This is a genomic window from Pseudomonas poae (assembly GCA_028869255.1).
Classification (GTDB): Bacteria; Pseudomonadota; Gammaproteobacteria; order Pseudomonadales; family Pseudomonadaceae; genus Aquipseudomonas; species Aquipseudomonas poae_C.
This window is the reverse complement of the sequence record CP110972.1, coordinates 3344909-3402579: the sequence shown is the minus strand read 5'-3', so window position 1 is coordinate 3402579 and position 57671 is coordinate 3344909. Positions and strand designations below refer to the sequence as shown.

The 57671-nt window shown below is 61.0% G+C and carries 48 protein-coding genes and 5 pseudogenes (2 of these 53 running past the window's edge); 31 read left to right on the top strand and 22 right to left on the bottom strand.

The window, feature by feature from the left end; all coding sequences use genetic code 11:
• The 3 genes in view from LRS56_15195 to LRS56_15185 are tightly spaced (at most 28 nt apart) and all read right to left on the bottom strand, a layout consistent with a single transcriptional unit that may run on beyond the window.
• Positions 1-219: the 5' portion of an NAD/NADP octopine/nopaline dehydrogenase family protein gene (locus tag LRS56_15195; protein ID WDU60276.1), read on the bottom strand. The gene continues 930 nt to the left of window position 1, outside the view; only the first 219 of its 1149 coding nucleotides appear in the window; it begins with the start codon at positions 217-219; its stop codon lies beyond the left edge, outside the window.
• A 28-nt stretch (positions 220-247) separates the two neighbouring features.
• Complete coding sequence (locus LRS56_15190) at positions 248-1291, bottom strand: cysteine synthase family protein (GenBank protein ID WDU60275.1); 1044 nt, start codon at positions 1289-1291, stop codon at positions 248-250.
• Positions 1292-1305: 14 nt separating this feature from the next.
• Positions 1306-2700 carry a Y4yA family PLP-dependent enzyme gene (locus tag LRS56_15185; GenBank protein ID WDU60274.1) on the bottom strand — a complete coding sequence of 465 codons (1395 nt, stop codon included), beginning with the start codon at positions 2698-2700 and terminating at the stop codon, positions 1306-1308.
• A 611-nt stretch (positions 2701-3311) separates the two neighbouring features.
• Here LRS56_15185 and LRS56_15180 point away from each other — a divergent pair.
• From LRS56_15180 to LRS56_15170, 3 genes and pseudogenes are all read left to right on the top strand, one after another.
• Positions 3312-4202 carry a CoA ester lyase gene (locus LRS56_15180; GenBank protein ID WDU65663.1) on the top strand — a complete coding sequence of 297 codons (891 nt, stop codon included), beginning with the start codon at positions 3312-3314 and terminating at the stop codon, positions 4200-4202.
• A 2-nt stretch (positions 4203-4204) separates the two neighbouring features.
• On the top strand, positions 4205-4627 hold the full coding sequence (locus LRS56_15175) for a ParB N-terminal domain-containing protein (GenBank protein WDU65662.1): 423 nt from the start codon (positions 4205-4207) through the stop codon (positions 4625-4627).
• Positions 4628-4727: 100 nt separating this feature from the next.
• Positions 4728-6925, top strand: a pseudogene (locus LRS56_15170) (TonB-dependent siderophore receptor).
• 30 nt (positions 6926-6955) lie between these two features.
• Here the strand turns inward: LRS56_15170 and ppk2 are convergent.
• Positions 6956-7873 (bottom strand): annotated as a pseudogene (ppk2, locus tag LRS56_15165) (polyphosphate kinase 2).
• 192 nt (positions 7874-8065) lie between these two features.
• On the opposite strand from ppk2, the gene pstS reads away from it, so the two are divergent.
• The 7 genes from pstS to LRS56_15130 all read left to right on the top strand — a co-directional run bounded on the left by pstS (position 8066) and on the right by LRS56_15130 (position 14293).
• A complete protein-coding gene (gene pstS, locus LRS56_15160) occupies positions 8066-9097 on the top strand; it encodes a phosphate ABC transporter substrate-binding protein PstS (GenBank protein WDU65661.1) in 1032 nt (343 codons plus the stop codon).
• 71 nt (positions 9098-9168) lie between these two features.
• A complete protein-coding gene (gene pstC / locus LRS56_15155) occupies positions 9169-10137 on the top strand; it encodes a phosphate ABC transporter permease subunit PstC (GenBank protein WDU65660.1) in 969 nt (322 codons plus the stop codon).
• Positions 10134-11027: a phosphate ABC transporter permease PstA gene (gene pstA, locus LRS56_15150; protein WDU65659.1), complete on the top strand. Its 894-nt coding sequence runs from the start codon at positions 10134-10136 to the stop codon at positions 11025-11027. The genes pstC and pstA overlap by 4 nt, the downstream gene beginning before the upstream one ends.
• Positions 11028-11102: 75 nt before the next feature.
• Positions 11103-11864: a phosphate ABC transporter ATP-binding protein PstB gene (pstB, locus tag LRS56_15145; protein ID WDU65658.1), complete on the top strand. Its 762-nt coding sequence runs from the start codon at positions 11103-11105 to the stop codon at positions 11862-11864.
• A gap of 31 nt (positions 11865-11895) precedes the next feature.
• Positions 11896-12594 carry a hypothetical protein gene (locus LRS56_15140; protein ID WDU65657.1) on the top strand — a complete coding sequence of 233 codons (699 nt, stop codon included), beginning with the start codon at positions 11896-11898 and terminating at the stop codon, positions 12592-12594.
• On the top strand, positions 12594-13181 hold the full coding sequence (locus LRS56_15135) for a hypothetical protein (GenBank protein WDU65656.1): 588 nt from the start codon (positions 12594-12596) through the stop codon (positions 13179-13181). Before LRS56_15140 ends, LRS56_15135 begins: the two co-directional genes overlap by 1 nt.
• Positions 13182-13474: 293 nt before the next feature.
• Complete coding sequence (locus tag LRS56_15130; GenBank protein WDU65756.1) at positions 13475-14293, top strand: FadR/GntR family transcriptional regulator; 819 nt, start codon at positions 13475-13477, stop codon at positions 14291-14293.
• Between the two features lie 279 nt (positions 14294-14572).
• Here LRS56_15130 and LRS56_15125 read toward each other — a convergent pair.
• Together LRS56_15125 and LRS56_15120 are read right to left on the bottom strand one after the other, a co-directional pair.
• Positions 14573-15025, bottom strand: a pseudogene (locus LRS56_15125) (NAD(P)-dependent oxidoreductase).
• A gap of 80 nt (positions 15026-15105) precedes the next feature.
• Positions 15106-15831 (bottom strand): porin, encoded by a 726-nt coding sequence (locus tag LRS56_15120; protein ID WDU65655.1) that lies wholly within the window; start codon positions 15829-15831, stop codon positions 15106-15108.
• 361 nt (positions 15832-16192) lie between these two features.
• On the opposite strand from LRS56_15120, the pseudogene LRS56_15115 reads away from it, so the two are divergent.
• The 10 genes and pseudogenes from LRS56_15115 to LRS56_15070 all read left to right on the top strand — a co-directional run bounded on the left by LRS56_15115 (position 16193) and on the right by LRS56_15070 (position 27709).
• A pseudogene (locus LRS56_15115) lies at positions 16193-17348 on the top strand (mandelate racemase family protein).
• Positions 17349-17420: 72 nt separating this feature from the next.
• Positions 17421-19031 carry an ABC transporter substrate-binding protein gene (locus LRS56_15110; protein WDU65654.1) on the top strand — a complete coding sequence of 537 codons (1611 nt, stop codon included), beginning with the start codon at positions 17421-17423 and terminating at the stop codon, positions 19029-19031.
• Positions 19032-19052: 21 nt separating this feature from the next.
• Entirely contained in the window at positions 19053-20090 is a 1038-nt protein-coding gene (locus LRS56_15105; GenBank protein ID WDU65653.1) for an ABC transporter permease, read from the top strand.
• 45 nt (positions 20091-20135) lie between these two features.
• Positions 20136-21740 (top strand): ABC transporter substrate-binding protein, encoded by a 1605-nt coding sequence (locus LRS56_15100; GenBank protein WDU65652.1) that lies wholly within the window; start codon positions 20136-20138, stop codon positions 21738-21740.
• A 35-nt stretch (positions 21741-21775) separates the two neighbouring features.
• Positions 21776-22693 (top strand): ABC transporter permease, encoded by a 918-nt coding sequence (locus LRS56_15095; GenBank protein WDU65651.1) that lies wholly within the window; start codon positions 21776-21778, stop codon positions 22691-22693.
• Positions 22694-22708: 15 nt separating this feature from the next.
• Positions 22709-23548 carry an ABC transporter ATP-binding protein gene (locus LRS56_15090; protein ID WDU65650.1) on the top strand — a complete coding sequence of 280 codons (840 nt, stop codon included), beginning with the start codon at positions 22709-22711 and terminating at the stop codon, positions 23546-23548.
• Between the two features lie 10 nt (positions 23549-23558).
• Complete coding sequence (locus LRS56_15085) at positions 23559-24335, top strand: ABC transporter ATP-binding protein (protein ID WDU65649.1); 777 nt, start codon at positions 23559-23561, stop codon at positions 24333-24335.
• 189 nt (positions 24336-24524) lie between these two features.
• A complete protein-coding gene (gene kdgD / locus LRS56_15080; protein ID WDU65648.1) occupies positions 24525-25436 on the top strand; it encodes a 5-dehydro-4-deoxyglucarate dehydratase in 912 nt (303 codons plus the stop codon).
• 60 nt (positions 25437-25496) lie between these two features.
• Positions 25497-25865 carry a 5-carboxymethyl-2-hydroxymuconate Delta-isomerase gene (locus LRS56_15075; protein ID WDU65647.1) on the top strand — a complete coding sequence of 123 codons (369 nt, stop codon included), beginning with the start codon at positions 25497-25499 and terminating at the stop codon, positions 25863-25865.
• Positions 25866-25906: 41 nt separating this feature from the next.
• Positions 25907-27709 carry a glycoside hydrolase family 28 protein gene (locus LRS56_15070; protein WDU65646.1) on the top strand — a complete coding sequence of 601 codons (1803 nt, stop codon included), beginning with the start codon at positions 25907-25909 and terminating at the stop codon, positions 27707-27709.
• A gap of 21 nt (positions 27710-27730) precedes the next feature.
• Here the strand turns inward: LRS56_15070 and LRS56_15065 are convergent, their stop codons facing one another.
• Positions 27731-28630, bottom strand: coding sequence for a LysR family transcriptional regulator (locus LRS56_15065; GenBank protein ID WDU65755.1), 900 nt, complete (start codon positions 28628-28630; stop codon positions 27731-27733).
• A gap of 157 nt (positions 28631-28787) precedes the next feature.
• Here LRS56_15065 and LRS56_15060 point away from each other — a divergent pair, with 157 nt between their 5' ends.
• Entirely contained in the window at positions 28788-29798 is a 1011-nt protein-coding gene (locus LRS56_15060; protein ID WDU65645.1) for an NAD(P)-dependent alcohol dehydrogenase, read from the top strand.
• A gap of 100 nt (positions 29799-29898) precedes the next feature.
• Here LRS56_15060 and LRS56_15055 read toward each other — a convergent pair whose 3' ends face one another.
• The 7 genes and pseudogenes from LRS56_15055 to LRS56_15025 form a co-directional block, all read right to left on the bottom strand.
• Positions 29899-30258: a LysR substrate-binding domain-containing protein gene (locus LRS56_15055; protein WDU65644.1), complete on the bottom strand. Its 360-nt coding sequence runs from the start codon at positions 30256-30258 to the stop codon at positions 29899-29901.
• Positions 30259-30288: 30 nt separating this feature from the next.
• Positions 30289-30363: a hypothetical protein gene (locus tag LRS56_15050; protein ID WDU65754.1), complete on the bottom strand. Its 75-nt coding sequence runs from the start codon at positions 30361-30363 to the stop codon at positions 30289-30291.
• A 114-nt stretch (positions 30364-30477) separates the two neighbouring features.
• Positions 30478-30831 (bottom strand): BrnT family toxin, encoded by a 354-nt coding sequence (locus LRS56_15045; GenBank protein ID WDU65643.1) that lies wholly within the window; start codon positions 30829-30831, stop codon positions 30478-30480.
• Between the two features lie 347 nt (positions 30832-31178).
• A complete protein-coding gene (locus LRS56_15040; GenBank protein WDU65642.1) occupies positions 31179-32519 on the bottom strand; it encodes a cytochrome c in 1341 nt (446 codons plus the stop codon).
• 16 nt (positions 32520-32535) lie between these two features.
• A pseudogene (locus tag LRS56_15035) lies at positions 32536-34772 on the bottom strand (molybdopterin-dependent oxidoreductase).
• A complete protein-coding gene (locus tag LRS56_15030; protein WDU65641.1) occupies positions 34772-35230 on the bottom strand; it encodes a (2Fe-2S)-binding protein in 459 nt (152 codons plus the stop codon). The pseudogene LRS56_15035 and the gene LRS56_15030 overlap by 1 nt, the downstream one beginning before the upstream one ends.
• A gap of 1204 nt (positions 35231-36434) precedes the next feature.
• Positions 36435-37334, bottom strand: coding sequence for a LysR family transcriptional regulator (locus tag LRS56_15025; GenBank protein WDU65640.1), 900 nt, complete (start codon positions 37332-37334; stop codon positions 36435-36437).
• A 106-nt stretch (positions 37335-37440) separates the two neighbouring features.
• Between LRS56_15025 and LRS56_15020 the strand changes: the two genes are divergently transcribed.
• Positions 37441-38793 carry an MFS transporter gene (locus tag LRS56_15020; GenBank protein ID WDU65639.1) on the top strand — a complete coding sequence of 451 codons (1353 nt, stop codon included), beginning with the start codon at positions 37441-37443 and terminating at the stop codon, positions 38791-38793.
• On the top strand, positions 38790-40064 hold the full coding sequence (locus LRS56_15015) for a glucarate dehydratase family protein (GenBank protein ID WDU65638.1): 1275 nt from the start codon (positions 38790-38792) through the stop codon (positions 40062-40064). The genes LRS56_15020 and LRS56_15015 overlap by 4 nt, the downstream gene beginning before the upstream one ends.
• 58 nt (positions 40065-40122) lie before the next feature.
• On the opposite strand, the gene LRS56_15010 is transcribed toward LRS56_15015, so the two are convergent.
• Positions 40123-41805, bottom strand: coding sequence for an AMP-binding protein (locus tag LRS56_15010; GenBank protein ID WDU65637.1), 1683 nt, complete (start codon positions 41803-41805; stop codon positions 40123-40125).
• A gap of 299 nt (positions 41806-42104) precedes the next feature.
• Between LRS56_15010 and LRS56_15005 the strand changes: the two genes are divergently transcribed.
• On the top strand, positions 42105-42881 hold the full coding sequence (locus tag LRS56_15005) for an ABC transporter substrate-binding protein (protein WDU65636.1): 777 nt from the start codon (positions 42105-42107) through the stop codon (positions 42879-42881).
• Positions 42882-43013: 132 nt separating this feature from the next.
• On the opposite strand, the gene LRS56_15000 is transcribed toward LRS56_15005, so the two are convergent.
• The 6 genes from LRS56_15000 to LRS56_14975 form a co-directional block, all read right to left on the bottom strand.
• Positions 43014-43640: a PAS domain-containing protein gene (locus tag LRS56_15000; GenBank protein WDU65635.1), complete on the bottom strand. Its 627-nt coding sequence runs from the start codon at positions 43638-43640 to the stop codon at positions 43014-43016.
• Positions 43640-44773, bottom strand: a complete 1134-nt coding sequence (locus LRS56_14995; GenBank protein ID WDU65634.1) for an FAD-binding oxidoreductase — start codon at positions 44771-44773, stop codon at positions 43640-43642. Before LRS56_14995 ends, LRS56_15000 begins: the two co-directional genes overlap by 1 nt.
• The gene (locus tag LRS56_14990; protein WDU65633.1) at positions 44770-45702 is read right to left on the bottom strand and encodes an ornithine cyclodeaminase family protein; all 933 of its coding nucleotides are present in this window, start codon (positions 45700-45702) and stop codon (positions 44770-44772) included. Before LRS56_14990 ends, LRS56_14995 begins: the two co-directional genes overlap by 4 nt.
• 88 nt (positions 45703-45790) lie before the next feature.
• Positions 45791-47263: an efflux transporter outer membrane subunit gene (locus tag LRS56_14985; protein ID WDU65632.1), complete on the bottom strand. Its 1473-nt coding sequence runs from the start codon at positions 47261-47263 to the stop codon at positions 45791-45793.
• Between the two features lies 1 nt (position 47264).
• Entirely contained in the window at positions 47265-50390 is a 3126-nt protein-coding gene (locus LRS56_14980; protein ID WDU65631.1) for an efflux RND transporter permease subunit, read from the bottom strand.
• A gap of 107 nt (positions 50391-50497) precedes the next feature.
• Positions 50498-51580, bottom strand: coding sequence for an efflux RND transporter periplasmic adaptor subunit (locus tag LRS56_14975; GenBank protein WDU65630.1), 1083 nt, complete (start codon positions 51578-51580; stop codon positions 50498-50500).
• A 190-nt stretch (positions 51581-51770) separates the two neighbouring features.
• On the opposite strand from LRS56_14975, the gene LRS56_14970 reads away from it, so the two are divergent.
• Positions 51771-52397, top strand: coding sequence for a TetR/AcrR family transcriptional regulator (locus LRS56_14970; protein ID WDU65629.1), 627 nt, complete (start codon positions 51771-51773; stop codon positions 52395-52397).
• Here LRS56_14970 and LRS56_14965 read toward each other — a convergent pair.
• Positions 52394-52963: a TetR/AcrR family transcriptional regulator C-terminal domain-containing protein gene (locus LRS56_14965; GenBank protein ID WDU65628.1), complete on the bottom strand. Its 570-nt coding sequence runs from the start codon at positions 52961-52963 to the stop codon at positions 52394-52396. The genes LRS56_14970 and LRS56_14965 overlap by 4 nt on opposite strands.
• 360 nt (positions 52964-53323) lie before the next feature.
• Between LRS56_14965 and LRS56_14960 the strand changes: the two genes are divergently transcribed.
• From LRS56_14960 to LRS56_14935, 6 genes are all read left to right on the top strand, one after another.
• Positions 53324-54139: an alpha/beta hydrolase gene (locus LRS56_14960; GenBank protein ID WDU65627.1), complete on the top strand. Its 816-nt coding sequence runs from the start codon at positions 53324-53326 to the stop codon at positions 54137-54139.
• Entirely contained in the window at positions 54136-54495 is a 360-nt protein-coding gene (locus tag LRS56_14955; protein ID WDU65626.1) for a hypothetical protein, read from the top strand. Before LRS56_14960 ends, LRS56_14955 begins: the two co-directional genes overlap by 4 nt.
• On the top strand, positions 54459-55052 hold the full coding sequence (locus LRS56_14950) for an alpha/beta fold hydrolase (GenBank protein ID WDU65625.1): 594 nt from the start codon (positions 54459-54461) through the stop codon (positions 55050-55052). Before LRS56_14955 ends, LRS56_14950 begins: the two co-directional genes overlap by 37 nt.
• 63 nt (positions 55053-55115) lie before the next feature.
• Positions 55116-56744, top strand: a complete 1629-nt coding sequence (locus LRS56_14945; GenBank protein WDU65624.1) for an FAD-dependent oxidoreductase — start codon at positions 55116-55118, stop codon at positions 56742-56744.
• Between the two features lie 10 nt (positions 56745-56754).
• The gene (locus LRS56_14940) at positions 56755-57165 is read left to right on the top strand and encodes a hypothetical protein (protein ID WDU65623.1); all 411 of its coding nucleotides are present in this window, start codon (positions 56755-56757) and stop codon (positions 57163-57165) included.
• Positions 57165-57671: the 5' portion of a citrate transporter gene (locus LRS56_14935; protein ID WDU65622.1), read on the top strand. 465 nt of this gene lie beyond the right edge of the window; the window shows 507 of its 972 coding nt (coding positions 1-507); its start codon is at positions 57165-57167; the stop codon falls past the right edge of the window. The genes LRS56_14940 and LRS56_14935 overlap by 1 nt, the downstream gene beginning before the upstream one ends.

Sequence of the window (57671 nt, the reverse complement as noted above, 5' to 3'; positions counted from 1 at the left end):
GGCCGGCCTGGCCTCGGCGGTCACCCGATCCAGTCGGGCGCTCAGTGTGGAACCGTCCGGCAGCAGGGCCTGGAGCGGTACCTGCCGGGCGTGGTGATCGACGACTTCCAGGTTGCTGGTCAGCAGCGAAACCTGGACGTCGGGCAGTTGCTTGAACAGGATTGCGTTGAGATGACCGGTTCGGCCACCGCCGCAAATGGCGACTTTCAGCGGGTTCATTTAGAGGCATTCCTTAGTCGAAAGAGGCTCATGCGACGCTGAGTTGCAGCGGGGCGGAGCTGGACTCCTGCCAGTGGTGCTTGCCCAGCCAGGTATCCAACTGCGACGCGACGCCGGGGTCGAGCAAGTCGCGTTCCTCCAGCCACTTATCATTGAAGACCGTGTGCAGGTATTTTTCGCCGCCGTCGGCAATCGGCACCACCACATTGCCGCTCAGTACGCCTTTGTGAATCAGCTCCAGGGCCTTGAAAATCGCGCCACCGGTTGAGCCGCCTACCAGCAGGGCAAGGTGGCGGGCGATATAGCGGGCGGTCTCGAAGGCTTGTGAGTCGGTGACCTGCACCCCCAGGTCGATGCAGCTGTAATCAAGCACCAGCCCCACCGTGTCCCCGGCAGGCGTGCCGGTGCCGGACTGATAGTACGGATAGCCGGGGTGCCCGAAGACGATGGAGCCTGCGGGCTCCACTGCCACGGTCACGATGTCGGGGTTGTGCTGTTTAAGACCTCGGGCAATCCCGGTCATTGAGCCTCCGGTACCGACGCAGCCGACATATGCGCCGATAACACCCTCGGCCTGGGCGATGGTTTCCCGCACAAAATCGCTGTAGCCGCCGGCGTTGGCGGCGTTGTCGGACTGGTTCATGAAGACGGCGCCCGGGATCTGCTCGGCGAGCTCGGCCGCCAGGCGCTGGCGCTCTACCACCGCGACTTCATCTTCGCGGTAGGTCCCCGCGACAAACCGAATATCGGCGCCCAGGGCCTTCATCACCGCGATCTTGTCCTGCGCCGCGTGATGGTCGACCACGGCGATAAATTGCAGGCCGAATTCGACGGCGGCCATGGCCAGGCCGATGCCGGTATTGCCCGAAGATGATTCCACCACCACGCCGCCCGGCTTCAAGCGTCCGGACTTGAGTGCGGCGAGTACCATGTTGCGCGCCATGCGGTCTTTAATACTGCCGCCGGGGTTATTCTTTTCTATTTTTAATAACAGCCGGGCGTCAGTGCCCGGTATATAAATACCCAACATGGGCGTATTACCAATCAGTTCGGAGACTTTGGTCAGTATCATAGGAAGTACTCCCTCTAGTAGTCAGGTGAAAATGCGTAGTTACCTTGCGTGCAACAGGTCGCCACCATTCGCCGGGGCAGCGGGTGGCGATGAAACTCGTTCTCCAGCAAGTCCATTTGATAACCAGCGGTATTCGCATAGATCAATAAGTCGCCGGCGTTGGGGGAAACGCTAAAGTTGATCAGGCGATGGGTAATGACGTCGTCGTCCAGGCAACTATGCCCGGCAATATAGGCTTGCATCGGTGTGGGTGAGGTTGGCGGCGTACTGATTAAAATCGGATCAATCAAATATTCGGATGAGAACCATGTTTCGCAGGCGCTGAAGCTGCTGCCTTCCACAAACAAGACAGTTTTGTTATCGGCCAGTTTTTTGCTGCGTGTAATGCGAAATACCGAGATTGCGGCTTGGTCCACCAGACTTCGGCCTGGCTCCAATGCCAGGGTGATGCTGTTGGCTTTCAAATACTGGGCAATGCTCTGTTGCGGCGAGAAGGCACTTTCCAGAAATAGTGTCAGCCATTGGCTTGCCGTCAAGTTGCTGCCGTAAGGGTAATAAGACTCGGGCACTGACTGGTTGTAATAGTGACTTGGAGTATTGTCGTTCTGCAAAAAAAGAGCGTAGGCGTGTGGCTCGATATAGCGGATGGGTAAGCCGCCCCCAATATCGATCATGGTCGGGTTTAACCCCATCTTCCGCGCCACATCAACGAAATCGGTCACTTCACGAAAGGCCTGTGCTCGAGATTCGAACCCATAGCCACCGAGGTGGAAATGAAAACCCTCGAGCTCAAAAAATGCCCGAAGTCGGGTCAGTAAATGCAAGCACACCAACAGGTCGGCGGCGCCCATTCCGAAGCGGCTGCTCGTACAGTTTTTGGGCCTGTAACGCAGCAAAACCCTGGCTTTTATGGCCTCGCTGCGGGTTTCGACCAGTGTTTTCAAATGGTCGAACTCTTCCAGTGAATCCACGCAGATCAGTGCGCCGGCCTGCACGAGCGCCCGATGAAAATCCTCGGTTTTGGCAGGGCCGGTGGCACACAACTGATCGGCCGGCACCCCGGCGCGCAGTGCTGCGTGCATCTCGTAAATGCTGGAAACGTCGACGCCGATACCGGACGCCTTGGCCGCGCCCAGCAAACATTGCGACTTGTTGGCTTTGGCGCCATAGAAGATCGCGTGCTGAACTTCATGCTGTTTCAGCACTGTTTGCAATGCGCAGGTGTTCAGCGCAAAGGCATGTGGCCATACAAGATTCAGGGGGGAACCGTGTTGCGCAACGAGTTCCAGCAGTTTGTCCGGTTGGCTATGTAACAGCTGTGCGATGCTTGCGTCCAATAATGGATTAAGCCTGTTCGAAAGATAAACTTCGGTCCGCGCTTCATTGAGGCGCGTTGTTGCAATAGACATAACTATCCCCTGGCGCTTATAGCGTCGTCATTCATATTTCAATCACTCAAAGAGATTGATGAATGTGGTCTTGTCGCTCGACGTGTTTTTAATGCTTATGCGTTTGGCGGTGGATGCCACACAAATCCTGCAGGCGAAACAGTGGCTTTGATGGTAATAAACTGTTCACAAAAAAGTTGCATAAGAACCCCATTCCATAAGGTTTATACGGGTGTAGCGAACGGCCACTAACTGCTGGTTTTACTGCTCTAACTCACCGACGAGCGATGGGTGAATGATGTCGCTAAGCCATACTTTGGGTGAGCGTTAAGACTTGCATGTGCCGAGGAAAAGTTTCTCTTGGCGGCGTGAACAATATTGCTACCGAGAACGATTATCAAGTAAGGTTTTCAAATATTTCAAATTAATACCGGCTCAAGAGCGTTGCGCGAACGTGTATTTGCACGCGCTTGCGGGCGTTCGTCCCTAGTTTGAAAGCGGTGTTAATTCATTGATCAATAAGGGGTTAAACGTTGATCGGCGGGGGCGGTGCCAGAGGCGCAATTTACCCGCCCTGGGGCCCCTGAAAATTTTGCAAAAACCACGACTGATGCACGCCAAGGAGAGATGCAATGAACACTGATCGTCCGAGTACGACCGCCCTGCTTCCCATCAGCTACCTGTTCGTTCCGGGGAACCGCCCGGAGCGTTTTGCCAAAGCGGTTGAGGCCGGGGCGGATGCAATCATCCTGGACCTTGAGGATGCGGTTCATCCCGAGAGCAAAGCCGCTGCCCGAGCGGCCGTATGGGCGTGGCAGGAGAGTACGCCAAGCGTTGCGAGCCAGCGGTTTATCCGGCTCAACAGTGTCGGCAGCGCGTTGTTCCGTCAGGACCTCACATGGTTGGGCGACATGCGTTACCCCGAGCGTTGCGCCGGGGTATTTTTGCCCAAGGCCGAGGCTCCCCAAGCGTTGGCGCGGGTGGTCGAGCAGTTGCTGGCGTGGCAACCCCAATTGCACATTGTCGCTATCATCGAGACGGCCAAAGGCTTGCAGCAGGTGGAGGCGATTGCCGCGATACCCGGCCTGGCGCGCCTGGCCTTCGGCTCGTTGGATTTCTCCCTGGATATCAATTGCGCCCAGGTGCCTGAGGCGTTTCTGTATGCACGCAGCCGCATCGTGCTGGCCTCTCGCACTGCGGGTTTGCCGGCGCCGATCGACGGGGTTACGCCTGCAATCAACGACCTGGCGGTGGTCGCCCACGACTCGCTCTACGCTCGCTCACTTGGGTTCGGGGCCAAGCTGTGCATCCATCCGGCGCAGCTGGCGACGGTGCAGCGCGCGTTCCTGCCCGATGCGCACCAACTGGCCTGGGCGGATCGGGTGATGAGTGCCGTGGCCGGGGGGAGCCATGCGGTGCAAGTTGACGGCGAAATGGTCGATCTGCCGCTGATCGAACAGGCGCAACGCCTGCTGGATCTGGCCCGCCGATACGCGGCGGTCGCCAAGACCGGAGCCTGCTGAACATGCTGCCGGGGCAGGGTGGGATGGAGCAGGCCTATCAGATTGCGCTGCGGCCCGTGTGCGAAGTGCTGCAATCGGAACAGGTGGATCCGGCCAATGTGCAGTGGCTATGCGACTCGATTATCCGCGCGGGGCATTGGCTGGAACCGATCATCGTCGAGCGCACGCAAGGCATCGTGATGGACGGTAATCACCGCCTGAACGCGGCGTTGCAGTTGGGTCTGTGCCGGGTGCCGTGCATCCAGCTTGACTATGCGGACCCACGGGTGTGCGTACGGCACTGGCACACGGGGCACGCGTTTGAGGTCGCACGGATTTTCCACACCATCGCTCGCGGCGAGATCTTTCCGTACAAGACCACGCGGCACGTGTTTGATCCGGCGCTGCCGGTCATCGCGATACCGCTGGATCGCCTGTACGAATGATCCATGCAAAAAAAATCAGGCGGGAGGGTGATACTTTTTCGCAGGTCGACTGGCATTAGGAGTGATTCCCATTTTCTCTCGTTGAAAGGATCCTCTCGTCATGCCTGTTGCCAGTCGGCCCTGCGGTGAGCGCGTGTTAACTCTCGCCATTCGAACCGCCCTGTTGAATTTCGTCATGGTCGCAGCGGGCGCCAATGCCTGGGCTGAGACACCAACGCCTGCCGCCACGGATGACAGCACGCCCAGCCTGACCCTTGACACCACCACGATTGACGGCCGCTACAACGGCCCGACGGCGCTGCCCGAGGTGCTCGCCGGTGGGCAGGTGGCACGCGGCGCACGGCTCGGCATGATGGGCAACAAAGACCTGATGGACACGCCGTTCAGCGTCACCAGCTACACCGCCAAAACCCTCGCCGACCTGCAAACCGTCACCGTCGCCGATGCCCTGGAGCGCGACCCCTCGGTGCGCTCCACCGGGCAGACGGGCGGGATTGTCGATTCGTTTTTCATTCGCGGTTTTGCCATCGGCGAAGGCAACCTGGGTGAGTTGGCCTACGACGGCGTATACGGCGTAGCCCCCAACTACCGGGTCTTTACCGAGTACGCCGAGCGTGTCGAAGTGCTCAAGGGGCCGGGCGCCCTGATGTATGGCATCTCGCCCAACAGCGGCGTCGGCGGTGTCATCAACATCGTCCCCAAGCGGCCGCTGGACCAGGACCTGACCCGTTTTACCGGCAGCTATGCGTCGGACTCCCAAGCGGGCGGGCATCTGGATATCAGTCGGCGGTTTGGTGAAGAAAACCAGTTCGGCGTGCGTTTCAACGGCAGCCTGCAGGGCGGCGATACGGCCGTCAACGACCAGCATCGCGACGTGGGAATCGGTGCGATCGCCCTGGACTATCGCGGCGAGCGGCTGCGGCTGAACCTCGACTACATCAGCCAGAAGGAAAGCTTCGACGGCGCCTCACGCCCGTTCACCATCGCACCCGGTGTTGACGTGCCATCCGCCCCGAATGGCCGCACCAGCCTGCCGCAAAAATGGGGCTGGTCGGACACCAAGGAACAGTCGGCGTTGCTCGGCGGTGAATATGACCTGAGCGACAACCTCACCGTGTTCGCGCATGCGGGGGCGGCAAGTCGGATGTGAAACGCCTGTCCGACCAGGTGCCGCGTATCCTCAATGACGCCGGTGACACCAGCAACATCCCGGGCTATTACAAATTCAACGTTGACCGTTCTACTGCCGACGTGGGGATGCGCGGGCTTTTCGCCACCGGCCCGGTGACCCATACCACCACGCTGATGGCGACCCGTTACCAGGATGAGCTGTCGCGGGGCATCAACAACGGCACGGCAATCCTCTCCAACATCTACCACCCGGTGGACACGCCCAAGCAAAGCATCAACACGCCCAAGGTATTGCGTATCTCCGAGTCGGAGTTGTCCGGGGTGGCGCTGACCGACACCCTGGGGATGCTCGACGACCGCCTGCAACTGACCCTGGGCGTGCGCCGACAGTTTATCGAGTCACGTAACTATAATGCCGCCGGCTCCGTCAGCTCGCGCTACAGCGCCAACGCCACCACGCCGTTGCTGGGCGTGGTGGTCAAGCCGTGGGAGGACGTGTCCTTTTATTACAACTATGTAGAAGGGCTGAGCAAGGGCGATGCGGCACCGGGCACGGCGAGCAACGCCGGGGAAACCTTTGCGCCGTATGAGTCCAAGCAGCACGAACTGGGGGTGAAGTATGAACACGGCACCTTCATGACCACGGTGGCGCTGTTTCAGATCGAAAAACCTGCCGGTGAACTGGGCGCCAATGGCGTGTATTCGGTGCAGGCCGAACAACGCAACCGTGGCCTGGAACTGAGCGTATTCGGCGAAGTAGCCACCGGCACCCGTTTGATGGGGGGCGTGACCTTCCTCGATGGCGAGCTGACCCAATCAGCGACTCCCGCCAATCGGGGCAACAAGCCGGTCGGCGTGCCCGACATCCAGGCCAACCTGTGGGCCGAATACGACACCCCCTGGCTGGAAGGTTTCACCCTCACCGGCGGCGCGATCTACACCGACAGCCAATACGTCAACCAGGCCAACACCCAGCAGCTGGATGCCTGGACCCGGATTGACGCCGGTGCGCGGTACGCCACCAAGATAGAAGGGCGGCCGACGACGTTCCGCGCCACGGTACAGAACGTCTTCGACCGTGAGTACTGGTCGGGCGTCGCCTCCTATGGCGCATTTTCCCCAGGGTATCCGCGCACCTTGCAGCTCTCGGCTACCGTCGATTTTTGACGTGCGTCGAGACATTAATAAGTGCCATGGCTAATAGACCGGCGGAACGATCAGTTCCGGCGGCGTCGGGCTGCGGGAGTAGTCCTCCTGCCTCACGCGTTGTGGCAGTTCGATCAGGGGTAGCTCGACTTCTTCATAAGGCATCTGCCCAAGCAGGTGATGAATGCAGTTAAGCCGGGCTTTCTTCTTGTCATCGGCCTGCACCACCCACCATGGCGCTTCGGCAATGTGGGTACGCTCCAGCATGATCTCCTTGGCCTTGGTATAGGCTTCCCAGCGCCGACGCGACTCCAGGTCCATGGGGCTGAGCTTCCACTGCTTGAGTGGGTCATGAATGCGGCTGAGAAAGCGCAGGTGCTGTTCCTAGTCGGAGATGGAGAACCAGTATTTGATCAGCTGGATGCCGGAGCGGGCGAGCATGCGCTCGAACTCCGGCACGGTGCGGAAGAACTCCTCGTACTGGTCTTCGTTGCAAAAGCCCATGACTTGTTCGACGCCGGCGCGGTTGTACCAGCTGCGGTCGAACAGCACGATTTCACCGGCGGCCGGCAGGTGTGAGACATAGCGCTGGAAGTACCATTGCGTCTGTTCGCGGTCGTTGGGCGCGGGCAGGGCGGCCACGCGGCAGACCCTGGGGTTGAGCCGCTGGGTAATCCGCTTGATCACCCCACCTTTGCCGGCGGCATCGCGCCCCTCGAACAGGATCACCACCTTGGCGCCGGTCTTGACCACCCAGCTTTGCAGCTTCACCAGTTCGCCCTGCAGGCGGAACAGTTCACTGAAGTAGATCCGCCTGGCGGCCTTTTCGCTGCTTTCCTCCATGTGCTCATCAAACAGGGCATTGAGGTCGTGCCCGTCTTCGGATAATTCCAGTTCCAGCTCTTCATCACTGTGATCAAGCAGCTCACGGTGGATGCGCTGTATCAAGGCGTCTGCTGTTGAGGACATGGGCGGCGCTCGCGTCGGGGGAGGGGAGTGCCAGAGTGTTAGTCGCAACTTGTTACGAACTAATTACAGGCGCAAACCCTGTGTCTGTAGTGGCAAAAAGGGACAAAAGTGCCCTTGCCACCCAATTTTCATAAAAACGTAACAAACCTATAGCAGAGTGCGCGGAGCCCGTTATCACAAGGAGTTCCCTGAATGAAAAGCTTGATGAAGTCTGCTGCACTCGCCGTTGCGGTTTCTCTTTGTGCCAGTTCCTTGGCTTTCGCTGACGAAAGCGTCCGCTTGACCGGTTCGGGTGCCAGTTTCCCGGCACCGATTTATCTGACCTGGTTCAAGGATTTCAGCAAGAAAACCGCAGGTGTCACCGTGGACTATCAATCCAAGGGCAGCGGCGCAGGTGTTCAGGACTTTTTGAACAAGACCGTTGACTTCGCCGCCAGTGACTCGGCGATGAAAGACGAAGACATTGCCAAGGTTGCCGAAGGCGTGCAGCTGCTGCCGATGACCGCCGGTGAAATCGTCCTGGCGTTCAACCTGCCGGGCAACCCTAAAGAACTCAAGTTGCCACGCGATGTGTACTCCAACATCTTCCTGGGCAAGATCACCAAGTGGAACGATCCTCAGATCGTCGCCGCCAACCCGGGCCTGAAACTGCCGGATATGCCGATCACCGTGGTGGTGCGTGCAGACTCCAGCGGTACCACTGCGGTGTTCACCAAGCACTTGGCGGCCATCAACGCTGAATTCCAGAAAGACCTGGGTGAAGGCAACACGGTTAACTGGCCAGCCAGCGACAAATTCATCAAATCGCCGAAAAACGATGGTGTGACCGCTACCGTGCGCCAGACCCCGGGCGCGATCGGCTACATCGAATACGGCTTCGCCAAGCTGGCCAAGGTTGACTTTGCCCAGCTGCAGAACAAAGCCGGCAAGTACGTCGTACCTAACGCAGAAAGCGGTGCCGAGGCGCTGGCCGCTGTGAAAATGCCGGAAAGCCTGGTGGCCTGGCTGCCTGACCCGGACGGTGCCAAGTCCTACCCGATCACTTCCTACACCTGGATGATCTTCCGCAAGGACAACGGCAACCCGGCCAAGGCCAAGGCTATGCGTGAAATGGTCGAGTACAGCCTGACCGAAGGTCAGAAAATTGCCGACTCGATGGGCTACATCCCGCTGCCGCAATCGGTGGTCGATCAGGTTCGCAAAGCTTCCGCCAACATCAAGTAACACGCGTGAGGCCTCTCTCGGTGTGCGCGTCAGCCACGCCGGGGAGTTTCCCCCTGTACCGGAATTAGCCAATGAACACACCTTTTGTCGTACCGGTTAACCCGGATTCTGCCTGCCAGCCGCCCTCTACGAAGGATTTTCTGGTTGATCGCACCTTCCGTGCGCTTGCGCGAATTGGGGTGGTACTGATTCTGGCGTTGGTCTTCGCCCTGGTCTTCGAGGTGGGACGCAAGGCCCTTCCAGGTATGGAAAAGCACGGCTTCGACGTGCTGTTCGGTAGCGTCTGGGACGTTAACCAAGGTAAGTACGGCATTTTGCCAGCCATTTGGGGCACGCTTTACAGCGCCCTCATCGCGTTGCTGATCGCAGGTTTTTTCGGCGTCAGCATGGCGATTTTCCTGACTCAGGATTTCCTGCCGGCCAAGCTGGCTGCGGTGTTCCGCACCATCGTCGAATTGCTCGCGGCCATCCCCAGCGTGGTGTACGGCCTGTGGGGCATCTACGTGGTGATCCCGGCGATTCGCCCGCTCACCGCATGGTTGAACAGTGAACTGGGATGGATCCCCTTTTTCGGCACGTCCTTGAGCGGGCCGGGGTTGCTTCCTGCGGCGCTGGTACTGGCCATCATGATCTTGCCGACCATTGCCGCCGTTTCCCAAGACGCCCTCACCAGCGTCCCGATGAAAACCAAGCAGGCCGCCTACGGCATGGGGACCACCCACTGGGAAGCGATTCTCAAGGTAATGGTGCCCTCCGCCGCCACCGGCATCTTCGGCTCCCTGGTCCTGGGCCTGGGCCGTGCGCTGGGTGAAACCATGGCGCTGGCCATGCTGGTGGGCAACGCGAACAACATTTCGCTTTCGCTGTTTGCGCCGGCCAACACCCTGGCGGCCTTGTTGGCGCTGAACTTCCCCGAAGCCGGGCCCAACGAGATCGAAGTGTTGATGTACGCCGCACTGGTGCTGATGTTCATCACGCTGCTGGTCAACATCCTCGGCTCCATGATCATGCTTTACGCTCAGCGGGGCACTAAACAATGACTGACCTCTCATCCCCAATCACCGCCATGCCGAGCCTGCAGCGCAAGTTCGAGGGTCGCGCCCTGCGCAGCCTGGTGCTGACCACACTGGTCTGGGCTGGCGCGCTGCTGGCCAGCGTGCCGCTGATTTCCGTGCTCTACATGCTGATTACCCGTGGCGGCGCCCGCCTGAGCCTGGAAGTGTTCACCGAACTGCCACCTACCGGTTTCGAAACCGGCGGCGGCTTCGGCAATGCCATGGCCGGTACCTTTGTCATGGTCGGTATCGCTGCCGCAATCGCGGTGCCGGTCGGCATCATGGCCGCGATCTTCCTGGCGGAACTGGGGCCGGACAGCAAGCTGGCAAATGCCTCACGTTTTGCCGCCAAGATGCTGACGGGCCTGCCTTCCATCCTGGCCGGCGTATTCGCCTACGCCCTGGTGGTGATGACCACCGGGACCTACTCGGCACCGGCAGGTGGCGTGGCACTGGCGGTACTGATGCTGCCGATCGTCGTGCTTACGGCTGAAGAGTCGATGCGCATGGTGCCCAAGATCATGAAAGACGCCGCCTACGGCATGGGCTGCACGCGCTCGCAGGTTATCTGGAAAATCGTCTTGCCCACCGGCATGCCGGCGATCCTCACGGGTGTGATGCTGGCCGTGGCGCGTGCCGCGGGCGAAACCGCACCGCTGTTGTTTACCGCGTTGTTCAGCAACTACTGGATCTACCACGACGGCAGCCTGGCGGTGATGAATCCGACGGCATCGCTGGCCGTGCTGATTTACAACTTTTCCGGCATGCCTTTCGACAACCAGCTGGAGCTCGCCTGGGCGGCCTCGCTGGTACTGGTGATGATCGTGCTGGTCGTGAATATCGTGAGCCGTATCTTCGGCAAGCCCAAGTATTAAGCAAGGGAGCACTGAACTTTGAACGTATCAACTGCGCAAATAGCCGCTCCGTTTATCACTAAAGAGCCTGTGGTCATGGACTGCAAGCTCGACAAGATTTTCTACGGCAACTTCATGGCCGTACGTGACAGCCATGTGCCGATCGAGAAAAACAAGATCACCGGTTTTATCGGGCCGTCCGGCTGCGGCAAATCCACCGTGCTGCGCAGCCTCAACCGCATGAACGACCTGGTGAAAGGCTTTCGCTTCGAGGGCCATGTGCATTTCCTCGGACAGGACGTGTACGGCAAGGGCGTCGACCCGGTGGTGGTGCGCCGCTATATCGGCATGGTGTTCCAGCAGCCGAACCCGTTTTCGATGAGCATCTTCGACAACGTCGCCTTCGGCCTGCGCCTCAATCGCTACAAGGGCGACCTGGGCGACCGCGTCAAGCATGCCCTGCAAGGCGCTGCGCTGTGGGATGAAGTCAAGGACAAGCTCAAGGTCAGCGGCCTGTCGCTCTCGGGCGGCCAGCAGCAGCGCCTGTGTATCGCCCGCGCCATCGCCACCGAGCCGGAAGTGCTGTTGCTGGATGAGCCGTGCTCGGCGCTCGACCCGATTGCTACCCGTCGGGTCGAGGAACTGATGGTCGAGTTGAAGAAGGATTACACCATCGCCCTGGTCACCCACAACATGCAGCAGGCGATCCGTGTAGCCGACACCACGGCGTTTTTCTCGGTGGATATTTCCCAGGGCACGCGCACCGGCTATCTGGTCGAGATGGGCCCGACCACCCAGATTTTCGGCAGCCCTCGCGAACAAATGACCGGGGACTACATCAGCGGCAAGTTCAGCTGACCGATTTATCTACTGTTTCTCAGGATTGCCAATGTCTGCAACACGTCGTCTTGATTTGCCCGCGATTGAACGCGCACTGCGTGAGGTCCAGAGCCGCTTCGCCGCGCTCAGCCGTGACTTTACCGAACCACGCGACCCCTTGACCGACGAGGTGCTGCAGAATGTGCTTGAAGGCTATGCCCTGATTGACGATTATGTCGCTCGCGGCGTCGACTTGTTTGACCTTCAGCAACTGAACCTGATGCTGGAGATCAACGCCACCGTGCTCTGCGGCAAAGACCCGGTACGCCGGCTGGAGTATGCCCAGCACCTGGCGGCGACCGAGCAGCACTTCTTCAACAATGTTGAAGGTGGCATCAAGGATTTGTACAGCTGGTACTGCAAGCACCACACCGAATCAGTCTGGAAGCGTGCCGCGGGTGTGTATGTGCGCATCCTCAGCAAGCCGCAGCTGTTTATCGAGGGCAATAATCGCAGTGGCTCGCTGATCGTCAGCTACTTGCTGATGCGCGACGGGTTTGCGCCGTTTGTGCTGACGCTGGATAACGCCGAGGGCTATTTCAACCCGTCCTCGGTCATACGCAATTCCGCTAAGCATGGCGTCAAAGCCCTGTACGAATTGCCCAAGATCAAGAAAAAATACGCGGCTTTCCTGGAAGATAAAGCGCCTGATCCCATGGAGTTTTTCCTCAGCGACACCCCAGCGCCTGCCTGCCAGGGAGGCCTTTGATGGAAAGGTATTCTGTGATGAGCACCCTCAAGCGTGTGTTCAAGCGCCCGCGAATCCGCGTGTCGTTCGACATCGACGACACGCTGGCCTGCCAGCTGCACCACAGCGCCGTCGAGCACAGCCGCCTGCCGGCCTGTGTGCACCGCTGGCTGGGCGAGCCGTTGCGCATGGGCACACGTTCCCTGACTCGCGAGCTGCGTCGCCAAGGGTGCAGTATCTGGGTGTATACCTCGTCCGGGCGCACGCCTTCCTACATCCGGCGTTGGCTGTTGCTGTACGGCATCCGTGTCGACGGTGTGGTCAATAGCGTGCTGCATAACCGCGCTTTGTCCGTACACGGGCTGTCGAACGCGCCCTCCAAATTCCCGCCGGCGTTCGATATCGACTTGCATGTCGATGATTCCGAAGGCGTGCGCAGTGAAGGCCATGACCACGGTTTTCGCGTGGTGGTGGTCGACCCGCAGGACGAGGACTGGGCACAGCGAGTGCTGGATGCCGTCGCACACCTGCAGGCTCAGTTGGCCCGCCAGCAACCGCAGCGGCACAAGCAGCCTGTACGGCCACGCGCGCAAGTGCTTTCGTCCTGAAACACGGCGTTTTTGCCGGGAATCTCCAGGTGGCCGGGTTTTTCATATCGGCAGTCGTCGTATAAGTCTTGCCTTCGTAGTGCAGGTTGGGTCATGCGTCATCGGATCCTTGTTTAGCTTGAGCGTTAAGCGCACACGGGTTTTGCGTGTTTCTTGGGCGGATGGCCGTGTCGCTGAGGCCGCGAATCGAATGTCCGCTGCATGAGAAGGCTTATCATGTAAGTGTCGACGTTGTCGTACAACTGAATGCGCTATGATGTGTGTTCATTCGCAAACCGAGATACCTGCTCTTGATGGACAACCCTAACGGCCAGCCCACGGTTCGTCGTCGGCACCGCAGCCTGGCCGAAGAGCTGGTCACCGAACTTTCCCGACGCATTTGTACCGGTGAACTGGCGCGTGCCACCAAGCTGCCTACCGAATCCGAAGTGATGGCCGAGCATGGCGTGAGCCGTACTGTGGTGCGTGAAGCCATCTCCCGTTTGCAAGCCGCGGGCCTGGTGGAAACCCGGCATGGCGTGGGCACCTTCGTGTGCGACATCCCCAGCCCCAGCGGGTTTCGGATCGACCCCGAGACCATCGTCACCCTGCAGGATGTGCTGGCGGTGCTCGAATTGCGTATCAGCCTGGAAGTCGAGGCCGCCGGCCTGGCGTGCGTGGGGCGTACCGTTGAGCAGCTGCAGGTGATGCGTGACTCGCTGGATGCGCTTAATTCACGGGCGGTCAGTGCCGACTATGCGGTGTCGGCTGACTTCCAGTTTCACCAGCAGATCGCGCTGGCCACCGGCAATCGTTATTTCACCGATATCATGCTGCACCTGGGGGCCAACATCCTGCCGCGCACTCGCGTGCATTCAAAACGCTTGGCCAACGATAACCAGGAACCTTACCTCGAGCGTTTGAGCCGCGAGCACGAAGACATCTACAAGGCGATTTTGCGCCGTGATGCGGACGCCGCCCGAGCGGCGATGCGCCTGCATTTGTCGAATAGCCGCGAGCGTATGCGTCGCGCCTATGAAGCCGCCGCCGCCGAGGCTTCGAAAGGCCCGGCCGCGGTGAACGCCCCCCCCTTGAAGCCGGCTGCCGGGCTCATCGGTGGGCGCTTGAGGTAACTGCTCGACCTTGGCGCGAAACACCTCGGAACTGTCCTGCGGCGCAAAGCCCAGGTGGGCTGCATGCCGATTGTTCCACCACAGGTTCTGGTTGTTCGAGACGCCGTACACCACGCTATGTCCCACCTCTTCGGCCAGCAAGGCGCGGGCCACCAGATGGTCCAGGTCGCTGTAGCTCAACCAGGTCGAGAGCATCCGCCGATTGCGCGGCTCGGGGAATGACGAACCGATGCGCAGGCTCACGGTTTGAATGCCATAGCGGTGAAAGTAGAAGGCCGCGAGGTCTTCGCCGTACGCCTTGGAGAGCGCGTAGTAACCGTCCGGGCGGCGCTGGGAATGCGCATCCAGCTCAACGTCCTGCGGGTAGAACCCGGTAACGTGGTTGGAGCTGGCAAACACAATCCGCTTGATCCCCTGTTGCCGCGCCGCCTCATAGATATGGAAAGTGCCGCGGATATTCGCGTCGAGAATCTCTTCGAACGGCCGCTCCACTGAAATCCCGCCCAAATGCACAATCGCGTCGACGCCTTCAGCCAGTGCCGCTACGGCGGCCTTGTCGGCCAGGTTGCACTGGATCACTTCGTCATGCGCGCCACCACTGGGCGCCATTGGGCTGATGTCCGAAGCCCGGACGATAGCGGCGTGGGCCTGCAGGGTTTCGCGCAGGATTTGCCCCAGGCCGCCGGCGGCGCCGGTCAGCAGAATGCGTGTGAAGGGTTTGGGTTGAGTCATGGTCAGGTCTTCCATCGAGGTGAAGGCAGGGCGCTTGCCCGGCGAGCGATGCGCGCTCGCCGGGCAAGCCGCGTGCGGCATTACATGAAGTTGTATTGAACGCCCAGGCGCCAGCGTGCCTGGCGGTCTTCGGAGGTGGCGTTGACTTTCACATCGCCAATTTCCATGAACGGTGCCCACTGCTTGTTGAGTTTGTATTTGACGATCAGGTTCTGTTCGTAATCGCTCTTCTTGTTGTCGTAGCGGATGTAATCGGTCTTGAAATAGATGAACTGGTATTCGTACGCCCACTTGCTGGCCGGCGTGTAGCCGAGCCAGCCCTCGAAACGGTGGGTGGTCTGGTCGTCCTTGATGTGGTCGGGCATGTCTTTGTTGACCTGGTCGCGGTCCAGTTTCTTGGCGTCCAGGCGATAGCGCGTGGCGACGTAGAAGGCGTCATCGATCTTGTAGTTGTACTTGAGGCCGAACTTGTAGGTGGTCGAGTCTTTAGAACTGTCCATCTGGAACGCCGGGGTCAGCGTCGATTGCGGGCTGAGCTTGTAGTTGTAGCTCACGGTGAACTCGTGCCCGTTGTTGACCATGTTGTCGTAGGCGACGTCTTTGCGGTCCCCCGCCGTGCGGTATTTCATTTCCGCTTCAAAGCCCAGACCACTGTCCAGCCGATAGCCGAGCTTGATGCGATCGGCGTGGGCGCTGTCGTCCTCGGTGAACTGGTGGCGGTAGTTGATGCTGGCAGAATCAGCGCTGGCACAGAGCGGCAGGCTGAGGGTCGCGACAGTAACGAGCGTGCGTAGGGTGGTGTTCATACGGTCTTCTTTTTTTGTTTTTGTTAGGGTCGTTTGACGGGTACTACGGCAGTAGGTTGTTGCGTGTGGCTCTCATTTAAGGTGCCGATATACGTTATCGTACGACAAGATGACTCGTCTATGGTTTATCGGTAGTTTAGAAACATTTTGAAACGAATACAGCCTGTGAATAGGGTTTTACAGCAATCCATGTTATTCCTTGGTTGTCTTTAAATTCGGGGGTTTTGGGGCTGTTTAGCGAAAAGTCCTACAAGATCGGGTCTGGCTATTGGGTCTTTTCAAGTGTTGTACGATGACTTATGCTCGGTCTCAACAGGCGACATTCCCCGTCAAAAATCCAATAACAAGGCTAAAGACGTCCATGAGAATTACAGCAGTCAACGTCCAGGTATTTTCTTACCCAACCCGCCGCGCCGTGGACAGCGCCGGCCATGCCCACCCCGGTGATGTCACCCAGGCGCAGATGGCTTTGCTGCGCATCCAGACCGAAGACGGGCAGGAGGGCTATGCCTTCGGCGCCCCCGAATTGATCCGCCCGTATGTGCTGGATGGTTTCGTGCGCAAAGTGCTGGTCGGCCAGAACGCGTTTGATCGCGAAAAAAATCTGGCAAGACCTCGCGCATTGGCAGCGCGGCAGCGCCAGCCAGTTGACTGACCGCGCCCTGGCTCTGGTTGAGCAAGCGCTATGGGACTGGGCGGGGCGCAAACTGGGGGTGCCGGTGCACAAGCTGATCGGTGGTTTCCGCGACAAGGTGCCGGCCTATGGCTCCACCATGTGTGGCGACGAATTGCCCGGCGGCCTGGCGACGCCGGAAGACTACGGCCGGTTTGCCGAAACCCTGGTGCAGCGCGGCTACAAGGCCATCAAGCTGCACACCTGGATGCCGCCGGTGTCTTTTGCGCCAAGCCCGCGTATTGATGTCAAAGCCTGCGCTGCGGTGCGTGAAGCGGTCGGGCCGGATATCGCGCTGATGCTCGACGGTTACCACTGGTACAGCCGCACCGAAGCGCTGTACATCGGCCGCGAGTTGGAGAAACTCGACTTTGCCTGGTTCGAAGAGCCGATGATGGAAGAGTCCGCCGAGTCCTATGCCTGGCTGGCGGGGCAGTTGGATATCCCGGTGCTGGGGCCGGAAACCCTGTCGGGCAAGCACTTGAGCCGTGCCAGTTGGGTCAAGCACGATGTATGCGATATTTTGCGCGCCGGTGTCGCGGGCGTCGGTGGCATTGCGCCGTGCCTGAAGGTTGCGCACCTGGCCGAATCCTTCGGCATGGATTGCGAAATCCACGGCAACGGCGCGGCCAACCTGGCGGTGGTCGGTGCGATCAAAAATTGCACCTGGTATGAGCGCGGCCTGCTGCACCCTTACCTGGATTACGACGAAGTGCCGGCCTATCTCAAGCGTCTGGTCGACCCGATGGACAGCGACGGTTTTGTGCACTTGTCCGACTTGCCGGGCCTGGGTGAAGACATCGATTTCAACTACATCGAGACCAACACGCTTAAAAGCTTCTGACGTGTATGCGGGCCGCCCGGCATCAGTCGGGCAGCCCGAGCGCCCTATAAATATAAAAAAGGCACTCTCGCTATGACTAAATTCCCTTCGCTGTGGGCGCGGGTATTCGTCGCCGCCCTGGCGTTTACCGCAGTACCTGCAAGCTTTGCCAAAACGCCGGCCGATCAACTGATCGTCGGCATGAGCATGATCAACCTGTTGTCCCTGGACCCGGCCGCTGCCACCGGGCTGGACGTGTCGGAGATCAATGCCAACCTCTATGACATGTTGCTGGTGCAGGACGTGGCCCAGCCTGATCGCCTGGTGCCGGCGCTGGCCGAGCGCTGGCAGGTCAGTGAGGACCGCAAGACCCTGACCTTCAACCTGCGCGACGGGGTGAAGTTTCAGTCGGGCAATGACCTGACGGCCGAAGACGTCGCGTGGTCGCTGCAGCGGGTGCTCAAGCTCAACCTTGCACTGGCCTCGACCTGGAAAGCCTATGGCTTCACGGCCGAGAACGTCGAGCGCTATATGCGCGCCACGGATGCCGCGACCTTCGTACTGGAACTGCCGCGCCCGACCGACCCTTTACTGGTGCTCAACACCCTGGCGACCTCGCCGAGTGCGTTTATTCTCGACCGCAAAAAAGTCCTCGAACACCAGAAGAATAACGACATGGGCGCCGCCTGGCTGGTGACCCACGCGGCCGGCAGTGGCGCGTTCGTACTCAATGACTGGCGGGCCAACGACGTGATCCTGATGAGCCGCTTCGACGGCTACTGGGGTGGTCCGGCCAAGCTCAAGCGTATCGTCATGCGCAACATGACCGAGTCGCAATCGCTGCGTTTGATGGTCGAGCGCGGTGACCTGGACATCGCCAAAGGCATGTCCGCGCCGGATATCGAAGCCTTGCAGAAAAGCGACAAGGTACGCACCCAGACCTTGCAGCGCGGCACCTTGTATTACGTGGCACTGAGCGTGAAGCAACCGATGTTTGCCGACGCCCGTGTGCGCAAGGCGGTGCGTGCGCTGATCGACTACCAGGGTATCAACCAGACGGTCATGCCGCATTACGGCGTGATCAATCAACGGCCGCTGCCGTTGGGCCTGCCCGCACGCCTGCCGGACCCCGGCTATACCCTCAATGTCGAGCAAGCCAAGGCCTGGCTGGCCGAAGCTGGTTACCCGAACGGGTTCAAGACCACCATCCGTGTGCTGGCCGAGCCGCCGTTTATCAACATCGCCTCCAACCTGCAGTCGACCCTGGCCCAAGCCGGTATCCAGGCCAGCATCGTGACCGGCACCGGCAACCAGATCTACGGTGCGATGCGTGAGCGCAGCTTCGACATTATCGTCGGGCGTGGCGGCGGCGGGGCGGAGCGTCATCCGCATTCAAGCCTGCGCACGCTGGTGTACAACCCGGACAACCGCGATGAAGCCAAGCTGACCAACTTTCAGGGCTGGCGCACCTCGTTTTACAGCCCCGAACTGAACCAGTTGATCGAGCAGGCGGAAGTCGAGCCGGACGCCGCCAGGCAACTGGCGCAGTACCGTGAAATCCAGGCGCAGGTCGATCAGCAGGTCGGCGCGATTCTGCCGGTCTCGCAAATGACCGACACCGTGGTGGTGTACAGCGATGTGGCCGACTTCCAGGGCCATACGGCCGCGACCACGCGCTACAAAGACGTCTACAAGAAGCGCTGACCGATTTATCAGGAGCTCACTATGTTTGTTATGACTGCCTCTGCCATGGGCGCTCGCGCTTCCAATACGCTACGACGCGCCGGCACGGTGCTGGTGACGTTGCTCGGCCTGCTGGCCCTGACCTTTGTGATCGGTCGGGTGATGCCGCTGGACCCGGTGCTGGCGGTGGTCGGGCCGGACGCGGACAGCTCCACTTATGACCAGGTGTACCGGTCGATGGGGCTGGACCAGCCGATCTGGACCCAATTCGGCCTCTACCTCAATGACCTGCTTCACGGTGATTTCGGCAATGCCTTGCTGACCGGCCACCCGGTGCTGGACGACATCCTGCGGGTGTTTCCGGCGACCATCGAGCTGGCCACCCTGGCGATTCTGTTCGGTGTACTGATCGGCTTGCCGCTGGGCGTGTGCGCCGCCAGTAACCAGGGGCGCCTGGGCGATCACGTGGCCCGCGTGATCACCTTGTTCGGTTACTCCACACCGATTTTCTGGCTGGGCATGATGGGCCTGCTGGTGTTTTACGCCTGGCTCGGCTGGGCCGGTGGAGCAGGGCGCATCGACCTGGCCTATGACGGCATGGTGCCCGAGGTCACCGGCCTGCTGCTGATCGATGCCAGCCTGGCGCGTGACTGGGAAGCCTTCGCCAGTGCCTTGCGCCACATCGTGTTGCCGGCGCTGATTCTTGGCCTGAACTCGGTGGCGTACATCAGCCGGATGACCCGCAGTTTCATGCTGGAGCAGCTGTCCCAGGAATACATCATCACCGCTCGGGTCAAGGGCTTGTCCCGCCGCCAGGTGGTGTGGGGGCATGCCTTTCGCAACATCCTCGTGCAGCTGCTGACGGTGGTCGCGCTGGCCTACGGCTCGTTGCTGGAGGGCGCGGTGCTGATCGAAACGGTGTTCGCCTGGCCGGGGTTCGGCCAGTACCTGACCAGCAGCTTGATGCTCGGTGACATGAACGCCGTGATGGGCTGCGTGCTGGTGATCGGGCTGATTTTTGTCGCTCTCAACCTGATCAGCGACGCGCTGTACAAGGTGTTCGACCCACGTACTCGTTAATGCGCCACGCAGTACCGATAAAACTATAAGAAGAAGGATTTTTGAATGACAACTGCATTTTCGACACTGCGCTTCAGCCTGCTGGCGGCTGCCCTGGCCCTGGGCCCCATGGCGCACGCCAAGACCCCGGCCGATCAACTGATTGTCGGCATGAGCATGGTCAACCTGTTTTCCATCGACCCGGCCAATGCGCCTGGCCTGGATGCGTCGGGCGTCAACGCCAACCTCTATGACACCCTGGTCAAGCGCGATCAGGGCAACCCCGAAAAACATCTGCCGCAGTTGGCCGAGCGCTGGGACATCAGCGAGGACGGCAAACAGGTGACATTTCATCTGCGCCAGGATGTGAAGTTTCATTCGGGCAACCCGCTGACGGCCGAGGACGTTGCCTGGTCGCTGTACCGGGTGATGAAACTCAATTTCGGCCTGGCCACCACCTGGAAGGCTTATGGCTACAGCGTCGAGAATATCCAGGCGCTGATCCGCGCCACGGATGCGCATACCCTGGTGGTCGACCTGCCGCAAACCATGGACCCTTTGCTGTTGGTCGACTCCCTGGCAATCTCGCCGAGCGCCGTGGTAGTGGACCGCAAGACTGCCCTGGCGCATGAAAAAAATGGCGACCTGGGTGCCGGCTGGTTGGTCACCAACGAGGCGGGCAGCGGGCCCTTCGTGCTGACCAAGTGGAGTGCCAACGACTCGTTGCTGCTGACCCGTTTCGACGGCTACTGGGGTGGCGCGGCCAAACTCAAGCGCGTGGTGGTGCGGCACATGACCGAATCCCAGTCCCTGCGCCTGATGCTTGAGCGCGGTGATCTGGACCTGGCCTACGGCATGGCCGCACCGGACATTCGCGCCATCGACGGCTCGGACAAAATCAAGGTGCAGTCGTTGCCACGGGGCACCATGTACTACGTAGCCATGAGCATGAAGCAGGCGGAATTTGCCAAGCCAAAAGTGCGTGAGGCGGTGCGCAACCTGATCGACTACCAGGGCCTGGACACCCAGGTCATGCCGTACTACGGCAAGCTCAACCAGCAGCCGATGCAACTGGGCCTGGAGGCGCGTTTGCCGGATCCGGGTTATCACATGGATGTGCCCCGGGCGAAAAAACTGCTCGCAGAAGCGGGGTACCCCGAAGGGTTCAACACCACTATCCGTACGCTGTCGGAACCGCCGTTCATTGATATCGCCGCACGCCTGCAGGCCACGCTGGCCGAGGGCGGAATCAAGGCGAATATCGTTACCGGCACCGGTAACCAGGTGTACGGGGCGATGCGTGCGCGCAATTTCGAGATCATCGTGGCCCGGGGCGCCGAGCGCTACCCGCATCCGTATTTCAGCTTGCGCACGTTTGCCTATAACCCCAACAACAGTGACGACGCCGGCTTGCCGAATTTCCAGGGCTGGCGCGCCTCGTTCTTCAACCCGCAACTCAACAGCCTGATCGACCAGGCCGGCGTTTCGCGGGATGCGGCGCAGCGCGTCAACTTGTATCACCAGGCGCAAAACCTCTACGACCAGCAAGTGGGGCCGATCCTGATGATTTCGCAGATGACCGACACCGTGGTCAGCGCTGCCGACGTCAAGGGTTTCACCGGTGACGACGCCGAGGCCACCCGCTACCTGGGTGTCTACAAGCAGCGTTGAGCGGGCCGTCCTCACATTACCCAGAGAAGATGCTTATGAATGCCAATCTGTCTTCCATCGAAACAGCGGCAAAGCGGCCGCTGGATCGTTCCCCCGGCTCCAGCTTCGATGCCTTGTGCAAAAGCGGCCTGCGGATTCTGCGGCACCTGTTGCGTAACCCCATGACCCTCGCGGGCCTGCTGGTTGCGCTGTTGCTGGTGGTGGTAGCTGCCTTTGCACCCTGGATCGCCACGCATGATCCGGTCGCGCAAAACCTCGCCAATGCGTTGCAGGCGCCCGGTGCGGCGCACTGGTTCGGTACCGATGAATATGGCCGCGATATTTTCAGTCGGCTGGTCTACGGTTCGCGGATCACGCTGTACATCATTGCCCTGGTGACGGTGATCGTCGGCCCTATCGGGCTGTTTATCGGGACGGTGTCGGGCTATTTCGGCGGCGCCGTCGACACGGTGTTCATGCGCCTGACCGATATCTTCATTTCCTTCCCCAGCCTGGTGCTGGCGCTGGCATTCATCGCCGCCCTGGGCCCTGGCCTCGAACACGCAGTGGTGGCGATTGCCTTGACCTCCTGGCCGCCGATTGCGCGGCTGGCGCGGGCGGAAACCTTGTCTTTGCGCAACGCCGATTTTGTGGTCGCGGTAGAGCTGCAAGGGGCGTCGCCGGCGCGGATTATCCTGCGCCACATCGTGCCGATGTGCCTGTCGTCGGTGATCATTCGCCTGACCATGAACATGGCCGGGATCATCCTCACCGCCGCCGCCCTGGGCTTTCTCGGCCTGGGTGCCCAGGCGCCGCTGCCGGAGTGGGGCGCGATGATCTCCACCGGCCGGCGCTACATGCTCGAATGCTGGTGGCTGGTGGCTGTACCGGGCGCGGCGATCATGTTGGTCAGCCTGGCCTTCAACCTGTTGGGCGATGGCCTGCGCGACATCCTTGACCCGCGCAGCGAGTAACCGGAGGAACACCTTATGTCCGCGATCAAATTGAACGTCGAAGGGCTCAACGTGCGCTTCGTCAATGCCCAGAAAGAGACCCACGCCGTGCGCGATGTGTCCTTCACCCTGGGCCGGGAAAAACTCGCCATCGTCGGCGAGTCCGGCTCGGGCAAGTCCACGGTCGGGCGCAGCCTGCTCAAGCTGCATCCGCCGAGTGCAAAAATCACCGCCAAGACCCTCGCCTTTGGTGACGTCGACCTGCTGTCGGCGAGCGAAAAAGCCATGCAGAAAATCCGTGGCCAGCGCATCTCGATGATCATGCAGGACCCCAAGTATTCATTGAACCCGGTGGTCAAGGTCGGCGACCAGATTGCCGAAGCCTACCTGGCCCACCACAAGGCCAGCCGCAGTGATGCGCGTGAGCGGGTGCTGCAGATGCTTGAACAGGTGCACATCCGCGACCCCAAGCGGGTCTACAACCTGTACCCGCACGAAGTGTCCGGCGGCATGGGGCAGCGCATCATGATTGCGATGATGGTCATCACCCGACCCGAGGTGATCATTGCCGATGAGCCCACCTCGGCACTGGATGTGTCGGTGCGCCAGCAAGTGCTCAGCGTGCTGGAGGAGTTGGTGGAGCAGCAGCAGATGGGGCTGATTTTTGTCAGCCACGACCTCAACCTGGTGCGCAATTACTGCGACCGTGTGCTGGTGATGTACGCCGGGCGTGTCGTTGAGTCCCTGGCTGCCTGCGACCTGCAATACGCCGAGCACCCCTACACCCGTGGCCTGCTGGCCGCGTTGCCGAGCATGGATAACCGTCGCGTGCACCTGCCGGTACTCAAGCGCGACCCACTCTGGCTCACCCAATAAGGAGGCGACCATGCCCATGATCCAAGCGCACGCCTTGAACCTGAGCTTCGGCACAGGCCTTGCCATCAACCAGGTGCTGCACGACGTCAGCTTGAGTGTCGCCGACGGCGAATCGTTCGGCCTGGTGGGGGAGTCCGGTTCGGGCAAGACCACCGTGCTGCGCTGCCTGGCCGGGCAATACCGGCACTGGCACGGCGAGCTGAGCATTGCCGGTGCACCGCTGCAGCACAAAATCACCAAGGAACACTTTCGCAAGGTGCAGATGGTGTTCCAGGACCCCTACGGCTCACTGCACCCCAGGCACACCATCGACACCGCCTTGCGTGAGCCGCTGATTATTCACGGGGTAGGGGACAAGGACGACCGGATCAACGAGATCCTGCTCAAAGTCGGCCTCAACGACAGCTTTCGTTTCCGCTACCCGCACCAGCTGTCCGGTGGCCAGCGCCAGCGCGTGGCAATTGCGCGGGCGTTGATCCTTGAGCCACGCGTGCTGCTGCTGGATGAGCCGACCTCGGCCCTGGATGTATCGGTGCAGGCGGAGATCCTCAACCTGCTGGCCGACCTGCGTCAGCGCGAGAAACTCACGTACCTGCTGGTCACCCATGACCTGGGTGTGGTGACCCACCTGTGTGACCGGGTGGCGGTGATGCAACACGGTAAAATCGTCGAGTTGCTTGACTGCCAGGCCCTGAGCCAAGACCTGGCGGTGCACGATTACACGCGCATGCTGGTGCAGGCCAGTCGTGATTTCAGTCAGGAGTCGGAACGACGTCACGTAGGCTAAAAGCCAAGTCATCGTATGACTTAGGTATTATTTATTTATCCGTAAAGTGTTTAGTCGCCATATTTCATTGAGGTAAGCGGCATTCCTCAATGAAATGGCGTTTAGAGGTTGGCACTGATCAATCTATAGTTGTACGATGACGTACCTCTTAAGGTATTCCATTCATTTTCGATTTGAGGTTTGCGAACCATGACGCCACAAGAATTAAAAACAGTCCTGTCTTCCGGCTTGCTCTCGTTTCCGGTCACCGACTTTGACGCCGCCGGCGACTTCCGTGCCGACACCTACGCACGTCGCCTGGAGTGGCTGGCGCCCTATGGCGCCAGTGCGTTGTTTGCCGCAGGCGGCACCGGGGAATTCTTTTCCCTGGAGCCCAAGGAATACACGCAGATCATCAAGACTGCCGTTGACACCTGCAAAGGCCAGGTGCCGATCCTCGCCGGTGCCGGTGGCCCTACACGCCAGGCCATCGCCTATGCCCAAGAGGCTGAGCGCCTGGGTGCCGCCGGTATTTTGCTGATGCCGCATTACCTCACCGAAGCCAGTCAGAAGGGCCTGGTGGCGCATGTCGAGCAGGTGTGCAACTCGGTGGACTTCGGTGTGGTGGTGTACAACCGCAACCTGTGCCGTCTCAACGCCGACAGCCTGGAACAACTGGCCGAGCGCTGCCCGAACCTGATCGGCTTCAAGGACGGCATTGGTGAGGTTGAATCCATGGTCAGCATCCGCCGCCGCCTGGGCGAGCGCCTGACCTACCTCGGCGGCCTGCCGACTGCAGAGGTGTATGCCGCCGCCTATAAGGCGCTTGGCGTGCCGGTGTATTCCTCGGCGGTGTTCAATTTCATCCCGAAAACCGCGATGGATTTCTACCGCGCCGTGGCTGCCGACGATCACGCCACAGTGGGCCGCCTGATCGATGATTTCTTCCTGCCGTACCTGGCGATTCGTAACCGTTGCGAAGGCTATGGCGTGAGCATCGTCAAGGCCGGTGCGCGCCTGGTGGGCCATGATGCCGGGCCGGTGCGAGCGCCGCTGACCGACCTGCTGCCCGATGAAGTGGAGCAGTTGGCCGTGCTGATCAAGTCCCTCGGCGCGCAATAAGGCGTCAGTCTGCGGCGCCCCGGTGGCGCCGCTGTTTTATGTAATCGCAAGGAGTTGAGCATGCCTCACTGCATTATCGATTGCCCCGTAACCCTGGCCCAGCGCGTCGGCGAACAGACCCTGCTGGCTGCCGTGCATGACGCCCTCGACGGGCTTGGCTTGTTCAAGGCGGGGGATATCAAGGTACGCCTGAACGCTTTTACCCATTACCGTTGCGGCACGACCCAGGATGAGTTCGTGCACGTTGCGCTGTTCCTGTTCGCCGGGCGCAGCGTGGAGCAACGCCGCAGCCTGGCCTCAACCACCATGGCGGCGCTGGTGGCGTTACTGCCGCAGGTGGAGAACCTGTCCATGGATGTGCGAGAGATGCCGCGAGAGACCTTCGTCAATCGCAGCCAGTACCTGGAAGAAAGCGTGGCGTCGGCGTAACGCCGCCTCACTGTAAAACCGGCAAAAACAAGGAGAACAACATGCCGTATCAACCCCCTCGAAACACTGCGATGCGTGGCGCACTGGTGCTTCTGGCACTCGGCTGCAGCCCGCTGTCCTGGGCCCTGCAAGCGCCTTCAAAGGTGCAAGTACCGACGCTGGCGTTTGATGATCGGGAAATCATTCTGGTCTGGGAAAAGCCCGCCGAGCACGCTGATATCAAGGATTATCGGGTGTATGCCAACGGCACGCTGTTGGGCGCCAGCAATGCCAACCATGATCAGGTATCTCCGGCCAAACCCTACATCGACCATTTCTACCAGCAAGACACCGCGAACTTTCACCATCGCATCGGCCTTCACAGCTACACCGCACAAGGTCTGAAACCGGACACCGCCTACCGCTTCACCGTGCGCTCGGTGGATGGCAATGGCAAAGAGTCCGCCGACAGCCCGCCCGTGCTGCAGCGCACCCGCAAAGCCCCGGTGATTTTCGACGTAAGAACCTACGGCGCCAAGGGCGATGGCACGCACCTCGATACCCAGGCGATCCAGAGCGCCATCGATGCCTGCACGGCGGGCTGCACCGTGTTGCTGCCCAAGGGCACCTACAAAAGCGGGGCGCTCTACCTCAAGAGCAATATGACCCTGGAGATCGCCGAGGGCGCGACCCTGCTCGGTTCCGAGCGCGCCGAAGATTACCCGCTGGCGGGCTATGTCCAGTACCCGTATTCCAGCACCGTACGCCCGGCCTCGCTGATCAACGCGTTGCCGCGTGACCCGCGTCAGCATCAGGCGTTCGAGAATATCCGCATCGTCGGCAAAGGCACCCTCGATGGCAACGGCTGGAAGCGCAACCCCGATGTGATCGATGAGCGGGGCCAGGCATTGCCGTTTTACCTGCCCAGTGACAATACGCGGTATCTGCAAGACGGCATCCTGGCCAAGGCACAGGTGGAGCAAGCGGTGGCCCGCGGCATGAACGTCAAGGACGCCTATGGGCAGATGCGCTCCTCGCTGATTACCCTGCGCAACGTCAAAAACGTGTTCTACGGTGGTTTTACCGTGGTGAACCCGGCGTTCCACGGGATCATGAACCTGGAAACCGAGAACGTGGTGCTGGCCAACACCCGCCACATCACATACGACGCCAACAACGGTGACGGCATTGAGTTCGCCAACAGCAAAGGCGCAATGGTCTTCAATAACTTCTTCGACACCGGCGATGATTGTGTCAATTTCGCTGCCGGCACCGGTGCGGATGCCGTGCACCAACCGCCGCAGCAAGACGCGTGGATCTTCAATAATTACTTTCGCAAGGGCCACGGCATGGTGGTTGCCGGCAGCCACACTGGCGCGTGGATTCAGAACATCCTGGCCGAAGACAACGTCTCCGACGGCACCGACGCCGGGCTGCGCATGAAGAGCACCAACTTTATGGGCGGCGGGGCGCGCCATGTGATTTTCCGCGATTCGGCGCTGCGCAACACGGTCAAGCAGGCGTTCATCTTTACCCTGGACTACAACGACCCGAACGCCAAGCTCGACTACCGGCGCTCCACCGTTGCTGGGCAGTTCAAGGACATCCACGTCAGCAATGTCAGCGTCGAAAATGCCCAGGGCCGCGCACTCGAGGTCAAGGGTGACAGCGAGCACAACGCCTACCATACGGGCCTGGTGTTCGAGGATGTGCGTTTTCGCGGCGCCGCCGGGGCGCGGATTGACGGCTTGAAAGACTCGCGCTTTGAGCGCGTGGTGTTCAGCGGGCAGGGCGCCGTCAACCCATGGCAGATCACGGGCAGCTCGGGCTTGAGTTTCAAGGCGGTTGAGCCCGCGCCGAAGTAGGGCGCCGCAAAACCTGCGTGCCTAGCGTGCGCTGAACCAAGTGGGGTGCAGCGCCGGGAAATGCACTTTCAGCCACTCCACAAACGCGCCCACTTGCGGCGCAAGGTGGGTTCGGCTGGGGTACAGCACCGAGACCGGGCGCGGGCGCGGTCGAAAGGCGCTTAAGACCTCCACCAGTTCGCCGTTCGCCAGAAATGTCTCAACCGTAATGCCGGGCGCCTGAATCAGGCCAAACCCGGCCACCGCGCATTGCACATAGGCATTGGACTCGTTCACCGAAATGCCGACGCTTGGCACGTAGGGCAAATCCTCGCCGTCTACCGAGAAATGCCAGGGCAGTGGCCGCTTATTGTGCCCCGACAGGAAGTTGACCCCGCGATGCCGGGCCAGGCTGTGCACGGTGTCGGGCACGCCCCAGGCCTGCAAGTAGTCGGCAGAGGCGCAGGTCACCATGGTGGCGTTGCCTATCTCACGCGCAACCATGCTCGAGTCGGGCAATTCACCGATGCGCAATGCGCAATCAATGCCCTCGGCGACCAGGTCGACCGTGCGATCCGTCACGCCCAATACCAAATCGATATCGGGATACGCCACGGTAAACGTGCGCAGGCTTTCCATGAAGCTGCGCTGGGCAAAGGCCGTGGGGATATCCACGCGCAGCCTGCCGCGCAAGGTCGAACCGCTGCGATCAAACATCGCAGTGGCGTCGGCAATGGTCGCCAGGATCTCCTTGACCCGCTCGTAAAAGCGCTCGCCCTCGGCCGTCAGTTGCACCTTGCGTGTGGTGCGCTGGAACAAGCGCACGCCGAGTGACGCCTCCAGGTCCTGGATGGTGCGCGTGACGTGCGGGCGGCCGCTCTGGAGTGCGTCGGCGACTTTGGTAAAGCTGCCCAGCTCGGCCAATTTGGCGAACACCTGCATCGACTGTAAAAGCTCCATCTGCTTCTCCGTGCGTGGGATTGTTGCCCTGAAGGATAACAATCATGACCTGTTGCACGCATTTATCCCACCCGGCATTCGCTCGACACTGTGGCCCTCGCCGGCAGCACTGAGGCTGCCGGCCCCCTGGAGACAGACGATGAAAGCGTGGCTTTTGCAGGATTTCGGCTTGGACAATCTGGTGCAGGCCGAGGTTGAAACCCCCGTGCCCAAAGCGGGTGAGTTGCTGGTCAAGGTAGGCGCGGTCTCGCTCAACTTTCGCGACAAGGCGATTGTGGACGGGATCTACGAGCCGCAAAGCGTGCCCAAGCCGCTGATCCCGGTGAGCGATGCGGCAGGCACCGTGGTGGCTATCGGCGCCGGCGTCACGCGCTTTGCGCTTGGGGACCGGGTCAACTCCCATCTGTATTCGCGCTGGCTGGACGGCATGCCCGGCCCGGACGAACCGCACTACTGCTTTGGCTCGCCACTGCCGGGCGGGCTGGCGCAGTACATGATTATTCATCAAGACAGCGCCGTGCGCGCCCCGCACGACATGTCGGATGAAGAGGCGTCGACGCTGCCGATCGCCGCGCTGACCGCCTGGTACGCCCTGGTCGACTTCGGCCAGGTCCAGGCCGGCCAGACGGTGTTGGTGCAAGGCTCTGGCGGGGTTTCGGTGTTCGCCGCACAGATCGCCACGGCACTGGGCGCCAAGGTCATCGTCACGTCCAGTCGCGACGCAAACCTGGAGGCCTTGAAGCAACTGGGGGCCGTAGCGGGCGTGAACTACCGCACCCACCCCGAGTGGGCTGCCGAAGTGCTCAAGCTCACCGACGGGCAGGGCGTGGACTTGCTGCTCGACGTGGCCGGCGGTGACGGGATCAACCAGTCCATCGCCGCCACCCGGGTCGGTGGGCGCATTGCCCAGATCGGCTTCCTGACCGGCCAGACCAGCGCGTTGAACCTGATGCCGATGATCTTCCGGCAAACCACGATTCGCGGGATCGCCGTGGCGCCGCGCAGCTCGTTCGACCGCATGAATGCATTCTTGAACGAACATCGGATTCGCCCGGTGATTGATCAGGTGTACACGTTTGATCAGGCGCGAGAAGCCTACGAGCACCTGGCCAGGGGCCCGTTTGGCAAGGTGGTGATCAAGGTCGCGTAGGCCCTCACGCTTCCAGGCTGCTCAAATGGCTGTACAGGTTGGCGGCTTCCGGCGACAAACGTGCCGAGCGCCAGGATGCCGATCCCTAGGCCCGCCTCGATCATCCGGCAAATACCAACCTTAAGCGTTTGCCGCTGCTTGCGGCGTCATTGATACGCCGCAGCGGCGAGCAGCCCTGGTCCAGCGCCACGTAGTCGAAATCCAGGGTGTCGGCCAGGTTTACGCTTGCGTGCTGCGCCAGTGCATGGGTTTGCGGCACCCGCACCACCTGGCGGTCGCGTCGGTAGGGCCGGATGTGCAGGCCGGGGGCGGGCACATTGTCGGCAAAGATACCGATCTCGGCCTGGCCGTTTTCCAAGGCGTGAATGGTGCGGTCGCTTAAGGCGTCCTCCAGCTCGATGCGCACGTGGGGGTTGGCCGCCAGAAAGGTCGCCAGATCCTGCGCCAGGAACTGGATCACCGTCGAGGTCTTGGCAAACAGCCGCGCATGTTACGCCAGGCCACGTCCCGCCGGGGTCAGTTGCAGCCCCCGGGCCACGCGGGTGAACAAGGTGCAGTGAGTGATCCGTTCGAGTTCGGCCAGCCGTTTGCTCGCGGCGTGTTTTTGAGGGGATTATCCGGCCATCACCTCCAACAAGAACGGACAACGGTCATAGAAGGCTATTTACAGGGTGGCTTTTTATAAGGTGGCTTTGGTTTTGGACGTGCCCAACACTCGATTCAATTCGCCAGCGACCGCGATGAGTTGTTGTTCCAGTGCTTCTACGTCAGAGAGGCTGATGCCATTGTTGATCACTTGCAGGGTTTTAGTGCGCTTCTTGGGGGCAGGCGCCAGGTTATGTGCTTCTTGCGAAACCAGCGCCTGGCGCAGCAGGTTATTGATCACGGTTTGGTAGCCCGTGCCGGCACTTTCCGCACGCTCGCGGGCGGCGTCGTTGAACACTGCTTCCGCGTCGGCCAGGCTTATGCCCTTGTGCTTCTGCTGGTTGGCAATGTTTTTTGCCTCATCATATTGAATCCTGAATTTTCTCATTATGCATATTTTATATGCATTAAAAAGCGGCTGGAAAAACCGTCAGTCAGGAAGACAGCCGGCCATGGGTAGCCGTGATGCGAATGTGCCCTGTTCTGCTCGGTCAGTCAGGTCTCAATTTTGCTGAGGCTGCCAACAGATTTCCGCGCGTAATGGCTAACAGGTCAGGTAGTGGAATTCTTTTTTGATTGTCAGACGAGGCGAACTCGGGATACGCATGCTGCTACGCAAGGATCAATGAGCAGGGGGGCAGGTCGAGACAGTTTTGTACTCGTGGCCCATTTCCTTCCCGGCATGCTCAGTTACTTCACTGACCACGCCGGGAGAAAGGGCAGGAATATCGGCTATCAGCGCATATGCAAAATAATCGGGCTGCTGCTGGCCGGGTCCGTATGCCCGCGCAGCTTGCCCACTGCCTTCGCCTCGACCGCTTCACCGTGGTTGCCCCAGGTGCTGCGCATGTAGGTCAGCACCTGGGCAATTTCCATATCGGACAATTGCTCGCGAAAGGCCGGCATGCGATAGGCGTCGGGTACGCCGGCGGCGACGATGCGTTGCGAGCCGTTGAGGGTGATGTTGATGGCCGAGGCGCTTTCCTTGGCCAGTGCCGAGGTGGCGCCGGCCAGCGGAGGCATCCACTCGGGCTGGCCCTTGCCGTCGAGGCCGTGGCACGAGGCGCAGCGGGTCGCGTAGGTGTGGGCGCCGGGGACGTCCTGGCGCGTATCGGCGGTCACATACTGCCAGGGCGTGCCGTCGCGCTGTGGGTCGCCGGGCAAGGACTTGAGATAACGGGCGATGGCGGCCAGGTCGTCGTCGGCCATGAACTGGGTGGAGTTGTTGAAGGCTTCGGTCATCGAACCGTACACCACCGCATGTTTGTTACGCCCGGTTTTAAGGAACTGCACGATCTCTGGCTCGCTCCAGCGGCCCAGGCCGGTGTTGGGGTCCTGGCGCAGGCTGGGTGCGTACCAGCCGTCGAGCAGGGCGCCAGCGAGAAACGGCGCGCCGGATTCGTCCAGGGCTTTCTCGTTGAAGGCCAGGCTGCGCGGCGTGTGGCAGCTGCCGCAGTGGCCGGGGCCCTGGACGATGTACGCGCCGCGATTCCACAGCGCGTCCTGCTCGGGCTTGGCCGCGTAGGTGGCCGTGGGGGCGAACAGGCCGTTCCACAATGCGATGGGCCAGCGCAGGTTGAGCGGCCAGGGAATATCGCTGGGGATGTTCGGTTGCTTGGCCGGTTGCACGCCCTGCATGAAAAACGCGTACATCGCCCGGATGTCGTCGTCGCTCAACTTCACGTAAGACGGGTAGGGCATGGCCGGGTACAGTCGTCGGCCACCCGGTGCCACGCCGTGGCGTACCGCCCGGTCGAAGTCAGCCAGGCTGTAGGTGCCGATGCCGGTGTCCCGGTCGGGGGTGATATTGGTGGCGTGAATCGCGCCCAGCGGCGTGGCCATTTCCAGGCCACCGGCGAAGGGCGTCTTGCCCGCCAGGCTGTGGCAGGCCACGCAGTCGCTGAGACGGGCGACGTACTCGCCACGGCTGATCAGCGCGGCATCGGCACTGGTGGCCTGCGCCTGTTCAAAAGGGGACGCGGGCTGGCGCGTGACATACCAGGCCAGCACAGCGGCTGCGACCAGGCAGGGCAGCACCAGCCAGCCTGCGGTTCTTGCGAATCGACGGTTGTTCATGGGCAGTCTCGCTCGGTTAGCTGAAGGTGTGTCGGCTTAATGGCAGGCTGCGAATCCGCTGGCCGGTCAACTGCGCCACCGCATTGGCCACAGCCGGCGCCACTGCCGGGAGCGGAGGCTCACCGATACCACCCATCTTTTCGCCACTCTCGACAATCTTTACGTGCACCTTGGCCATCCGCGAGGGCGGCAGGATCGGGTAAAGGTCGTAGTTGCGCGCCCGTGGCTTGCCGTCCACGTACACCGCTTCTTCCAGCAACGTTTGCGATAACCCCAGCGCTACGGCGCCATTGACCTGCGCTTCAACAATCGCCGGGTTGACGATGCTGCCGGGGTCGATGGCTTCCCAGATCTGATGCACCTTGACCTGGCCCTGTTCAATCGACACTTCGGCGATCACCGCCGCGTGGGAGCCGAACGGCGAGGCCATGGCCACCCGCGTGCGCGGCGGCTGCCGTCTTCGGCGGTGTAGGGGCCACGCTTCCAGCCACCGGACAACTCGCCGACCGCCTTGAGCAAGGTGGTCAGGCGCGGGTTGTCGCGCAGCAAGTGCAAACGCAGCTCATACGGGTCGCGACCGCCTTTGTCCGCCAGCTCATCAAGGAACGCTTCGTAGAAAAAATCGTTGAGCGAATTGCCCACCGAGCGCCAGTAGCCGAGCATCGCCTGGCCTTTGACGTAGATCTGCGCGATACGTTTGTTGGGGATCGCGTAGCTTTTGCCCGACAGCCCTTCGAGAGCCGTGGGGTCGAGTTTCTCGCCCTGTTTGCCGGCGATGGCTTCGGTGGGGCCTTCGGTGGCGCTCACCGCTTCGATCGCCACCGGCAGGCCGTCGGCGTCCAGCGCGGCGCGGAACTTGACCACCGCCACCGGGCGCAGCACATCCCGCAGGAACTCTTCTTCACGGCTCCAGATCAGCTTGACCGGACGACCCACCGCCTTGGCCAGCGCGATGGCCTGCGGGTAGGGGCTGGCCGAGTCGTAGAGAAAATGCCGGCCGAAAAAACCGCCCAGCAACGGCGAGTGCAGGGTGATTTGCTCCGGCGCCAGGTCGGTGCGTTTGGCGATGTCGGCACGGAACATGTCGGGTGCCTGGTTGGGCAGCCAGATGTCCAGCGAGCCGTCCGGGTTGAAGCGTGCCAGGGCCGACGGCGGCTCCAGCTGCGCATGGTTGACGTACTGGTTGTGGTAGGTGGCTTCGACCTGGGTCTTGGCATTTTTCAGCGCGGCGGCCACATCGCCTTCGTTTTCGTCGTCACGGGCCGGGCCTTGCTGGGCCGCGAGAAAGTCACGGTACTTGTCGCTGGAGAAGTCCGCAGGCATCGCACGCACTTTGGAATCGGCGGTCGGTTCCTGCCAGTCGACCTGGATGGCCTCTACCGCACGCTTGGCATGCCACCAGCGTTCGGCCACCACCGCCACCGCGCCGGGCAGCACGTGCACCGAATGCACGCCCTTCATGGCCTCGACCTGCGGCTGGTTGCGCAGGCTGCCCACGGTCAGGCCCAGACGCGGCGCGTGCTGCACGGCGGCGTGGAGCATGTCGTCGACTTTCAGGTCGATGCTGTAGAGCGCCTTGCCGGTGGATTTGTCGTGGGCATCCACGCGTTTTACCGGCTTGCCGATCCAGCGGAACTGGCTGGGATCACGCAGGGTAATGGTGGCAGGGTCGGGCACCGGCATGTCGAGGGCGCGACCGGCCAACTCACCGTAGCCCAGGGAACGGCCGGACGCGGCGTGCACCACTCGGCCAGGTTGGGTGGTCAGCTCACCCAGCGGCACACCGAGCTGTTCGGCACCGGCCTGCAGCAGCATGGCGCGGGCCAGGGCGCCGAGGCGGCGCATGGTCGGGTAGCTCATGCGCACCGACATGCTGCCGCCGGTGATGCGCATGCCGTTGTCCATCACCACGTAAGCGTCGCCAGGCGGTGCGGCTTCGACGATGAAGGTGGCCGGGTCGGCATCCAGCTCTTCGCCGACTATCTGCGCCATGGCGGTGTGGGTGCCTTGGCCGCCTTCCATAAAGGGGCTGAGCAAGCGGATTGTGCCGTCCGGGCGGATCTCCAGGAACGCCGGCACCTGGGTGCCGCGTTCAGCGGCGGTGCCGGCCGCCGCCTGCACCCTGGCCGAACCCAGCGGCAGGCCGAAACCGATGACCAGCGCGCCCACGGCGGTACTGGCCAGGAAGCGTCGGCGCGACAGGTTGACCGGATCGCCCAAGACTACGCCGGGGATTTCGACAGGCGTATTCATCAGACGGTCTCCTTCCCGGCGGCCAGGTCATGCATGGCGGCATGGATGGCGTTATAGGTGCCGCAGCGGCACAGGTTGACCATCGCCGCGTCGATCTGTGCATCGGTGGGTGCGGGGGTGTGCTTGAGCAGCGCGGTGGCCGCCATCACCTGCCCGGACTGGCAATAGCCGCACTGCGCAACTTGGTGCTCGACCCAGGCGCTGACCACGCGTTTGCCCACCTCATCGGCCTCAATGGCCTCGATGGTGGTGATCTCACGCCCGACCACGCCGGCTACCGGCGTCACGCACGAGCGCACCACATTGCCATCCACCAGCACCGAACAGGCGCCGCATTGGGCCAGGCCGCAACCGTACTTGGTGCCGGTCAGGCCCAGGTCATCGCGGATCACCCACAATAGTGGCGTGTCCGCGTCGGCATCGACCTGATAGGCCTTTTGGTTAATACGTAATTCCATGGCGAGGCTCACCTGCTGATCAACGGTAGGTGCGGCCTTTTTAATAGTGAGGTTGCGATGGCCGCTTATTGTCGAACTCTAGACCACTGCGCAAGGGGTATCTATCCGCATGTCGTCAAGTTCGCAGGATCAGGCAAGTATTCAAGAGGATTGCACCCAGCGAAGCCGGTCAAAAAATGTGGGAGGGGCCCACGATTTTGTAACCGCGTTAACTCAGGCCGGGGCTTGTGGCGAGCGGGCTTGCCCGCGTTGGGTTGCGCAGCAGCCCCAAAACCTGGCGCTGAGTTCTTTCAGAAAAACCTCAGAGGCTTTACTGGGGCTGCTTTGCAGCCCAACGCGGGCAAGCCCGCTCGCCACATTGGGAGGCATCAGGCCCATCCCCTCCAGCAACCTGGCAAACGCCGGGTTGTCGTTGTTCTCACGGCAAATGCGCTGTTGTGGCGAGCGGGCTTGCCCGCGTTGGGTTGCGCAGCAGCCCCAAAACCTGGCGCTGAGTTCTTTCAGAAAAACCTCAGAGGCTTTACTGGGGCTGCTTTGCAGCCCAACGCGGGCAAGCCCGCTCGCCACATTGGGAGGCATCAGGCCCATCCCCTCCAGCAACATGGCAAACGCCGCGTTGTCGTTGTTCTCAAGGAAAATGGGCTGTTGTGGCGAGCGGGCTTGCCCGCGTTGGGTTGCGCAGCAGCCCTAAAACCTGGCGCTGAGTACTTTCAGAAAAACCTCGGTGGTTTTACTGGGGCTGCTTTGCAGCCCAACGCGGGCAAGCCCGCTCGCCACGTTGGAGGCTTCAGGCCCACCCCTCCAGCAACCTGGCAAACGCCGGGTTGTCGTTGTTCTCACGGCAAATGCGCTGTTGTGGCGAGCGGGCTTGCCCGCGTTGGGTTGCGCAGCAGCCCCAAAACCTGGCGCTGAGTTCTTTCAGAAAAACCTCAGAGGCTTTACTGGGGCTGCTTCGCCGCCCAACGCGGGCAAGCCCGCTCGCCACGTTGGAGGCTTCAGGCCCACCCCTCCAGCAACATGGCAAACGCCGCGTTGTCGTTGTTCTCAAGGAAAATGCGCTGTTGTGGCGAGCGGGCTTGCCCGCGTTGGGTTGCGCAGCAGCCCTAAAACCTGGCGCTGAGTACTTTCAGAAAAACCTCGGTGGTTCTACTGGGGCTGCTTTGCAGCCCAACGCGGGCAAGCCCGCTCGCCACGTTGGGGGGCTTCAGGCCCACCCCTCGCGTACCGCATGGCGAATCCCCTCCAGTAACATGGCGAACGCCGGGTTGTCGTTGTTCTCGCGCCAGATCAGGTGCAACTCGCTCTGTGCGCCTTCGCCGAGGTCGATGTCGCGGAACACCACGTTCTTGAACACCACACTGCTGGCGCAGCGCGGCACCAGGGCCAGGCCCATGCCCGCGTTGACCAGGGCCAGGATGGTCAGGGACGACCCCAGCCACTGCACAAACTCCGGCGTGACACGGGCCGAACGCAGCAGGCCGGTGAGGAGTTCGTTGAACGGCGGGTAGGCCGAATGGGCGTACATCAGGAACGGTTGGGCGTCCAGGTCCTGCACGCTGACGGTCTCGACGGTGGCCAGCCGGTGACTGCTCGGCACCGCCAGCACAAAAGGCTCGCGCACCAGGCATTCGGTGGCGTAACCCGGCTCCAACAAAGGGGCGCGGACGATACCCAGGTCGATGCGGCGGGCGCGCAAGGCTTCGTGTTGCTGGTAGGTGTTCATCTCCGACAGGTCGATTTTTACGTGAGGCTGCTTGAGTCGGGCCTCGGCGATGACCCTGGGCAGAAACTCATACACCGCGCTGCCGACGAAGCTGATATTGACCGTGCCGATATCGCCTTCGGCAAAGCGCCGCGCCGTCACGGCCGCCTGCTGGGCGCGCTCCAGCAGGTTCTGCGCCTCGATGAAAAATGCCCGACCGGCAGCGGTGAGGGCAACGCTGCGGGTGGTGCGTGCGAACAGCTCCACACCCAAGTGGTGTTCCAGCAATTGGATCTGCCGGCTCAGCGGCGGCTGGGTCATGTTCAGCCGCTCGGCGGCGCGTCGAAAATTCAGCTCGGTGGCCACAGTGGTGAAGCAACGCAGTTGAGTCAGCTCAAACATTGATCTAATCCAGGTATCAATCGAATGCCAAGTTAGATTAGACGGGAACAATAGCTGGCGTCCATCATCGATCAGTCCCTAAAAAAACAATGATTGGGAGTCACCCTTGGATACCCTCCAGAATCCGCCAGACCCGACCGTGCTCGCCCGTGCGGCCGCCAAGGTCAAGCGCCACGTGCTGCCGTTGTTTGTGGTGATGTTCATCGTCAATTACATCGACCGGGTCAATATCGGCTTTGTGCGCAGCCATATGGAGACCGACCTGGGCATCGGCGCAGCGGCCTATGGCCTGGGCGCCGGGTTGTTCTTCATCGGCTACGCGATCTTCGAAGTCCCCTCCAATCTGCTGCTGCAGCGCTACGGTGCACGGGCATGGCTGACGCGCATCATGTTCACCTGGGGCGCGGCGGCGATGGCCATGGCCTTTGTGAAGGGCGAAACCAGCTTCTATATGCTGCGTTTTATCCTGGGCGCGGCCGAAGCCGGGTTTTTCCCCGGCATCATTTATTACTTTACCCAGTGGTTGCCGGCCGCCGAGCGCGGCAAGGCGATGGCGATTTTCCTCAGCGGTTCGGCCATTGCCTCGGTGATCTCCGGGCCGGTGTCGGGGGCGTTGCTCAACGTCAGCGGCTTGAGCCTGCATGGCTGGCAATGGATGTTCCTGATCGAAGGCTTCGCCTCGATCGTGCTCTGCGGGTTTGTGTGGTTCTGGTTGCAGTCCCATCCCCATCAGGCCAAGTGGCTCAGCGCAGCAGAAAAACACGCGTTGGTGAGCGCCATCGCATTGGAGCAACAGGCCCGTGAAGCTGCCCAGGCCACACGGCCGTCGATGTTCAAGCTGCTGACCGACAAACAGATCGCGCTGTTCTGCTTCATCTACTTTTCCATCGCCCTGACCATCTACGGCGCGACCTTCTGGCTGCCCAGCATGATCAAGAAAATGGGCAACCTGGGCGACTTCGAGGTGGGCCTGTTCAACTCGATTCCCTGGTTGATTTCCATCGTCGCGATGTACGGCTTTGCCGCCCTGGCCAGCAAGTGGAAACACCAACAGGCATGGGTCGCGCTGATGCTGGTGATCGCCGCCTTCGGCATGTTCATGTCCACCACCGGTGGCCCGGTGTTCGCGTTTGTCGCCATCTGTTTTGCCGCGATTGGTTTCAAGGCGGCCTCGGCGCTGTTCTGGCCGATCCCCCAGGGTTATCTGGATGCGCGCATCGCTGCGGCGGTGATCGCCTTGATCAATTCGGTCGGCAACCTGGGCGGTTTCGTCGCGCCGACCACTTTCGGTTTGCTGGAGCAGACCACCGGCTCCATCGAAGGCGGGTTGTACGGCTTGGCCGCGACGTCGCTGGTGGCGGCGGTGGTGGTGTTTTTTGCTCGGACCACGCCACGCGGCGCTCTGCCGCCCACCCCTCATCACGCCTTGCGTCCAGGCCCACAAGGAGCCACCTCTTGAAAATTGTCCGCGTTACCGTCACCCCGATTGCCTTTCGCGACCCGCCGTTGCTCAATGCCAGCGGTATTCACGAAGCCTTTGCGTTGCGCTCGATCATTGAGGTCGAGAGCGACACCGGCTACATCGGCCTGGGCGAAAGCTACGGCGATGCGCCAGCGCTGGCGATCCAGCAACAGGTGCAGCCGCAACTGATCGGCCTCGACCCCTTCGACCTCAACGGCTTGCGCGCTATCGTCCAGGCCACCGTCGCCGCGCATAAACCGGCGAGTCTCAGCGGTGCCGAACTGGCGCCGGGCTCGCATGCCAGCAAGGCGGTGAGCAATGCCTATTCGGCGTTTGAAGTGGCGTTGCTCGACCTGCAGGCGCATGCGCTGAATGTGCCGCTGGTGGATCTGCTCGGCGGCGCAATCCGCGACCAAATCCCGTTCAGCGCCTACCTGTTTTTCAAATACGCCGAGCACATCGACTCGCCCTATAAACCCGACAGTTGGGGCGAAGCGCTTAACGAAGAACAGATCGTGGCCCAGGCGCGGCGGATGATCGAGACCTACGGTTTCAAAAGCATCAAGCTCAAGGCCGGCGCCCTGGCGCCGGAGCATGAGGTGGCGTGCATCAAGGCCCTGAAAAACGCCTTCCCCGGCGTACCGCTGCGCATCGACCCGAACGGCAACTGGTCCCTGGAAACCGCGATTCGCATGGCTGAACTGCTGGGCGATGACCTGCAATATTACGAAGACCCGACGCCCGGCCTGGCAGGCATGGCCGAGCTGCATAAACGCAGCGGCTTGCCCTTGGCGACCAACATGGTGGTCACCGATTTTGACGAGTTCCGCCGCAGCGTCGCGCAGAACAGCGTGCAGATCGTGCTCGCCGACCACCACTACTGGGGCGGCCTGCGCGACACCCAGGTGCTGGCGAAGATGTGCCAGACCTTTGGCCTCGGTGTGTCGATGCATTCCAACTCACACCTGGGCATCAGCCTGATGGCCATGGCCCACGTGGCCGCCTCGGTGCCGAACCTCGACTACGCCTGCGACACCCATTACCCCTGGCAGGAGCCGGACGAAGAGGTGATCAAGGGCGGCAAGCTGCCGATTGTCGATGGTTGCGTGAAGATCACCCGCGCCCCGGGGCTGGGCCTGGAGCTGGACCATGACCAGCTGGGCAAGCTGCATGACCAGTACCTGAGCTGCGGCATTCGCCAGCGCGATGACGTGAAACAGATGCAGCGCTATCAACCTGACTGGAAAGCTGTGAAACCGCGTTTCTGAAGCCGGTCGCTTCGTTTGGCCCGGTGACGTGTGTCACCGGGCTTTTTTTGCCCCTGGGTTAGGTAAAGTCCTCCTCGAAATGCTCGTGCTCACCCCGCGTCTCACTCTGGCGCCGCACCTGCTCCATCTGCCGCAACTCCACCCGGCGGATTTTCCCGGAGATGGTCTTGGGCAGTTCACTCACAAACTCAATCCGCCGCACGCGTTTGTACGGCGCCAAGTGCTCACGGGCGAACTCGAGGATGTGCCGCGCCAGTTCGGCGCTGCCTGGGGCGTCGTGGGCCAGGATCAGGAAGGCTTTCGGCACCGCCAGGCGCAACGGGTCCGGGCTGGGCACCACGGCCACTTCCATCACGGCCGGGTGTTCGATCAGCGCGCTCTCCAGTTCGAAGGGGCTGATGCGGTAGTCCGAGGCTTTGAATACGTCGTCGGCGCGGCCGACAAAGGTGATGTAGCCCTCGGCGTCGATCTGCGCGGTGTCGCCGGTGCGGTAATAGCCGTTACGCATAACCTCGGCGGTTTTTTCCGGGCTGTCTTCGTAGCCGAGCATCAGGCCGAGCGGGCGCACGTCCAGGGGCAGGGCGACTTCGCCTTCGGTGCCCGGCACGCCGTCGGCGTCAAGCAGGGCCACTTGATATCCGGGCAACGGGCGGCCCATGGAGCCCGGCTTGAGCACCTGGCCAGGCGTGTTGCCGACCAGCGCGGTGGTCTCCGACTGGCCGAAGCCATCACGCAGCGGCAAGCCCCAGGCGTGCTGGATCTGCTCGATGATTTCCGGGTTCAGCGGCTCACCGGCGCCCACCAGTTCGCGCAGGTTCAGGCGGGTTCGGTATCTGGCCAGGTCCTCTTGGATCAACATGCGCCACACGGTGGGCGGGGCGCACAGGCTGGTCACGCGGTATTTTTCCAGGGCGCCGAGCAAGGCCTGCGCACTGAACCGCGCCACGTTATGGATAAAGATGCAGGCGCCGGCATTCCACGGCGCGAAGAGGCAGCTCCAGGCATGCTTGGCCCAGCCCGGAGACGAGATATTCAGGTGCAGGTCGCCCGGCTGCAGGCCGATCCAGTACATGGTCGACAAGTGGCCGACCGGGTAGCTTTGGTGGCTGTGCAGCACCATCTTGGGTTTTGAGGTGGTACCGGAGGTGAAATACAGCAGCATCGGGTCGGTGGCCAGGGTGCGGCCTTCGGCCTCGAAATGTTCGGGATGCTCGAAGGCTGCGCTGTGTGCGACCCAGCCGGCGGGCGCCGCACCCACGCAGATGCGGCTGCAGCCATCGCCAAGGCCCTCGAACTTGCCGACATGCGCCTCGCCGACCACCAAGTGGCGCACCTGCCCGCGCTCGATGCGGTCGCGCAAATCATCCGGGTTGAGCAGGGCGGTGGCGGGGATCACCACGGCGCCGAGCTTGAAGGCGGCGAGCATGGTTTCCCACAGCGCCACATCGTTGCCGAGCATCAGCAGCACGCGTTCGCCACGGCGTACGCCGAGGGCGCGCAGGTGGTTGGCCACCTGGTTGGAACGCGCCGCCAGTTGCTGGAAGCTGTAGCGTTGCTCGCTGCCGTCCTCTTCGACGATCCACAAGGCCGTGGCCGGGTTGCCCTCGGCCATCGCGTCAAAATAGTCCAGGGCCCAGTTGAACTCGCCCAACTGCGGCCAGCGAAAGTCGCGCACGGCGGTTGCATAGTCGGTGCGGTGAGCGAGCAGAAAATCCCGAGCGGCCAGGAAGGGCTGGGTCATGGTCGGTGTCCTTGATTATTGTTGTAGGGACTGACCTGCGGTTCAACCGGCAGGCTGACCCGAGTATAGGCACGCATAAATTCAGAGATGAACGCTCAAAAACACCGGTGCGTTGTGCAAAAAAGTCATGCTCGGTATTTCCCGCTGACCGATGCGGTGAGGTTGCCGGGTGCACTGCAGGGCTTGATCGAGATTGACGACCAATACACAAAAGTCCAGTATGGAATTATAAGTACAAAATCCTTGCTGCATTTTTCTTCGCTCTTGCCTAAACCAACAACAACTTGCGAGACACGACCATGAAGAAACTCCCCCTTATCACTGCATTGGCCTTGGGCCTGATCGCCTCCAGCCACGTGCTGGCCGCCGAGAAAACCTTGCGCATCGGCATCGAAGCCGCGTACCCGCCGTTTGCGTCCAAGACCGAGGAGGGCAAGATCGTCGGCTTCGACTACGACATCGGCAATGCGCTGTGCGCGCAGATGAAAGTCAAATGCGTGTGGGTCGAAGGTGAGTTCGATGGTCTGATCCCTTCACTCAAAGTGAAGAAAATCGACATGGCCCTGTCGTCCATGACCATCAACGAAGACCGCAAGAAGTCGGTGGATTTCACCCACAAGTACTACTTCACCTCATCACGCCTGGTGATGAAAGACGGCGCGGTGGTAGACGACCAGTACGCCAGCCTCAAGGGCAAGACGGTGGGCGTGCAGCGCGCCACCACTACCGACCGTTACGCCACCGAGGTGTTCGAGCCCAAGGGCGTTACCGTCAAGCGCTACAGCAATAACGAAGAGATCTACATGGACCTGGCGGCAGGGCGGCTGGATGCGATTTTTGCCGACACCATCCCCTTGAATGACTTCCTGCAAATGCCACGCGGCAAGGGCTACGCCTTTGTCGGCCCGGAACTCAAAGACCCGAAATACGTGGGCGAGGGTGCCGGGATCGCGGTGCGCAAGGGCAATAACGAGCTGGTCAGCGAACTCAACAACGCCATCGACGGCATTCGTGCGAGTGGTGAGTACCAGAAGATTTCACAGCAGTACTTCAAATCCGATATCTACGGCGATTGAGCGTCATACGCGGGCAAAAGGTGGGAGCGGGCTTGCTCGCGAATGCTGCCTCACAGTCAACATCTATGTTGACTGAACCGCCGTTTTCGCGAGCAAGCCCGCTCCCACATTCGTCTTGGGCGTTTTCAGGACTCAGCCCTTCAATTCCTTCAAATGCTTGTACACCGTCGCCCGCCCCATGCCCAACACATTGGCCACATAGTTCGAGGCGCTCTTGCCCTTGAAGGCGCCTTCGGCATGCAGGGCCAGCACCAGCTCGCGCTTGTGGTCGCGGGTCAGCAGGTTGAGGCTCAGCTGGCGCTCGCGCATCCAGGCATGCAAAAAGGTATTGATGCGCTCCTGCCAGTCATCGCGAAACAGCGAGTCCGGTTGCGGGATCAGCTTGCTCGGTGACAGGAACAGGTCCAGCGCCGCCTTGGCGTTTTCGAACAATGAGATATTCAGGTTGATGCACAGCACTGCCAGGGGGCGATCTTTTGCGTCGCGCAGTACGGTGCTAAGGCTGCGGATTTTCTGGCCGTCCCAATTGAGCTTTTCGTACGGGCCGATATTCACTTCGCTGACGTCATCGCTGAGCATGTCCTCCAGCGCCGAGTCATCGCCAATGCTGCGTTTGGACAGGTTATTGGCGATGTAATCGACTTTTTGCGTGCGCAGGTCATGCAACACCACTTCGGCGTGGGGGAAAAACAAAGTGGCGATTGCGTCGCTGATCGCACGGAAATTCTGCAAGGCCTTGTCGTGTTCAGCGGTGTTCATCAATGGGGCTCCAGGCGCGTGGGGGAAAGCATACCAGCGTCCAGGCCGAACTGTGTCAACGCTTGCGGCAGCGGCGCACCGCGCAACAGGGCCGCACTGGCCTGGCCCATGGCGGGCGAGGTCTGGATGCCGTAGCCGCCTTGCGCCGCAACCCAGAACAGCCCGGGCACCTGGGGATCGAAACCGCTGAGCAAATCCCCATCGTGCACAAAGCTGCGCAGGCCGGCCCACATGCGGGTCGGGCGGCGGATGGTCAAGGTGGTGGCTTCTTCGATCTGGTAGATGCCCATGGCGATGTCCAGTTCTTCGGGCTGGATATCCTGCGGTTCCACCGGGTCGGCATTCGCCGGCGAGCCGAGGAACATGCCGGCGTCGGGCTTCATGTAGAAGGCTACGTCGAGGGCGACCAGCATCGGCCAGGCATGGCTGTCCACGCCTTCGGGGCCGGCGAAGATGAACGCCGAACGGCGCTTGGGTTGCAGGCCGATGGAGGCTGCGCCGGCCAGGGCGCCGATGTGGTCGGCCCAGGCGCCGGCGGCGTTGATGATGATCGGTGCGGTGTAGGTTATAGCCTGCGTTTGCACATGCCACAGACCGTCGCTGTCGCGGCTCAAAGCCAATACGTGGCTGTCGGTCCGCACTTCGCCGCCATTACGGCGGATACCACGCAAATAGCCCTGGTGCAGCGCGTCGGTGTCGATATCGCTGGCGGTCGGGTCATAGATCGCACCATGGACCTTTTCACGGCGCAGTATCGGCAATTTCGCACAGGCTTCATCCGCATTCAGCTGTACGACCTGCGGCACCGTGGCCTTGGCGCTGAGGTATTGCGCGTTCAATTCGGCCGGGTCGCCGCTGAAGTCCACCGTCATCTCGCCGCGTGGCGTCAGTAACGGATGCTCGCAGAAACCCGGGGGCGGGTTGTCAAAAAACTCACGGCTGGCCAGGGTCAACGCACGCACCTGCGGGGTGCCATAGGCTGCGGTGTAGAGCGCCGCCGAACGGCCAGTGGAGTGATAGGCCGGGTGATTTTCACGCTCCAGCACCAGCACTTTGCCGTGCGGCGACAACCAGAAACCCGTGGAGGCGCCGGCAATGCCGCCGCCGATAATGATGAAGTCTGCGTGGCTCATAGCTGTCTCCAAAGGGCATTCGCCAGTGCAATGTCTTCCAGGCCCAGGCCGATGGAGCGGAAAAACACGTGGCGGTCGTAGGACGGAGGCGGCACTTGGTCGCTGAGCAGTTCGGGCAGGTCGCCGAGTACGGCGCTCGGGTTCCAGCCGTGCTGTTCGGCGGCGATCAGCATTTCGCCGGCCGAGCCTGGGGTGGTACGGCGATAGTCGCAGAACACCTGCATGTCGTTGAGGCTCTGGGGCGGTACTTCATGGGCTCGCGGGGCATTGGTGCTGATGGAGGTGATCAGTGCGGGTTTGCTCAAGCGCGCCGGGTCGATCACCGGCCCGGCCGAGGAGGTGCACAGCAGGATCACGTCGGCGTCGTGCAACGCGGCATCGCAGGTTGCAGCGATCTTTAAACGCGGGTCGAGGTTTTCGCGTTGGGAATTTGCCCCGGCCAGGCTCGGCGAGAACAGGTGGATGCTCTGCCAGTCCCGCAGGTTTTTCACGTACTGCAGATGGGCCTGGGCCACCTTGCCGCTGCCGATAATCGCCAGGCGCCGTGCGTTCTGAGGGGCCAGCGCATCCACCGCCAATGCCGTGGTCGCGGCGGTGCGCGCCGTAGTCAACTCGGCGGCATCGCACAGCAGCAACGGTTGACCGGTTTGCATCGACATCAGCAGTGTCCAGGCCGTGACCAACGGCCCTTGCTCTCGCACGATATAGGGTGAGGTCTTGACCCCGTACACGCCATCTTCAGCCAACACGCCCAGGTAGTTGATGAAGTCGCCGGCGCCCTGCGGGAACTCCACCAGCTGTTGCGCCGGCTGCACCGCGCGCCCGGCGGCCAGGTCGCGGAACAGCTTGCGCAGGATCTGCGGCACGTCGACGTGCGTGAGCAATTCACGCGCCTGTGTCTGGTCTATCACGTGGGGGATGCTGGACACGGAGAACTCCCGAATTAAACTATTTTGTCCATTATGGACTTTTAGTTTAAATGGGCAACTGCCGCGAGAAAAAAGCTGCAGACCACCCTCATGCGTTATGCCCAATGCTGCTCAGTTCGCCACGGAGGTCACGTGGGCGACCGCAACCCCGGTGGTTTCGACCCATCCGCCCCCCAAGTACTTTGTAGAAGGTCACCAAGTTGGTCAGGCGTGATAACTGCGTGCCAATCAGGTCTTGTTGCGCGGTGTAAAGCGAACGTTGCGAGTCCAGCACACTGAGATAACTGTCAATCCCCTGACTGAAGCGCGCCTCTGAAAGTCGATAGCTTCTGGCGGTCGCATCCACCAGCGCTTGTTGGGCATCCAGCTGGCGCCCCAGCGTGCCGCGCTGCGCGAGCGCGTCATTGACTTCGCGAAACGCGGTTTGAATCGCCTTTTCGTAGTCGGCCACGTAGATATCGCGATCGGCTGTGGCGCTGGCCAGGTTGGCGCGGTTGGTACCGCCATCGAAGATCGGCAGCGAGATTTGTGGCGCGAAACTCCAAGTGCCCGATCCGCCTTTGAACATATTCGACAAACTCGCGCTTGAAGTCCCCGCCGAAGCCGTGAGGGTAATGCTTGGGTAGAACGCCGCACGGGCGGCGCCGATGTAGGCATTGGCGGCCTTCAAGTCGCGCTCGGCCTTGAGTATGTCGGGGCGGCGTTGCAGCAGGTCCGAGGTCAAGCCGGGCGGGATGCTGGCCAGCGGACTCGCGTCGGCTGTCGAGCGTGCGGGCAGGGTCTTGGGCAGCAGCTCGCCTGGCAGTTCGGCGCCGACGACAAGGCGCAGTGCGTTGAGGTCTTCGGCGACTTGCGCGGTGTATTTTTCCACATCCACGCGTGCCGTTTCGACGCTGGTCTGAGCCTGACTCAGGGTGAGTGCGGAAGACGAACCCAGGTCGAACATGCGCTGATCGAGCGCGTAGCTGTTTTGCTGGCTGGTGAGCGTATCGTGCGCCAGCTTGAGCCGGTCCTGATCGGACGCCAGTGTGAGGTAGTCGGTGGCAACCTCGGCGATCAGGCTGATTTGCGTGCTTCGGCGATTTTCAGCGGTAGAGAAAAACTGCTCAAGTGCCTGCGCGCTGAGGCTTCGCACCCGGCCAAACAGGTCAAGTTCATAGGCACTGAAGCCCAGCGTCGCGCTGTAGCTGTGCGTAACCATGGCCTGAGCGGTCTGGGATTGGTCGGCCGGTGTACGGCTGGCACTGGAACTGCCGCTGGCATCGATGCTCGGCAATAACGCCGCGTCCTGTACGCGGTAGGTGGCGCGCGCCTTTTCGATATTCAGCACGGCCACTCTGAGGTCGCGGTTGTTGGCCAGCGCCAGCTCGATGATCGCCTGCAGTGCAGGGTCAGTGAAGACATTACGCCAGCCAAGCTCGGCCACGGGAATGGCGGTTGCCGCCGCGCTTGTGGCAAACGTCGGTGGGACGGAGGAAGCTGGCTGCTGGTAGGCTGGCATCAAACTGCAACCGCTCAACAGCGTCCCAAGCACCCATAAAGAACAGGTAAGCCGTGGCATCTCAGCGTCCTCCCACGGGGGCGGGTTGGCGCTTGAATAAGCGCATCACCAGCACAAAGAACAGCGGCACAAAGACAATCGCCAGTAGCGTGCCGGACAGCATGCCGCCGATCACGGCGTTGCCCAAGGCGTGCTGTGCACCGGCCCCCGCGCCGCTGCCGAAGACCAGCGGCAGTACGCCGAGTATGAACGCCAGCGAAGTCATAAGCACCGGGCGCAAGCGCATGCGCGCGGCTTCAAGTGCCGAGTGCACCAGGCTTTCGCCGTTGGCATAGAGGTCTTTGGCGAACTCCACGATCAGAATGGCGTTCTTCGACGCAAGGCCAATGGTGGTCAATATCCCCACCTGGAAGTACACGTCGTTCATTTTCCAGGTCAGGATCGCGCCGATCAGCGCGCCCAGAACCCCCAGCGGCACCACTAGCACCACTGACAGCGGAATGGCCCAGCTCTCATACAATGCGGCCAGGCACAGGAACACAAACAGGATCGACAGGGCGTACAGCAGGCCGGTCTGGCCGGTGGAGGCTTTTTCCTGGCGCGACAGGCCGGTCCATTCGTAGCCGATTCCGGTCGGCAACTTGGCGACAGCGTTCTGCACGATAGCCAGTGCTTCGCCGCTGGACGCGGAGCCCGGCATCGCCATGCCCAAGATCTCTACTGAGGGCACCCCGTTGTAGCGCTCAAGCCGCGGCGACCCCGAAGCCCACTGCGCCTTTGAAAACACTGAAAAGGGCACCATGCCGCTGTCGCTGTTACGGATGTACCAGCGGTTGATGTCATCGGGAAGCATGCGGTAGGTGGCATCCGCCTGCAGCATGACCTTTTTTACCCGACCCTTGTCGATGAAGTCATTCACGTAACTGCTACCCCAGGCGGCCGAGAAGTTGTCATTTATGTCAGCAATCGATATGCCCAGCGCCTGGGCTTTATCCGGGTCGATGACCAGTTGCAGCTCCGGCGTGTCTTCTTGCCCGTTGGGCCGCACCGCCACCAGGCGCTTGTCTTTGGATAGCTCGGCGAGCAGTTGGTTACGCGCCTTCATCAGCGTGTCGTGACCCAGGTTGGCACGGTCTTGCAGCATCAGGTCGAAGCCGGTCGCATTGCCCAACTCCGCCACGGCCGGCGGCGCGAAAGCAAACACCCGCGCATCCCTGAGCGTCGCGAAATAGGCCATGGCTTTGCTCGACACGCCCGACACACTGAGCGCCTCTCCCTTGCGCTCATCCCAGGGCCTGAGCTTGACGAACGCCAGGCCGGTGTTCTGGCCACTGCCGGCAAAGCTGAAGCCAGACACCGTGAACACTCCGGAGACGGCGTCTTTCTGGTCGACCAGGAAGTGCTGCTCGACCTGGCGAATCACTTCATCGGTACGCGCGCCCGTCGCGCCCGGCGGCAGTTGCACCAGCACGAACAGGGTGCCCTGGTCTTCATCGGGCAGGAAGCCGACCGGCAATTTCATGAAGCCCAGTACCACCGCGCCAAGCAGTACGGCGTACAGCAGCATGTAACGCCAGCCCTTGCCAACGACGTGGCGTACGATGCCCTGGTAGCGATGGTTGCCACGGTCAAACACGCGGTTGAACCAGCCAAAAAAACCGCTGGTGGCCGCGCCATGACCTTGCTGCACAGGCTTGAGGAAGGTCGCGCACAGCGCGGGCGTGAGCACCAGCGCCACCAGCACCGACAGGGTCATGGCCGAGACGATGGTGATGGAGAACTGACGGTAGATCACGCCGCTGGAACCACTGAAAAACGCCATCGGCACAAACACCGCCGCCAGCACCAGCGCGACCCCGACCAATGCCCCAGTGATCTGGTCCATGGACTTGCGAGTGGCCTCTTTGGGCGGCAGCCCTTCCTGCGTCATGATCCGCTCGACGTTTTCCACCACCACGATGGCATCGTCCACCAGCAAACCGATGGCCAGTACCATGGCAAACATGGTCAGCGTATTGATCGTGAAACCGAACGCCGCCAGCACGCCGAAAGTGCCCAGCAGCACCACCGGCACCGCGATAGTCGGAATCAATGTGGCCCTGAAGTTCTGCAGGAACAGGTACATCACCAGGAACACCAGCGCGACAGCCTCCACCAGCGTGCGTACTACTTCCTCGATCGAGATGCGCACGAAGGGCGTGGTGTCATAGGGTTTTTGTACGGCCATGCCCGGCGGAAAAAACTGCTCGAGCTCCGCCATGCGGGCGTCAATCGCCTTGACCGTGTCCAGGGCGTTGGCGCCAGCGGCGAGCTTGATCGCCAGGCCTGCAGCCGGTTTGGCGTTGTAGCGCCCGGCACTGGTGTAACTCTCACTGCCCAATTCTATGCGCGCTACATCGCGCAGGCGCACTTGAGAACCGTCAGTCTGGGTGCGCAGCAGGATGTCCTCGAACTCTTTCGCGGTTCTCAAGCGCGTCTGCGAGGTGATCGTCGCGTTGATCTGCTGGTTGGCGGTGGCGGGGAGGGCGCCCAGTTGCCCGGCTGAGACCTGCACGTTCTGCGCCTGGATCGCGGTTTTCACATCGGTTGGCGTGAGGCTGAAGTTGGCCAACTGATCTGGGTTAAGCCACACGCGCATGGCGTACTGGGAGCCAAACAGTGTGGTGTCGCCAACGCCTTCCACCCGACTGATTGCATCCTGCACGTTGGCCGCCACGTAGTCCGACAGGTCGGCGGCGTTCATGCTGCCATCCTCGGAAGTGAAGGCCAGCACGTTGAGGAAGTTCATCGCCGACTTGGTCACCGTCAAGCCCTGGTTCTGCACCTCTTGCGGTAACAGTGGCGTGGCCAATGCCAGTTTGTTCTGCACCTGCACCTGGGCGGTATCGGGGTTGGTGCCATTCTCGAACGTGAGCGTGATGGTGGCCGAACCGGACGACTCACTGGTGGAAGACATGTAGCTCAGCCGGTCAAGGCCCTTCATTTTCTGCTCGATGACCTGCGTCACCGTATCTTCCAGGGTTTTCGCGGACGCGCCGGGATAGTTGGCGGTAATCGCCACGGCAGGTGGTGCGATGTCCGGGTACTGCGCGATTGGCAGCGTGAGAATTGAAATGATGCCGGCCAACATCACGATAATAGCCAGCACCCACGCGAACACCGGGCGATCAATAAAGAAACGTGCCATGAGTAGCTCTCTCGCAGATCAGTTTGACGCGGTGGCCTTGGCGGCTGGCGCAGGTTTCGCAACGTTGGGCAGGTCGTCAGCCGGTTTTGGCACCCACGGCGTGACATTCACCTCCAGGCCCGGTGCGGCGTTTTGCTGACCATCGACCACCAGTTGGTCACCCGGTTCGAGCCCTGCCTGCACCAGCCACTGATCGCCCACTGCGCGTTCGGTCTGGAGGGGCGGCGCTGGAGTTTTTTCTGGCTGTCGACGACATACGCGAACGGCTTGCCGGCACCGTCCCTGGAGACCGCTTGCTGGGGTATCAGCAGCGCGTTGTCCTTGACCGCTTCTTGCAGCACTGCGCGCACATACATACCGGGAAGCAGGTCGCCGTCGGGGTTGGGGAACAGCGCGCGCAAGGTGATGGTGCCGGTGTTCTGGTCTACGGTGACGTCGGAAAACTCCAGGGTCCCCTCGTGGGGGTAGGTACTGCCGTCTTCAAGCAGCAGTTGCACCTTGGCCGAGTTGGCACCGCTCTTTTGCAGTTCACCTCGGGCCATCGCGTGCTTGAGCCGCAGCAGCGCGGTGCTGGATTGGGAGAGATCGACGTACAGCGGGTCCAGTTGTTGGACAGTCGCCAGCTCAGTGGTCTGGCTGGCGGTTACCAGTGCGCCAGGCGTGACGCTGGACTTGCCGATGCGCCCGGAAATCGGCGAATCCACACGGGCGTATGACAGGTTGATACGGCTGCTTTCAAGGTCAGCCTTGGCAGACGCTACCTGCGCTGCGTCCTCACCGAGCGAGGCGCTTGCATCATCGTAGTCCTGCTGGCTGACGGCCTGGATGGCGAGTAATTGCTTGTAGCGTTCGGCCTTGAGCCGGGCGGTCTTGAGTGTGGCCTGTGCTTTGGCGAGCGCCGCAAGATTGCTCTCGTAGGTAGCCTTGTAGGTCGCGGGGTCGATTTGGTACAGCGCCTGGCCTGCCCTGACATCGCTGCCTTCCTTGAACAGGCGTGCCTTGATGATTCCTGCCACTTGCGGGCGTACCTGCGCAACCAGGTAGGCAGAGGTGCGACCGGGCAGCTGCGTGGTCAGCGCCAGGTGCCGAGGTTGCACGGTGATCACGCCCACGGTCGGTGTGCCCTGCGCAGGCGGTGGCCCACCCGGCGGCTTGCCGCAGGCGGTGAGCAAGCAAGCGGTAATACACACTGCGATAAGCGTTAAGGGGGGTGGTCATGGGCGGGCGCAAGGCGTTTCTCCAGGGCTGGATGGAGGAGCGAAATCATCTTTAAAATACCGTACTGTACGGTAATGTATTGGCGTGGATTTGCGCCGTCAACCCATATCGGACCCCCTGGGGTATCATTCCGGGGTTTACGGAAGGAGTGGAGCAGGCGTTATGCGAGTCAGGACTGAAGCCAAACGCGAGGCCATCGTCGAGGCGGCCGCGCAGGTTTTTCTGGAGTTTGGCTTTGATGGTGCGTCGATGGCGCAGATTGCCACGCGTGTTGGCGGATCAAAGGGCACGTTGTACGGTTATTTCAGCAGCAAGGAGGAGTTGTTCGTCGAGGTCATGCACGGTATGGCCAAGCGTTACCTGGAGCCGATCTTCGAAGCGCTGCAGAAGGACCATGATGATTTGCGCCATGCCCTGCAGCAGTTCGGCGAGCGCACCCTGGCCGTGCTGTGCCTGGAAGCCTCGATCCAGGCACGCCGCGCGATCATCGCGCAGTCCGGGCGCAGTGACATAGGCCTGCGGTTCTACGAACGAGGGCCCAAGAAGGGTGTGCGCGAAGTCGCCACCTTTCTTGCACGCCAGGTCGAGGAGGGTAAGCTCCGGCCTTGTGATCCGGAGGTTGCAGCCTGCCACCTGATGGCGCTGCTCGATTCCGAAACGGTGATGCCCTGCTTGCTGGGCGTCACCCAGAAGCCTACGCCGGCCCATGTACGCGCGGCGGTCACGCGCGCGCTGGACACATTTCTCGCAGGGTATGCGCTGAGGCCCGACAGCGTCATGCGCACTTAGCCGGCCTTGCTGGCCTGCAGCGCGTGGTCCAGGCCGACGATGATCAGCTTGAGACCAAAGTGGAATTCATCCGTGATGGAAATATCCGACAAGTGCGGTGCGATTTGCACGGTTGCCGGGTATTTGCCCGGGTCCAACTGTTCAAAGAAGTCGCCCAGCTCAGCACTTGCGTTGTGTGAGTGCTGCCCGGCGGGGCTGAGCTGTCCGGCGAACCCGACCACATAGTGAGCAATGGTCGTGTAGGCGGAAGCTGCCAGTGGCGGGGTGAAACCGGCTTTCAAAAACATCCCCAGCACACGCTCGCGAAGCTCCAGACCGTTTGGTCCCAGAGGAATTTGCGTCGCCAGCAGCGGGACGATGTTCGGGTGCGCACTCAACTGCTGATAAAAGCGACTCATGCTCAGCGCACACGCGTCCTGCCAGGCCAAGCCTGCGTAGTCAGTTTCATCGCTCAGCAGCCCGCCCAGAAACCTGTCCGCCGCGTAGGCAAAAATCTCGTCCTTACTCTGGAAATGCCGATAGAGCGTTGCGGTGCCGGACCCCAGGCTGTCTGCCAGCATGCGCATGTTGAAAGCCTGAAACCCCACTGACTCAAGGACTTCCAGCGCCGTGGCGATGATCTTGTCGAAGGAGAGGGACGGGCGCCCGCGTGCGCCCGTTTTTGCTCACGCACAGGTTGGTTGCGCCACCACTGAGGGCTACCGGGGGGCACTGGGTTTTGGTCGTCTATGTTCATCGGCTGATCATGCTGTTCGGTTGACGGGACTTATAAACCGTTTGGTCATTAAGTGTCGAATGGTTCGCCTCTGGAAAACGCCAGTTGACACGCTTAACTTAATTATGGATACACTGTATCCGTAAATTGCAAAAGGCGCTGGATGCTTTGTGGGTTCAGCCATCCCTTCGTCAATCCGTCGAGGCCCGTAATGCCTGATGAACGTTTTTTCCAGGATGCCCAGTCCCGATTCGTCGTCATCGGGGGCACGCGAGTCCACTACAAGCGAGAGGGCAAAGGGCCGGTCATCGTGCTGTTGCATGGGAGCGGTTCTTCACTGCACTGCTTCGATAAATTAGTTCCTGCGTTACAGCAAAACTTTGAAGTGGTACGGGTTGACCTTGCGGGGTGCGGATTAAGTGGCGCGATGCCCGGCAGCGATTATCGGATCGAAGCCTACGTGCGCTTCGTCAAGGCGTTCGTAGAGCGGCTTGGACTGAGCAGGTTTCAACTTGGCGGAAACTCGTTGGGCGGCAATATCGCCTGGAACTTCGCGTTGGACCATCGAGATAACGTCCAACGGTTGATATTGATGAACGCGACCGGCTACCCGGAAAAGTCATTACCGGCGGCATTCCATCTGGCCCGCAGCGCGCTCGGAAGACTTGTGTTACGTCGTTTGATGTCGCGGCGTTCGACCGCAAAGAACCTGCGTAAGTTGGTGGGGCCGCGCACAGTCTTGGAAGAAGCGGTCATTGATCGGGTTTACAGCATGATGAGTATTCCCGCCAACCGGGAAGCGTTTATTCACTTTGCCAATACAGACCAGCGCGACCGTTCCGCAGACATTGGTAACATCAGAGCCCCCACGTTAGTGCTGCGCGGTGAGCGCGTAGATGGTCAGTATTTTGCGCGGGATATCCCTGGCAGCCAGGAAGTTGTTATCGCGGGCGTTGGGCGCCTGCTGCCGGAGGAAGCACCGGCGGAGATCGTCAACTCAATAACAGACACGCTGGGTGTCATATGAAACTTGCGCGCCTGTCGTACTTCGTCGCCAAGGGTGAAACCGATGCGTTGAGCCCCGCCGTGCGTTGCCGGTTACAGGGTGATTTCATTGCGTTATCGCAGGGCATTACGCACTACAGGTTGGCCGGCCCGGTGAATGGCGAAGTGGTGCTTCTGGTCCCCGGCCTGACGATCCCGCTGTTTTACTGGGACAGGTTTTCAACCTGCCTGCATCAGCAAGGTTTTCGGACACTGGCTTACAGCGCTTACGGCCGTGGCTATTCGGACCGCGTGCAGGGCGCCTATGACGCAGGGTTATTTGTGCGCCAGTTGCAGGACCTATGGTCGGCGCACTCGGGCTGGCGATTGATCATGTGATCGCAACGTCGATGGGCGCGCTGATTGCGATGACGCTGTTAACCGAGCACGGGTTTAAACCGAAAACGCTGACGTTGGTCGGGCCGGCCGGGCTTACCGGTAAAACAGCGCTCGCCGCGCGTATTGCAAAAGTCCCGGTGATTGCCGAAGTGTTCGGGCGGCACCTGGCCCGACAGTCGATTCTTTCGCATATACGGCACAACGTTAACACTGAGGCAGACGCGCAGTACCTCAACGCGATGATTCGTGACGCATTGAACTATGCAGGCACCATGTATTCATTGCTTTCAACATTGCGACACTTCCCGTTAACCGCGCAGCAGACACTATTTGATAAAACCGGAGCGCTCGAAATACCTACGTTATTAGTGTGGGGAGAGGACGACAACATCACCCCGGTTAATCACATGCCACACGCCCAGGTATTGCTCAAGCCCGAAGCGGCATTGGTAATCAAGGCGTGTGGCCATATGGCGCCGCTGGAACGCGCCGAACAACTGTCCGGGATAGTTTCAACGTTTTTAAACAACCGCCGTTTACCCCGTCGCCTTATATAAAACCCGAGTAAGCGCCTGGAGAGTGGGCGGCCGGGATCTTTTTAATTACTGGACGTTTTTACCATGAACGTAATTCAACGTGTCAGCAGCACCGTGACCGATGTACTTATTATTGGTGCCGGCCCTACCGGACTTACACTGGCCTGCGAGTTGGCCCGCCGCGGTATTAAATGCCGCATCATTGAAAAGTCTCCCAGACCTTTTAACGGTTCGCGTGGCAAAGGTATTCAGCCGCGTACGCTGGAAGTATTCAATAACCTGGGAGTGGCGCACGCCATCCTGCGAGCCGGCGCCAGTTACCCGTTGATGAAACTGCATCTGCCGCTCATCGGGATTGAGTGGGCGATGATCAAACACCGCAAGCAAACCCCCGATGTGCCCTTTCCCAATACCTGCCTGATTCCGCAATGGCGCACCGAAGAGATCCTGCGCGCGCGGTTGCTGGAACTCGGTGGGTCAGTCGAATGGGCGACCGAAGCCCATGGCCTTACCCAGGACGCAGAAGGGGTGGACGTCCCGGTGGTGTGCAACGGCATCAACAGCACGATCCGTGCACGCTACGTTGTGGGTGCCGATGGCGGCCGCAGCTTTGTGCGCAAACAATTGGGTGTGCAGTTTGTCGGAACCACCTCCCAGGAGGGTCGGATGATCGTGGGGGATGTGCAGGTCGAGGGGCTGGGTCGAAATAACTGGCATGTCTGGCCCTCGCTGCGTAACGGGATGGTTGGCTTGTGCCCGCTGCCCCACACCCATCTATTCCAGATCATGCTCAGGGTGCATCCCTCCGAGCAGGACCCCGAGTTGTCGGAGCGCTCGATTCAAGAGCGCTGGTTGGCGATTACCGGCAATAAGACGATTCGCCTTCACAGTCCCGAATGGCTGTCGCTGTTCAGGCCGAATGTCCGGCTGGTTGAAAAGTACCGGGTGGGCCGTGCCCTGCTGGCGGGTGATGCCGCGCATGTGCATACCCCGGCAGGCGCGCAGGGGCTGAATACCGGCGTGCAGGATGCCTGCAACCTGGGCTGGAAACTGGCCCTCGTCCTGCAGGGGGCCTGTGAAGCACTGCTGGATACTTATCAGGAAGAACGCATGCCCGTGGCGGCAGCCGTGTTGGAAATATCCAGCGAACTGTTTGGCTCGGTCAGCAGTGTGCGCCTTCCGAAATTCACTCGCGGTGACGTGGAGCGCCAATTGCAAATCAACTACCGCGAAAGCTCCTTGAGTCAGGGCGGCGCGGCAGAGCGAACGCCACTGCTGGCCGCCGGCGACAGAGCCCCGGATGCACCTTGCTCCAGTCGCCGAACCGGCAGCACCACGTTGTTTGATGTGTTCAGAGGTACTCACTTTACGGTGTTGGCCTTTGGTGAAAAGGCGATTGAAGCGGCGCGAAACCTTAACGTTGTCGAGGGTCTGGTGAGAGTCGTCGCCATTCGCCCGCACCTTATCGCCAATGATGAGGCGTATGACTTGGCCGACGACCGACTGCATGCGCGCATGGCTTACGGCATAGGCAGCACTGAAAATGTCACGGTGCTGGTGCGCCCTGACGGTTACATCGCCAGGGTTTGCACCTACAACTGGAAGGCCAGCACCGAAGGTTACTTTTCCGAGATCGGCTGTTCAACGCTCACCGGTTTGCAACAGGCCGGTTCAGGGCCGTCACTGCTTGACCGTATGAGCACTGGGGCCTGAGGAATTGAACGTGACCAAATCAGCGGCTGTGACGCTTTTGTACGCGCTCCTTATCGGCTTGTTGCTCGCACTTGGCACGCTCGAATTACCCGTCGAGGTTCCGGTGCGGGTGATACAGGCAGCGTTGGTCATCGCCTTTACCCTGTGTGCCTGGGCCTTTGGGTTGTTGGCCGAGCCGCTGCCCACGCTGGCGTTTTTCCTGTTGGTGGTGCTGTTTGGTATTGCCCCTGCCAACGTGGTGTTTTCCGGTTTCAGCTCCACCGCGTGGTGGCTGGTTTTCGGCGGAAGCGTACTCGGCGCGGCGATTAACACCACCGGGCTGGGGGGCGCATCGCCGCCGGTGCCTTCAGGGGCAATCAGCGTACGTACAACAGTTATCTGTGGCGCGTGGCCCTGCTGTGTGTGGTGTTGGCGTTTCTGATGCCCTCGACCACGGGGCGCATCCTTTTGCTGACACCCATCGTGATGGCGCTGGCCAGAGAGCTCGGTTATGCACCCGGGTCCAATGGGCATACCGGTCTGGTACTGACGGTGGCCGCCTGCAGCTACATGCCACCGACCAGTATCCTCCCGGCCAATTTGCCCAACAGCGTACTGCTCGGCGCGGCTGAGTCCATGTATGGGATTCACCTGGCGTACGCGCCTTACTTGCTTGCGCACTTTCCCGTGCTGGGGCTGGCCAAGGCCGGGTTGATCGTCGTGATGATCGCCAGGCTGTTCCCAGAGCGCCGGCCATGCCTGCCGGTGGCACGCACGCAGAGTGCGCCGCTGACGGTGCCGGAGCGCAATTTGCTCTGGGTATTGGGGCTATCGGTGCTGTTGTTCATGACTGACTTCATTCATGGCGTATCACCCGCCTGGGTGTCGTTGGGCGCTGCGCTGGTATGCCTGTGGCCGGCGATGAACATCCTGAGCGTCAAGGCGTTC

Bases quoted from the DNA above. Each gene is read 5' to 3' on its own strand.
- LRS56_15110 (WDU65654.1), top strand. From the start codon at position 17,421: ATGACTAAATTCCCTTCGCTGTGGGCGCGGGTATTCGTCGCCGCCCTG.
- LRS56_14960 (WDU65627.1), top strand. From the start codon at position 53,324: ATGCCTGATGAACGTTTTTTCCAGGATGCCCAGTCCCGATTCGTCGTC.
- LRS56_15075 (WDU65647.1), top strand. From the start codon at position 25,497: ATGCCTCACTGCATTATCGATTGCCCCGTAACCCTGGCCCAGCGCGTC.
- LRS56_15105 (WDU65653.1), top strand. From the start codon at position 19,053: ATGTTTGTTATGACTGCCTCTGCCATGGGCGCTCGCGCTTCCAATACG.
- LRS56_15060 (WDU65645.1), top strand. From the start codon at position 28,788: ATGAAAGCGTGGCTTTTGCAGGATTTCGGCTTGGACAATCTGGTGCAG.
- pstC (WDU65660.1), top strand. From the start codon at position 9,169: ATGAACACACCTTTTGTCGTACCGGTTAACCCGGATTCTGCCTGCCAG.
- LRS56_14995 (WDU65634.1), bottom strand. From the start codon at position 44,773: ATGAGCCACGCAGACTTCATCATTATCGGCGGCGGCATTGCCGGCGCC.
- LRS56_14950 (WDU65625.1), top strand. From the start codon at position 54,459: ATGGTCGGCGCACTCGGGCTGGCGATTGATCATGTGATCGCAACGTCG.
- LRS56_14985 (WDU65632.1), bottom strand. From the start codon at position 47,263: ATGCCACGGCTTACCTGTTCTTTATGGGTGCTTGGGACGCTGTTGAGC.
- LRS56_15025 (WDU65640.1), bottom strand. From the start codon at position 37,334: ATGTTTGAGCTGACTCAACTGCGTTGCTTCACCACTGTGGCCACCGAG.
- pstB (WDU65658.1), top strand. From the start codon at position 11,103: ATGGACTGCAAGCTCGACAAGATTTTCTACGGCAACTTCATGGCCGTA.
- LRS56_15190 (WDU60275.1), bottom strand. From the start codon at position 1,291: ATGATACTGACCAAAGTCTCCGAACTGATTGGTAATACGCCCATGTTG.
- LRS56_15175 (WDU65662.1), top strand. From the start codon at position 4,205: ATGCTGCCGGGGCAGGGTGGGATGGAGCAGGCCTATCAGATTGCGCTG.
- LRS56_14980 (WDU65631.1), bottom strand. From the start codon at position 50,390: ATGGCACGTTTCTTTATTGATCGCCCGGTGTTCGCGTGGGTGCTGGCT.
- LRS56_14955 (WDU65626.1), top strand. From the start codon at position 54,136: ATGAAACTTGCGCGCCTGTCGTACTTCGTCGCCAAGGGTGAAACCGAT.
- LRS56_15180 (WDU65663.1), top strand. From the start codon at position 3,312: ATGAACACTGATCGTCCGAGTACGACCGCCCTGCTTCCCATCAGCTAC.
- pstA (WDU65659.1), top strand. From the start codon at position 10,134: ATGACTGACCTCTCATCCCCAATCACCGCCATGCCGAGCCTGCAGCGC.
- LRS56_14970 (WDU65629.1), top strand. From the start codon at position 51,771: ATGCGAGTCAGGACTGAAGCCAAACGCGAGGCCATCGTCGAGGCGGCC.
- LRS56_15040 (WDU65642.1), bottom strand. From the start codon at position 32,519: ATGAACAACCGTCGATTCGCAAGAACCGCAGGCTGGCTGGTGCTGCCC.
- kdgD (WDU65648.1), top strand. From the start codon at position 24,525: ATGACGCCACAAGAATTAAAAACAGTCCTGTCTTCCGGCTTGCTCTCG.
- LRS56_15085 (WDU65649.1), top strand. From the start codon at position 23,559: ATGCCCATGATCCAAGCGCACGCCTTGAACCTGAGCTTCGGCACAGGC.
- LRS56_15070 (WDU65646.1), top strand. From the start codon at position 25,907: ATGCCGTATCAACCCCCTCGAAACACTGCGATGCGTGGCGCACTGGTG.
- LRS56_15090 (WDU65650.1), top strand. From the start codon at position 22,709: ATGTCCGCGATCAAATTGAACGTCGAAGGGCTCAACGTGCGCTTCGTC.
- pstS (WDU65661.1), top strand. From the start codon at position 8,066: ATGAAAAGCTTGATGAAGTCTGCTGCACTCGCCGTTGCGGTTTCTCTT.
- LRS56_15065 (WDU65755.1), bottom strand. From the start codon at position 28,630: ATGCAGGTGTTCGCCAAATTGGCCGAGCTGGGCAGCTTTACCAAAGTC.
- LRS56_15135 (WDU65656.1), top strand. From the start codon at position 12,594: ATGGAAAGGTATTCTGTGATGAGCACCCTCAAGCGTGTGTTCAAGCGC.
- LRS56_15005 (WDU65636.1), top strand. From the start codon at position 42,105: ATGAAGAAACTCCCCCTTATCACTGCATTGGCCTTGGGCCTGATCGCC.
- LRS56_15030 (WDU65641.1), bottom strand. From the start codon at position 35,230: ATGGAATTACGTATTAACCAAAAGGCCTATCAGGTCGATGCCGACGCG.
- LRS56_15000 (WDU65635.1), bottom strand. From the start codon at position 43,640: ATGAACACCGCTGAACACGACAAGGCCTTGCAGAATTTCCGTGCGATC.
- LRS56_15185 (WDU60274.1), bottom strand. From the start codon at position 2,700: ATGTCTATTGCAACAACGCGCCTCAATGAAGCGCGGACCGAAGTTTAT.
- LRS56_15010 (WDU65637.1), bottom strand. From the start codon at position 41,805: ATGACCCAGCCCTTCCTGGCCGCTCGGGATTTTCTGCTCGCTCACCGC.
- LRS56_15100 (WDU65652.1), top strand. From the start codon at position 20,136: ATGACAACTGCATTTTCGACACTGCGCTTCAGCCTGCTGGCGGCTGCC.
- LRS56_15120 (WDU65655.1), bottom strand. From the start codon at position 15,831: ATGAACACCACCCTACGCACGCTCGTTACTGTCGCGACCCTCAGCCTG.
- LRS56_15140 (WDU65657.1), top strand. From the start codon at position 11,896: ATGTCTGCAACACGTCGTCTTGATTTGCCCGCGATTGAACGCGCACTG.
- LRS56_15095 (WDU65651.1), top strand. From the start codon at position 21,776: ATGAATGCCAATCTGTCTTCCATCGAAACAGCGGCAAAGCGGCCGCTG.
- LRS56_14945 (WDU65624.1), top strand. From the start codon at position 55,116: ATGAACGTAATTCAACGTGTCAGCAGCACCGTGACCGATGTACTTATT.
- LRS56_15045 (WDU65643.1), bottom strand. From the start codon at position 30,831: ATGAGAAAATTCAGGATTCAATATGATGAGGCAAAAAACATTGCCAAC.
- LRS56_15130 (WDU65756.1), top strand. From the start codon at position 13,475: ATGGACAACCCTAACGGCCAGCCCACGGTTCGTCGTCGGCACCGCAGC.
- LRS56_14965 (WDU65628.1), bottom strand. From the start codon at position 52,963: ATGCGCATGCTGGCAGACAGCCTGGGGTCCGGCACCGCAACGCTCTAT.